The 57,671-nt window shown below is 37.1% G+C and carries 51 protein-coding genes and 4 pseudogenes (1 of these 55 cut by a window edge); 40 read left to right on the top strand and 15 right to left on the bottom strand.

The genetic code is table 11. From position 1 onward, the window contains the following. The first annotated feature begins 146 nt into the window (after window positions 1-146). The 5 genes from mprF to ACQKOG_RS01985 all read left to right on the top strand — a co-directional run bounded on the left by mprF (window position 147) and on the right by ACQKOG_RS01985 (window position 6,463). A complete protein-coding gene (mprF, locus tag ACQKOG_RS02005; RefSeq protein WP_427444679.1) occupies window positions 147-2,669 on the top strand; it encodes a bifunctional lysylphosphatidylglycerol flippase/synthetase MprF in 2,523 nt (840 codons plus the stop codon). A gap of 428 nt (window positions 2,670-3,097) precedes the next feature. Beyond that, window positions 3,098-3,883, top strand: coding sequence for an alpha/beta fold hydrolase (locus ACQKOG_RS02000; RefSeq protein WP_370076985.1), 786 nt, complete (start codon window positions 3,098-3,100; stop codon window positions 3,881-3,883). 37 nt (window positions 3,884-3,920) lie between these two features. Then, window positions 3,921-4,886 carry a S66 family peptidase gene (locus tag ACQKOG_RS01995; protein ID WP_370076987.1) on the top strand — a complete coding sequence of 322 codons (966 nt, stop codon included), beginning with the start codon at window positions 3,921-3,923 and terminating at the stop codon, window positions 4,884-4,886. Window positions 4,887-4,951: 65 nt separating this feature from the next. Next, window positions 4,952-5,449: a GNAT family N-acetyltransferase gene (locus ACQKOG_RS01990; RefSeq protein ID WP_370076989.1), complete on the top strand. Its 498-nt coding sequence runs from the start codon at window positions 4,952-4,954 to the stop codon at window positions 5,447-5,449. A gap of 18 nt (window positions 5,450-5,467) precedes the next feature. After that, window positions 5,468-6,463, top strand: coding sequence for a S66 family peptidase (locus ACQKOG_RS01985; RefSeq protein ID WP_370076991.1), 996 nt, complete (start codon window positions 5,468-5,470; stop codon window positions 6,461-6,463). A 29-nt stretch (window positions 6,464-6,492) separates the two neighbouring features. On the opposite strand, the gene ACQKOG_RS01980 is transcribed toward ACQKOG_RS01985, so the two are convergent. Next, entirely contained in the window at window positions 6,493-7,053 is a 561-nt protein-coding gene (locus ACQKOG_RS01980; RefSeq protein WP_370076993.1) for a GNAT family N-acetyltransferase, read from the bottom strand. A gap of 442 nt (window positions 7,054-7,495) precedes the next feature. Next, complete coding sequence (locus tag ACQKOG_RS01975) at window positions 7,496-10,585, bottom strand: efflux RND transporter permease subunit (protein WP_370076995.1); 3,090 nt, start codon at window positions 10,583-10,585, stop codon at window positions 7,496-7,498. A 98-nt stretch (window positions 10,586-10,683) separates the two neighbouring features. Between ACQKOG_RS01975 and ACQKOG_RS01970 the strand changes: the two genes are divergently transcribed. Next, on the top strand, window positions 10,684-11,517 hold the full coding sequence (locus ACQKOG_RS01970) for a TetR/AcrR family transcriptional regulator (protein WP_370076997.1): 834 nt from the start codon (window positions 10,684-10,686) through the stop codon (window positions 11,515-11,517). A 385-nt stretch (window positions 11,518-11,902) separates the two neighbouring features. Here the strand turns inward: ACQKOG_RS01970 and rnjA are convergent, their stop codons facing one another. Next, window positions 11,903-13,570: a ribonuclease J1 gene (rnjA, locus tag ACQKOG_RS01965; RefSeq protein WP_370076999.1), complete on the bottom strand. Its 1,668-nt coding sequence runs from the start codon at window positions 13,568-13,570 to the stop codon at window positions 11,903-11,905. A gap of 5 nt (window positions 13,571-13,575) precedes the next feature. After that, window positions 13,576-13,785 (bottom strand): DNA-dependent RNA polymerase subunit epsilon, encoded by a 210-nt coding sequence (locus ACQKOG_RS01960; protein ID WP_370077001.1) that lies wholly within the window; start codon window positions 13,783-13,785, stop codon window positions 13,576-13,578. Between the two features lie 448 nt (window positions 13,786-14,233). Between ACQKOG_RS01960 and ACQKOG_RS01955 the strand changes: the two genes are divergently transcribed. Then, a complete protein-coding gene (locus tag ACQKOG_RS01955) occupies window positions 14,234-15,004 on the top strand; it encodes a Cof-type HAD-IIB family hydrolase (protein WP_370077003.1) in 771 nt (256 codons plus the stop codon). A gap of 369 nt (window positions 15,005-15,373) precedes the next feature. After that, window positions 15,374-16,000: pseudogene (locus ACQKOG_RS01950) on the top strand (RNA-guided endonuclease InsQ/TnpB family protein); the annotation flags it as partial. A 94-nt stretch (window positions 16,001-16,094) separates the two neighbouring features. Here the strand turns inward: ACQKOG_RS01950 and ACQKOG_RS01945 are convergent. Next, window positions 16,095-16,238, bottom strand: coding sequence for a DeoR family transcriptional regulator (locus ACQKOG_RS01945; protein WP_402872283.1), 144 nt, complete (start codon window positions 16,236-16,238; stop codon window positions 16,095-16,097). On the opposite strand from ACQKOG_RS01945, the gene ACQKOG_RS01940 reads away from it, so the two are divergent. Together ACQKOG_RS01940 and ACQKOG_RS01935 are read left to right on the top strand one after the other, a co-directional pair. Continuing rightward, complete coding sequence (locus ACQKOG_RS01940) at window positions 16,211-16,612, top strand: hypothetical protein (RefSeq protein ID WP_402872382.1); 402 nt, start codon at window positions 16,211-16,213, stop codon at window positions 16,610-16,612. The genes ACQKOG_RS01945 and ACQKOG_RS01940 overlap by 28 nt on opposite strands. After that, window positions 16,609-16,878 (top strand): hypothetical protein, encoded by a 270-nt coding sequence (locus ACQKOG_RS01935; protein WP_402872280.1) that lies wholly within the window; start codon window positions 16,609-16,611, stop codon window positions 16,876-16,878. The genes ACQKOG_RS01940 and ACQKOG_RS01935 overlap by 4 nt, the downstream gene beginning before the upstream one ends. A gap of 118 nt (window positions 16,879-16,996) precedes the next feature. Here ACQKOG_RS01935 and def read toward each other — a convergent pair whose 3' ends face one another. Beyond that, window positions 16,997-17,554 (bottom strand): peptide deformylase, encoded by a 558-nt coding sequence (gene def / locus ACQKOG_RS01930; RefSeq protein WP_370077007.1) that lies wholly within the window; start codon window positions 17,552-17,554, stop codon window positions 16,997-16,999. A gap of 394 nt (window positions 17,555-17,948) precedes the next feature. Here def and pdhA point away from each other — a divergent pair, with 394 nt between their 5' ends. From pdhA to ACQKOG_RS01890, 8 genes are all read left to right on the top strand, one after another. Then, entirely contained in the window at window positions 17,949-19,064 is a 1,116-nt protein-coding gene (gene pdhA, locus ACQKOG_RS01925; protein ID WP_100542608.1) for a pyruvate dehydrogenase (acetyl-transferring) E1 component subunit alpha, read from the top strand. A gap of 3 nt (window positions 19,065-19,067) precedes the next feature. Further along, window positions 19,068-20,045 (top strand): alpha-ketoacid dehydrogenase subunit beta, encoded by a 978-nt coding sequence (locus ACQKOG_RS01920; RefSeq protein WP_079559704.1) that lies wholly within the window; start codon window positions 19,068-19,070, stop codon window positions 20,043-20,045. Window positions 20,046-20,090: 45 nt separating this feature from the next. After that, the gene (locus ACQKOG_RS01915; RefSeq protein WP_370077010.1) at window positions 20,091-21,434 is read left to right on the top strand and encodes a dihydrolipoamide acetyltransferase family protein; all 1,344 of its coding nucleotides are present in this window, start codon (window positions 20,091-20,093) and stop codon (window positions 21,432-21,434) included. A 5-nt stretch (window positions 21,435-21,439) separates the two neighbouring features. Further along, window positions 21,440-22,855: a dihydrolipoyl dehydrogenase gene (gene lpdA / locus ACQKOG_RS01910; RefSeq protein ID WP_370077012.1), complete on the top strand. Its 1,416-nt coding sequence runs from the start codon at window positions 21,440-21,442 to the stop codon at window positions 22,853-22,855. A 248-nt stretch (window positions 22,856-23,103) separates the two neighbouring features. Next, complete coding sequence (locus ACQKOG_RS01905; RefSeq protein ID WP_427444665.1) at window positions 23,104-23,886, top strand: SDR family NAD(P)-dependent oxidoreductase; 783 nt, start codon at window positions 23,104-23,106, stop codon at window positions 23,884-23,886. Between the two features lie 199 nt (window positions 23,887-24,085). Continuing rightward, a complete protein-coding gene (locus ACQKOG_RS01900; protein ID WP_370077016.1) occupies window positions 24,086-24,529 on the top strand; it encodes a CidA/LrgA family protein in 444 nt (147 codons plus the stop codon). Continuing rightward, window positions 24,522-25,199 carry an LrgB family protein gene (locus ACQKOG_RS01895; RefSeq protein ID WP_370077018.1) on the top strand — a complete coding sequence of 226 codons (678 nt, stop codon included), beginning with the start codon at window positions 24,522-24,524 and terminating at the stop codon, window positions 25,197-25,199. The genes ACQKOG_RS01900 and ACQKOG_RS01895 overlap by 8 nt, the downstream gene beginning before the upstream one ends. A gap of 416 nt (window positions 25,200-25,615) precedes the next feature. Then, the gene (locus ACQKOG_RS01890) at window positions 25,616-25,909 is read left to right on the top strand and encodes a hypothetical protein (RefSeq protein ID WP_370077042.1); all 294 of its coding nucleotides are present in this window, start codon (window positions 25,616-25,618) and stop codon (window positions 25,907-25,909) included. 243 nt (window positions 25,910-26,152) lie between these two features. On the opposite strand, the gene ACQKOG_RS01885 is transcribed toward ACQKOG_RS01890, so the two are convergent. Next, the gene (locus ACQKOG_RS01885; protein WP_370077020.1) at window positions 26,153-27,670 is read right to left on the bottom strand and encodes an SH3 domain-containing protein; all 1,518 of its coding nucleotides are present in this window, start codon (window positions 27,668-27,670) and stop codon (window positions 26,153-26,155) included. A 644-nt stretch (window positions 27,671-28,314) separates the two neighbouring features. On the opposite strand from ACQKOG_RS01885, the gene ACQKOG_RS01880 reads away from it, so the two are divergent. The 3 genes from ACQKOG_RS01880 to ACQKOG_RS01870 all read left to right on the top strand — a co-directional run bounded on the left by ACQKOG_RS01880 (window position 28,315) and on the right by ACQKOG_RS01870 (window position 30,199). Beyond that, entirely contained in the window at window positions 28,315-28,509 is a 195-nt protein-coding gene (locus ACQKOG_RS01880) for a hypothetical protein (protein ID WP_370077022.1), read from the top strand. A 269-nt stretch (window positions 28,510-28,778) separates the two neighbouring features. Then, a complete protein-coding gene (locus ACQKOG_RS01875) occupies window positions 28,779-28,916 on the top strand; it encodes a hypothetical protein (protein WP_427444660.1) in 138 nt (45 codons plus the stop codon). 941 nt (window positions 28,917-29,857) lie between these two features. Beyond that, entirely contained in the window at window positions 29,858-30,199 is a 342-nt protein-coding gene (locus ACQKOG_RS01870; RefSeq protein ID WP_370083754.1) for a hypothetical protein, read from the top strand. A 247-nt stretch (window positions 30,200-30,446) separates the two neighbouring features. On the opposite strand, the gene ACQKOG_RS01865 is transcribed toward ACQKOG_RS01870, so the two are convergent. Beyond that, on the bottom strand, window positions 30,447-31,178 hold the full coding sequence (locus ACQKOG_RS01865) for a hypothetical protein (protein WP_370083755.1): 732 nt from the start codon (window positions 31,176-31,178) through the stop codon (window positions 30,447-30,449). 244 nt (window positions 31,179-31,422) lie between these two features. Then, complete coding sequence (locus tag ACQKOG_RS01860; RefSeq protein WP_402872265.1) at window positions 31,423-32,019, bottom strand: class I SAM-dependent methyltransferase; 597 nt, start codon at window positions 32,017-32,019, stop codon at window positions 31,423-31,425. A gap of 173 nt (window positions 32,020-32,192) precedes the next feature. Between ACQKOG_RS01860 and ACQKOG_RS01855 the strand changes: the two genes are divergently transcribed. Further along, window positions 32,193-32,546: a helix-turn-helix transcriptional regulator gene (locus ACQKOG_RS01855; protein ID WP_370083759.1), complete on the top strand. Its 354-nt coding sequence runs from the start codon at window positions 32,193-32,195 to the stop codon at window positions 32,544-32,546. Between the two features lie 38 nt (window positions 32,547-32,584). Here the strand turns inward: ACQKOG_RS01855 and ACQKOG_RS01850 are convergent, their stop codons facing one another. Further along, window positions 32,585-34,054, bottom strand: coding sequence for an aminotransferase class I/II-fold pyridoxal phosphate-dependent enzyme (locus ACQKOG_RS01850; protein ID WP_370083761.1), 1,470 nt, complete (start codon window positions 34,052-34,054; stop codon window positions 32,585-32,587). 151 nt (window positions 34,055-34,205) lie between these two features. Here ACQKOG_RS01850 and ACQKOG_RS01845 point away from each other — a divergent pair. From ACQKOG_RS01845 to ACQKOG_RS01825, 5 genes and pseudogenes are all read left to right on the top strand, one after another. Continuing rightward, window positions 34,206-34,799, top strand: a pseudogene (locus tag ACQKOG_RS01845) (NAD(P)H-dependent flavin oxidoreductase); the annotation flags it as partial. Between the two features lie 586 nt (window positions 34,800-35,385). Continuing rightward, window positions 35,386-35,589, top strand: a pseudogene (locus ACQKOG_RS01840) (IS607 family transposase); the annotation flags it as partial. 50 nt (window positions 35,590-35,639) lie between these two features. After that, window positions 35,640-36,791 carry an RNA-guided endonuclease InsQ/TnpB family protein gene (locus tag ACQKOG_RS01835; protein ID WP_427444654.1) on the top strand — a complete coding sequence of 384 codons (1,152 nt, stop codon included), beginning with the start codon at window positions 35,640-35,642 and terminating at the stop codon, window positions 36,789-36,791. Window positions 36,792-36,994: 203 nt separating this feature from the next. Next, a pseudogene (locus ACQKOG_RS01830) lies at window positions 36,995-37,366 on the top strand (NAD(P)H-dependent flavin oxidoreductase); the annotation flags it as partial. A 20-nt stretch (window positions 37,367-37,386) separates the two neighbouring features. Beyond that, entirely contained in the window at window positions 37,387-37,674 is a 288-nt protein-coding gene (locus ACQKOG_RS01825) for a UPF0223 family protein (protein WP_370083138.1), read from the top strand. A 293-nt stretch (window positions 37,675-37,967) separates the two neighbouring features. Here the strand turns inward: ACQKOG_RS01825 and ACQKOG_RS01820 are convergent, their stop codons facing one another. Then, window positions 37,968-38,594: a YktB family protein gene (locus ACQKOG_RS01820; RefSeq protein ID WP_370083136.1), complete on the bottom strand. Its 627-nt coding sequence runs from the start codon at window positions 38,592-38,594 to the stop codon at window positions 37,968-37,970. Window positions 38,595-38,717: 123 nt separating this feature from the next. On the opposite strand from ACQKOG_RS01820, the gene ACQKOG_RS01815 reads away from it, so the two are divergent. Both ACQKOG_RS01815 and ACQKOG_RS01810 read left to right on the top strand, forming a co-directional pair. Then, window positions 38,718-38,915: a hypothetical protein gene (locus ACQKOG_RS01815; RefSeq protein ID WP_370083134.1), complete on the top strand. Its 198-nt coding sequence runs from the start codon at window positions 38,718-38,720 to the stop codon at window positions 38,913-38,915. Window positions 38,916-39,105: 190 nt separating this feature from the next. Further along, the gene (locus tag ACQKOG_RS01810; RefSeq protein WP_370083132.1) at window positions 39,106-39,900 is read left to right on the top strand and encodes an inositol monophosphatase family protein; all 795 of its coding nucleotides are present in this window, start codon (window positions 39,106-39,108) and stop codon (window positions 39,898-39,900) included. A 57-nt stretch (window positions 39,901-39,957) separates the two neighbouring features. Here the strand turns inward: ACQKOG_RS01810 and ACQKOG_RS01805 are convergent, their stop codons facing one another. Next, a complete protein-coding gene (locus ACQKOG_RS01805) occupies window positions 39,958-40,143 on the bottom strand; it encodes a DUF5325 family protein (protein WP_370083130.1) in 186 nt (61 codons plus the stop codon). Window positions 40,144-40,281: 138 nt separating this feature from the next. Here ACQKOG_RS01805 and typA point away from each other — a divergent pair, with 138 nt between their 5' ends. The 5 genes from typA to ACQKOG_RS01780 all read left to right on the top strand — a co-directional run bounded on the left by typA (window position 40,282) and on the right by ACQKOG_RS01780 (window position 45,365). Further along, the gene (typA, locus tag ACQKOG_RS01800) at window positions 40,282-42,126 is read left to right on the top strand and encodes a translational GTPase TypA (RefSeq protein WP_370083128.1); all 1,845 of its coding nucleotides are present in this window, start codon (window positions 40,282-40,284) and stop codon (window positions 42,124-42,126) included. A 30-nt stretch (window positions 42,127-42,156) separates the two neighbouring features. Continuing rightward, window positions 42,157-42,555 carry a YlaH-like family protein gene (locus tag ACQKOG_RS01795; RefSeq protein WP_370083126.1) on the top strand — a complete coding sequence of 133 codons (399 nt, stop codon included), beginning with the start codon at window positions 42,157-42,159 and terminating at the stop codon, window positions 42,553-42,555. A 261-nt stretch (window positions 42,556-42,816) separates the two neighbouring features. Next, a complete protein-coding gene (locus ACQKOG_RS01790; RefSeq protein ID WP_370083124.1) occupies window positions 42,817-43,809 on the top strand; it encodes an ABC transporter substrate-binding protein in 993 nt (330 codons plus the stop codon). Between the two features lies 1 nt (window position 43,810). Next, window positions 43,811-44,578: an ABC transporter ATP-binding protein gene (locus tag ACQKOG_RS01785; RefSeq protein ID WP_370083122.1), complete on the top strand. Its 768-nt coding sequence runs from the start codon at window positions 43,811-43,813 to the stop codon at window positions 44,576-44,578. Then, window positions 44,571-45,365, top strand: coding sequence for an ABC transporter permease (locus ACQKOG_RS01780; protein WP_370083120.1), 795 nt, complete (start codon window positions 44,571-44,573; stop codon window positions 45,363-45,365). The genes ACQKOG_RS01785 and ACQKOG_RS01780 overlap by 8 nt, the downstream gene beginning before the upstream one ends. Before the next feature lie 677 nt (window positions 45,366-46,042). Here the strand turns inward: ACQKOG_RS01780 and ACQKOG_RS01775 are convergent. Next, window positions 46,043-46,246 carry a YlaI family protein gene (locus ACQKOG_RS01775; RefSeq protein ID WP_053483434.1) on the bottom strand — a complete coding sequence of 68 codons (204 nt, stop codon included), beginning with the start codon at window positions 46,244-46,246 and terminating at the stop codon, window positions 46,043-46,045. A gap of 11 nt (window positions 46,247-46,257) precedes the next feature. Beyond that, window positions 46,258-46,758, bottom strand: coding sequence for a peptidyl-prolyl cis-trans isomerase (locus ACQKOG_RS01770; RefSeq protein WP_370083118.1), 501 nt, complete (start codon window positions 46,756-46,758; stop codon window positions 46,258-46,260). Between the two features lie 182 nt (window positions 46,759-46,940). Between ACQKOG_RS01770 and ACQKOG_RS01765 the strand changes: the two genes are divergently transcribed. Genes ACQKOG_RS01765 through pyc form a run of 3 tightly spaced genes read left to right on the top strand, consistent with a single transcriptional unit; the run spans window position 46,941 to window position 51,914 of the window. Beyond that, window positions 46,941-47,222, top strand: a complete 282-nt coding sequence (locus tag ACQKOG_RS01765) for a YlaN family protein (protein ID WP_049668302.1) — start codon at window positions 46,941-46,943, stop codon at window positions 47,220-47,222. 60 nt (window positions 47,223-47,282) lie between these two features. Beyond that, a complete protein-coding gene (locus tag ACQKOG_RS01760; protein ID WP_370083116.1) occupies window positions 47,283-48,467 on the top strand; it encodes an FtsW/RodA/SpoVE family cell cycle protein in 1,185 nt (394 codons plus the stop codon). Window positions 48,468-48,479: 12 nt separating this feature from the next. Next, complete coding sequence (pyc, locus tag ACQKOG_RS01755; RefSeq protein ID WP_402868256.1) at window positions 48,480-51,914, top strand: pyruvate carboxylase; 3,435 nt, start codon at window positions 48,480-48,482, stop codon at window positions 51,912-51,914. A 572-nt stretch (window positions 51,915-52,486) separates the two neighbouring features. On the opposite strand, the gene ACQKOG_RS01750 is transcribed toward pyc, so the two are convergent. Continuing rightward, window positions 52,487-53,410, bottom strand: coding sequence for a COX15/CtaA family protein (locus ACQKOG_RS01750; RefSeq protein WP_370083112.1), 924 nt, complete (start codon window positions 53,408-53,410; stop codon window positions 52,487-52,489). A gap of 336 nt (window positions 53,411-53,746) precedes the next feature. Between ACQKOG_RS01750 and cyoE the strand changes: the two genes are divergently transcribed. The 3 genes from cyoE to ctaD form a co-directional block, all read left to right on the top strand. Further along, a complete protein-coding gene (gene cyoE, locus ACQKOG_RS01745; RefSeq protein ID WP_370083110.1) occupies window positions 53,747-54,664 on the top strand; it encodes a heme o synthase in 918 nt (305 codons plus the stop codon). 101 nt (window positions 54,665-54,765) lie between these two features. Continuing rightward, window positions 54,766-55,854, top strand: a complete 1,089-nt coding sequence (gene coxB / locus ACQKOG_RS01740) for a cytochrome c oxidase subunit II (RefSeq protein ID WP_427444640.1) — start codon at window positions 54,766-54,768, stop codon at window positions 55,852-55,854. 41 nt (window positions 55,855-55,895) lie between these two features. Then, a protein-coding gene (gene ctaD / locus ACQKOG_RS01735) for a cytochrome c oxidase subunit I (protein ID WP_415731790.1) crosses the window boundary here: on the top strand, window positions 55,896-57,671 show its 5' portion. Its footprint extends 108 nt past the window's final position; the window shows 1,776 of its 1,884 coding nt (coding positions 1-1,776); it begins with the start codon at window positions 55,896-55,898; its stop codon lies off the right edge, out of view.

The raw sequence follows: 57,671 nt of genomic DNA, 5'->3' as shown, positions 1-57,671 counted from the left end.
TTTATCCCGAGAGGCAAACTTACTTTAGCGATACATATAGCAGAGAATCCGTTACAATAATGGTATGTTATTCTTCGGAGGATTTTTTATGGAAATTAAAGATATACTTGATTTTAGAAAGCTAATGGGGAGTAGGTTTAATACACATGTTCAACGTTCGAAAAGAGTCGCTATTTAAATTTTTGAAAATTCTATTTCCAATAGCGCTTTTAGCAATAGCAATTTATGAAATTCTACAAACGATAAGTGGGATAGATGTTCATTTACTTCGGAAAGAAGTGAATGAACTGCAGATATGGGAGCTCTTATTTATTCTTTTTATCACCTTCTGTGCCATTACACCGATGATTTTTTATGATGTAATTTTAGTGAAAATATTAGGAATCAAAATAAACAATCGTCTTTTGCTGAATCATTCATTTATTGTGAACACCTTCTCCAATCTTATAGGCTTTGGTGGTTTAGTTGGTGTTTTTCTGCGTAACTATTTCTATTCGAAATATAAAGAGGATAAGGAAGACTTGTTAAAAAGCATTGCCTCCGTAACACTCTTTTATTTAACAGGGATTTCGCTGTTAGCTTGGATTATGTATATATTCTTTTGGGACTTCCCATTGCTAAAAGAAGTACGATGGTTAAAGATAGCAGTTATTCTTGTCAGCTTATATGTTCCGATTTTTATTGCTATGCTTTTCATTCGCAATAAAAAAGCAGGTTCTATAAAGCCGAGGATCTCTCTTCAATTGATAGGTACTTCCGTAACTGAATGGGTTGCAGTCTTTTTAGTTATCTGGATATTAACTTTTATATTGAAGATCCCAATAGAATTCTCCAATTTAATCCCCATATTTTTAATTGCTTCCTGCGCGGGTATTGTTAGTATGATCCCTGGCGGAGTGGGCTCTTTTGACCTTGTTTTTTTATGGGGGACTCAAAGTTTAGGAATCGCTGATGAAAAAGTGCTTTTTCTATTAATTTTGTACCGGGTTGGCTACTTTGTGCTTCCGTTTTTAGTTTCTTCTCTTTTGTTTGTAAAAGAATATTGGGAACGTTGGAATCAATCATGGGATGACTTGCCAAATGTCGTTTTTCAGAAACTTAGCCACATGCTATTAACGATAATGGTATTTCTCTCTGGCATTGTATTATTGCTATCGGCTTCAGTTCCAGGGATTTTAAGTCGACTAAAAATAGCTCAGGAATTTTTATCTTCGCCGATTATGCATGTCTCTCATCAAATGACTGTTGCAGCTGGCTTTATTCTCTTAGGTCTATGTAGAGGGATTAAATATAAAGTAAAAAGGGCATATCAGCTTTGCCTCATTGTGCTAAGTAGTTCTGCACTATTTTCAATTTTTAAAGGCTTGGACTATGAAGAAGCTATTTTTCTACTGATTGTCGCAGGGCTGTTAATTGCCTCAAAAAAACAATTTTACCGTGAAAGTTACGTTTTGACATGGGGCATCGTTTTGATTGATCTTGCTGCAGTGACAATTATTACAACGATGTATGTATTGATTGGTTATGTGAACTTACCGTCTTCCAAAATTCATATTCCAGTCGCTCTGCAGGAATACATCATTACTGATTACCGAGACCTATTTTATAGTGCAGTAATTGGTATCCTAATAGCAATTGTTATTTTTTATATAGGTTATTTTATCCGTGCACCTAAGAAAATGGAAAAGCTTTTATCAAGTGAGCAAGAAGAGAGAATCAAAGATCATTTGATGACCTATAAAGGGACGGAGTATTCACATTTAATTTTTTTACATGACAAATTTGTACATTGGAATAAACAAGGTACAGTTTTATTTTCTTATCAAATATATGCCGATAAGATCGTTGTACTGGGAGATCCAGTAGGAGATGAATCTGATTTTTTATCAGCTATTCAAGAGTTTTTAGAATTGGCAGATAAGCATGGTTATACACCAGTCTTTTATGAAATTAACAATAAAATTTTCCCTTCTTTACATGAGCATGGGTATAGTTTTTTTAAGCTTGGCGAAGAAGCTTTTGTAGATTTGGAGAAGTTTACACTTGCTGGTAAGGGAATGAAGGGACGTCGAGCGGTAAAAAATAAATTTGAACGAGAAAATTTTACAGTTGAAATAGTAAGCCCTCCTTACTCACAGGAATTAATGAATGAAATGCAAGAAGTATCAACGAAATGGTTGCAGGGAAGGTCAGAAAAAGGCTTTTCTCTTGGCTTTTTTAATGAACACTATTTAAACACTTCAAACATTGCCGTTTTACGTGGTACAGAAGGAGTTATTGGCTTTGCTAGTCTCATGCCCATGTACGATAATGGCGAAAGACTCTCAGTAGATCTCATGCGTTTTAAGCCGGGAGCACCATCTGGAACGATGGATTTCATATTCCTATCGCTTTTTGAATGGACAAAATCAGAAGGCTACCGTGTTTTTAATATGGGGATGTCGCCATTGTCAAATGTCGGGCAGTCTAGGTATTCCTTTTTAAGTGAAAAAATTGCAGCACAAATATTTTTACATGGGCAGCACTTCTATCATTTTAAAGGATTAAGAAACTTTAAATTAAAATATGCAGATTTTTGGGAGCCAAAGTATATAGCCTATCGAAAGAAATCTTCATTGCCATTTACAATGGCACAAGTCACGCTATTGATTGGCAAAAAGAGAAAATAGATAGCCGAATCATTTTAAAAAGTCTGTGCTGCCAGCATAATTAAACGCATTGGTCGCACAGCCAATAAAAAAAAGATGCATTGCAAAATTACTTTGCGATGCATCTTTTTTGATTGATTTTTTATCATTGGAAGAACAGCGGACATCGCTGATAAAAAAGCTAGAATCGCTGATAAAGTATCGAACATCGCCTAGAAACATTATGAATGTGGTATGCGGTATTCCAAATAGTATTTACTGGGCTTCATTACACGATGAAACAAAATATATGAAAAAAATGTAATTTTGCATTTGATTTTCCATTGGAGCTTTGTAATAATAGAGAAAATTTTAGTTTTGAGGTAAGTGGTGATCAGACCAAATTTTTTGTATATAGAACCTTTACGAGGAGCTCAAACTGTAAGTGAATTAGGGGGAGGTATAGTATCGTGAAAAATTATATACAATACAATGCATTTCAGAATAAAGAGGTAATAATTGCGATACCTGCGCTTGGTGAACGTAAAGAAATGTACGCAGCATTAGCGAGCATCTTACCAGAAGCCCATATTGTAGCAATCGATTTACCAGGGCATAATGGTCAACTAGATAATGATTTTTCATTTCAGTCGTATAACAATACGATAAAAGAAATTATGGAGTATCTAAAAATTACTAAAGCTCATTTTCTTGGAAATTCAATAGGTGCATGGATCATTCAAAATTTTTATACAAACTATCCTGATTCGGTTAAATCATTAACATTGTTAGACGGTGGATATTATTTTATAGGCGAATATCATCCTGATGATAAAGCAGAAATACAATTACCTATCATTGAACGATTAGAAGATTTACAAGAGGCTATAAATGAAGAAATACGGAACATGGGGAACTTGTCTGCAGAAAATAAAGAATATTCGTATAATTATTTCCTTCATAACTTTGTTGAAAAAAACAATGTCTATTACCATCACAGTGATGCAAATGCCTTAAATGATTTGTCAAAAGCAGTAGAAAAAAATAATTACTGTATAGAAAATGAAATTCCTTTGTCGGTGTTATTACTGTTGGCAGACGAACATTCGGATAGTTTGTTACATAAGAAGTTAAATAGATTTCAAGAAAGACAACCGAATGCACAAGTTGAGATTATTCCCAAAAGCTATCATTTTTTGCCTCTCACCAATCCAAATGAGATAGCTGCACGGATTAGAAAGGCAATCTTGCATTAAATTTTTTTAACTTCTACAAAGCAGAGGAGGGAGTAGCTTGCGTATTCCGAATAAATTAAAAGTAGGTGAAGAGATACGGATTATCGGACCTAGTCGTAGCGCAGCAATCATAACAGCAGAAGGCGCTGAACAAACAAAGAAAAATCTTGAAGAGTTAGGTTTTAAAGTATCCTTTGGTCAACATATTTTTGAATGTGATCTTCAAAATTCAACTTCTATTGAGCATCGAGTTGCTGACATTCATGATGCCTTTCGTGATGAGAATGTAAAGGCTGTATTAACAGTTGTTGGTGGTTATAACTGTAATGAGGTATTACCTTATTTGGATTACGACATGATAGCAAATAATCCAAAAATATTTTGTGGCTTCAGTGATATCACAGCTTTAGCAACAGCTATTACAAAAAAATGTGAATTTATTACGTATTCGGGTCCTCATTTTTCTAGCTTCCGTATGGAACAGGCACAAGACTATCAGCTATCATATTTTCAAAAATGTTTGATGAGTAATACACCATATACTATTAAAGCATCAAGCGTTTGGAGTGATGATGCATGGTATTTAGATCAACATAATCGTCATTTTGAAGCGGCTAGTTGGAAAGTATATTCCGCAGGAGAAGCAAGTGGGCAATTATTCGGAGGGAATTTATGTACATTAAATTTGTTGCAAGGGACACCGTATATGCCAGATTTATCAAATAGTATTTTATTTGTAGAGGATGATAAACTAGTTTATCCAGAAATATTTGCTCGGGACTTCAGCTCAATATTACAAGCTACTAGTAATATTAAAGGTATTGCGATAGGGCGTTTTCAAAGAGCTTCTAATATGACAGAGGAGCAACTACATTTTATTTTAGATAAGCATCCAAATTTAAGAAAAATACCAGTTCTATATGATGTTGATTTTGGACATACACAGCCAATCTTTACGTTTCCAATTGGTGGTGAAATTCAAATGAATACGAAAGATTTGATGATACATGTCACTAAATTTTAACTTCTTTCAGCGGGAGTCCAAACATCCGCTGAAGGCTAATTGATAAAGAAGGGAGTACGATCAAGATGTTAGTAAGAGAGGCAATAGGTAAAGATGCTGAACAGGTAATAGCTGTCATCAAAAATGCGGAAGAGTCTAATTTTATGTTATTCAGGCCAGGTGAACGAAAGTTAGAGACTGAACAGTTTACTAAATTTATCGAGAATATGAACAATAACAGCCATTCAGCTTTATTTATAGCTGAAATTGAAAAGATAGTAGTTGGTTATTTAATAGTTCAAGGTAATCATATGCCATCCAGTGTTTCACATCGAGCCTATATAGTCGTAGGTATCCATAGTGAATATAGGGGACAGAAAATTGGTACTGCATTGTTTAGTCACCTCGACGATTGGGCAAAAGAAAAGAGCATGCATCGCTTGGAACTAACAGTAATGGCGAATAACATGGCAGCCATAGCTTTATATAAAAAAATGGGGTTTGAAATTGAGGGGACTAAAAGACATTCCTTATATGTTGATGGGGAATATATGGATGAATATCATATGTCAAAATTATTGTAATAAAAAAGGGGGATGTATATGAATTCTAGAAGAAACACTAGAAGTATTAATATCGGTATTTTTTCACCGTCTTCCCCTGCATCCGTCAATGCACTTTCTCGATATAAGCGTGCAAAAGCTTTTCTTGAACAAAAAAATATTAATCTAATTGAAGGTAGTTTGACGGGTAAAGCTGATATTTATCGCTCAGGTACTCCTAAAGAGCGCGCAGAGGAATTGAATGAATTATTACGTGATCCAAACGTCCACATTATCATGTCGACAATAGGTGGTACAAACTCAAATAGTATGCTGCCATATATTGATTATGAGGCTTTTCGAAGCAATCCCAAAATCGTCGTTGGTTACTCTGATACAACAGCAATTTTACTGGCACTTTACGCAAAAACAGGAATTACAACTTATTACGGACCAGCATTAATTCCTTCCTTTGGTGAATTTGAGCCATTAGTCAATGATACATATCAATTCTTCGAGAACTACTTCTTGAAATCACAAGTATCACCTTATGAAATTCCAATGCCTACATACTGGTCAGATGAACCTGTCAATTGGCTAGAAAAAACGGTGGAAAAAAATTTATATAAAAATGAATGGGTGACGGTTCAAGAAGGTGTTGCTGAAGGTAGATTAATCGGCGGCAATGTAAATGCTATGTATGGATTTATTGGTACTTCTTATTTCCCGAAAATTAATGTTGGAGATATCTTATTAATAGAAGATTGCGCTAAAAATACGGCTATCGTTGAGAAGAATTTTGCAATGCTGAAATTGCATGGTGTATTTGAAAAAATAAGTGGCATTATTTTAGGCAAGCATGAACGTTATGATGATTTAGGGACTGGGCGTAAACCATATGAAATCCTGCTTGAACAGTTAGACGGCATTGATATCCCGATATTGGCAGAATTTGATATATGTCATACGCATCCGATGCATCCAATTGCTATAGGAAAACAAGTGAGATTAGATGCAACGGCCAAAAAAGTCTATTGTATTGAGAAATGGTTGTAAGCCCTGCTTTTTTGCAGGGCTTAGTCCATTTAAGATTTAACATAGTCATCATCTGTAATAGCATACATATTAACATTTTGATGAATGCCCTTAACAAACATACATTTTCGTAAAACTCCCTCAAAATGCATCCCTGATTTCTCCATTACTTTTTGAGATCCAATATTTTCTTCAAAGCATCGCGCTTGAATTCGCACTAATCCTAACTCGTTAAAGCCAAAGTCGATTAGTTTTTTTGCCGCTTCAGTCGTTATCCCTTTATTCCAATAAGCTTCAGAAAGAACATAACCAACCTCCGCAAATTTATGTGTCGTGTTAATCGACACGAAGTCAATGGTGCCAATCAATTTTTGCTCATATTCGATGCCCCAAAAAAAGTGTTGACCTTGTTGGTAACCAGATAAAATCAATGCAATAAAATCCTTCGTTTCATCTAAACTTTTATGTGCGTCCCATGTCACATAACGAGCTACATGTTCACTGGAAGCATAAAGAAACATGGCTTCTACATCATTCAGTGTAATTGGTCTTAATGTTAATCTTTCTGTCTTTAAAACAGGTACTGCTTGTTTAAAAATGTTGTCGCTCATAAAACTCCCCCTTAAAAGCGTTTGAGTGTATTTAATTATAACAAGATTTGTAAATTTTCGTTAGGCTGTTTATTTGAGATTGAAAGGGGATGAACTCGTTTAGTAGTCTGTAATCTAATGCAACAGCTTTACTTATAATATGATGATTTGCGCGAAGCTAGAGAATACCCGCGGAAGGAGGGCAAATACTCGCGGAAGGAAAGCAAATACCCGCCATATTGCTGACGCTACGTCAACGCTACGCTTTCGCGCAAAAACCATCTGCCGCTGCCGCTACGCTTTCGCGCAAAAAACACCTGTTGCCACGACGCCCTCAGGAAACCGATCAACCGTAACGGAAATCAACCTCACTTTATGCTAATGAGTCATAGACAATAGTATTTCTTCAAAACATAGAAAAAAGGGCCTCCTACAATGGAGAGCCCTTTTTTACAAGTATTTATTAATTATCTTTAACGTCTTTTCGGTTTTTCTTTAACATTTTAGATAGCATTTCATACACGATTGGTACAACTACTAATGTTAATAATGTTGAAGATAGTAAACCACCAATTACGGTAATCGCTAGGTCTTTTGAAATTAGACCACTGCCACCATTACCAAGTGCCATTGGAATCATCGCACCAATTGTTGCGATGGCTGTCATTAGGATTGGACGTAAACGAGTTGCACCTGCCTCTAAAATGGCCTCGCGCATAGCAAGTCCGTCACGTTCCATATGAATAATGCGATCTACTAATACGATGGCATTTGTTACAACGATACCTATTAACATTAATAGTCCCATCATAACAGAAACAGAAATGGTTTGATTTGTAACGTACAAGCCGACAAATGCACCAATTACTGCGAATGGTAGTGAGAACAGAATAGCAAATGGTGCTAAACCTTCACCGAATGTTACTACTAGGATGAAGTAAACAATCGCGATCGCAGCTAACATAGCAATTCCAAGCTGTGTGAACGTTTCTTGCATGTCTGCAGCAACGCCTCCAACGCCAGTCGTTACACCTTTAGGTAAATCTAATTTATCGATATTCTTATCAGCAGCTGTAGTTGCTTTTGAAATATCGTCACCGATAATCGTACCAGAAACTTTTGCGAAATATTCACCTTTTGAGCGAGACAATGTGTTTAATGTAGTGCCTTCTTCTACTTTTACTAACTCACCGATTGTCATTGTTGTGCCTAAAGCTGTTTGGATTTTAGTAGCTAATACATCATCAAGAGATTTGGCCGCAGCTTTTTCTTCATGTTGTACAATAACATCAATATCTTCACCATCATACTGAACTTTAGTTAGAACTTCTGATGATGTATTTTGATTTAAAGCCATTACAATTTGAGCAGTAGTTAAACCATATTGTAGAACATTCTTTTGATCTACTTTTAAGGTATTTTCAACAAATGGATCTTCAGTATCAGACTTAATTTCTTCTAAACCATCAACTTCTTTTAATGCGCCTTCCACTTGTTTCACTGCTTTGCGAAGCTTATCTAGATCTTCACTGTATAATGTGTAACTTACTTCATTTGAAGACCCCGACATTGATGAGAAGTTTTGAGATTTCCATTCTCCTGATTGATCGATGTTCGTTACATAGTCTTCTACTTCTTGACGTGCTTCAGGGAAGTCCTTCATATCTGGATCGAAGATGAGGTACATTAAGGCACCACCAGCACCGCCACCCATCATCATTGCTGAAGGATCAACATGTTTAGGGTCATTGATCGAAACTTGTAAAATATTAACGTCTTTACGTTTCATTAATTCTTTTTCTACTTTTGCAACATTTGCTTCTGTATCTTTCATTAGCTCGCCTGTACCAGGAGTATACGTTAAGTACATAACCTTATCTTCTTGAGAGCCCATGAAGCTGAAGCCGATAAGTGGTGTTAAAGCAAGAGAACCAACAAGCAATACAATCGCTATAACTGATGTAATGATTTTATGGTTTAATGCTTTTTTTAGTACACCTTTATACCAAAGAGCTAGCTTTCCAACTTCTTTATGTTGACTTTCTTTTTTCTCACCGTATATTTTTTTGCGGAATAGGAAGTGAGATAAAGCTGGAACTATTGTAATCGCCACTAGTAATGAAGCACCTAGCGCAAATGACATTGTTAACGCAAACGGCATGAATAATTCACCAACCATACCGCCTACAAACATTAGTGGGGCGAATACGGCCACAGTTACTAATGTAGAAGAAAGGATTGGTTTGAACATTTCAATTGTCGCTTCACGAATAAGAGCACGACCTGTTAGTTTTTCTCCTTTTAAATGGATACGTCGATAAATATTTTCAACAACTACAATGGAGTCATCGATAACACGACCTATCGCCACGGTAATGGCACCGAGAGTCATAATGTTTAATGTGATATCCATCCAGTTTAATAGTAGTAATGCCATGAATACTGAAACTGGGATAGAAATAATCGAAATAATTGTTGATTTGAAATCACGTAAAAATAGTAAAATAATTAATACGGCAATGGCACCACCGAATACTGCTTTTTCAATCATTGTGAAGACTGAATCTTCAATTGGTTTACCTTGGTCAAGTGAGATATCCACTTTTAAGCCGGCTAATGATTTTTCTTCGTCTTTCATTAAATCTTTCACTGCATTTACGACTTTTACCGTATTTGCATCTTGAGCTTTAACGATTTGAATCGCAATCGCATCTTTGCCATTTGTACGTGATACAGATTGTACTTTACCTTCGACTTCAATCGTTGCAATATCGCCTAAGCGAACGAATGGTGAAGGATTTGTAGCTGAAGGTGTGACTGGGATCAATAATTCTTTTAACTGATCGATAGATTGTACTTTACCGTCTACTGATACGGCTTGTTCGCCAACGGTAAATTGATATAAACCAAGTGATAGTGACATATCACTTGCTTGAATCATTTGCTTGACAGAATCCTCTGTTAAGCCGAGAGCAGCCATTTTTGCTTTATCATATTTAAATGATATTTCATTAATGTGCTGACCATTGATAGTTGCTGAAGCAACGCCATCAATTTTTTCGATTTTTGGAAGTAGAATGTCTTCTACTGTTGACGTTAATTCAACAATATCTTCCTTAGAGCTACTAACTGATAAAGCGACAACAGGCATCATATTCATGCTAATTGCCATAACTGTCGGTTTTTGAGCACCTTCAGGTATTTTTATACCTTCTAAAGCGGACTCTAATTGGCGCTTTTTCTCATCCATATCAATGCCGTAGTCGTATTCAACTTGAACTTGAGCTACGTTTGAAGAGGAATTTGAGTAAACAGCCTTTACATCTTCTAAGCTTTCTATTGACTTTTCAAATGGCATGGAAAGCTCATTCATAACCTGTTCAGGTGTTGCACCAGGATAAACACCCATTACAATTAAATATGGTATAGAAATGTCAGGTATGGACTCCATTTTCATTTTTGTACCTGAATAAATACCAGAGACAGTGATGATAATTGTTAATAACCACACTGCCAATTTGTTTTTCAATACGAAATTAACTAAACCTTTCACCTTCACACCTACCCTTTATTGACTAACTAGATTTCGTTATTTATACTAATGACTAATCGGTCATTTGTCAATGAAACACATTAGGAGAGATTAAAAGTATGTTAAAAAAGCAACTTATTATGGAGAAAGCGTTGGAGCTATTTTCAGAACAAGGCTTCGAAGCTACATCTGTACAGCAAATTACAGAACGATGTGGAATTTCAAAGGGTGCATTTTATTTATCTTTCAAAACAAAAGACGAGCTTCTAATTTCTATGGTAGAGTATTATCTACAACAGTTTGTCACTGACGTTGACCAAGTAGTCAGAAGTTCACTTAGTAAAGATATCATTTTAGTTGAATTTTACAAAAGTATTTTTCAAGCTTTTAAAAATCATGCTGCATCTGCCCGTGTGTTTTTTAATGAGAAAGTACTTCTTACAAAAAAAGAATTGTTTCAGAAAATAATTGCCTATGATGTTGAGATGTCTAAGTCGATTCTCTATATGCTGGAGCAGTTATATCAGGATGAACTTCAGGAGACAAAATATGATGTTATGTATTGCATTAAAGGATTTATGAAAAGTTATTCGGAACTTTTTATTTTTTCCGATATACCACTCGATTTAGATCAATTGGCCAGATCGCTAGCTGAAAAGACGGAAATTATTGCACGACATACGACGATACCATTTATAACTGAAGAACTCGTTCGATTAACGGAAAAACCTTGTGATGAAGAAGTTACGCAGGAATCTTTGCTAGAATTAATCGAACAACATCTAGATGGCTTAGAAGACACTATAGAACGAGAGTCTCTAGAATTATTAAAAGACCAAGTCGAAAATCCAACCTATAGTAAACCGATTGTAAAAGGTTTAATTGAAAACATACGCTTGCAGCCAGATTATCGTTGGGTTGCTTATGTAATAGCTAAATACTTTAATATGTAGACATAAGGATAGGATTGCACATTCTAACGGGTGAGCGATCCTATTTTATCTTCATTTGGCACAGTGTTTTCTGTAGCGACAGTTAAAGTTATGACACTGCGAAATTGGTTAAGATTATTGAATGTTATATGAAAACTTGAAGTGTTAGCGGTAATTAAGTATTAGTCTCGGTGACTAGAAGTGATTGCGAGTTTCTGATAGTACTACAATAGGGACAAAACTCCATTCGAGTAGCTATTTCTTGTGTTACTCTAATTCATTTTGAAACTTATTGTTGTTGAAATTATTTTAGAGTCTTCATACTATATACGAAAAAAAAGCAAAGAGGTTCCAAAAAAATGAAAATAAAAAAACTACGCAATTTTGCGTAGTTTTTTTAATGAGATTAAACCTCCATAATGATCGGTAAAATCATAGGGCGACGTTTTGTTTTTTCGAATAAATATGGTCCTAATACGTCAGTGATTTCATTTTTTAGCTCAGTCCATTGAGGCGTTTTGCCTTGAATTGATTCATTCAGGTGTCGGTTTAGCATTTTTTGTGCTTCATTAATCATCGTACCTGACTCACGCATGTAAACAAAGCCTCGTGAAATAATGTCTGGACCGGAAACGATTTTTTGGTTTTCCATATCCACACTTACAACAACGATCACTAAACCTTCTTCAGAAAGAATGCGTCGATCACGTAATACGATATTGCCGATATCTCCAATACCATTGCCGTCAATATAAACGTCTCCTGAAGGAATACGACCTGCTACATGTGCTTCGTTGGCACTTAATGCTAGCACGTCACCATTCTCCATAACGAATGTATTTTCAAGCGGAACATCACAATCTTCTGCTAGATGAGTATGCATTTTCAACATACGGAATTCACCGTGAATTGGCATAAAGAATTTAGGCTTCATTAGGCGCAGCATTAGTTTTTGTTCTTCTTGAGAACCGTGACCAGAAGTATGGATATTATTCAGTGCACCATGTATAACTTCTGCACCTGCACGGAAAAGTAAGTTGATAATCTTGTTTACACTTACCGTATTTCCTGGTACTGGTGAAGAAGAGAAGATAACTGTGTCACCAGGCTGGATTTGGATTTGACGATGTGTACCATTGGCAATGCGAGAAAGTGCGGCCATCGGTTCACCTTGAGAGCCTGTACATAATATCATAACTTCATTGGCAGGAAGACGATTAATGCTTTGGGCATCAATAAATGTATCCTTTGGTGCATTAATATAGCCTAGTTCACGACCAATTGTAATGGCATTATCCATTGAACGTCCGAAGACAGCAATTTTTCTTCCGTATTTTACTGCAGCATCTGTTGCTTGTTGTAAACGGTGAATGTTAGATGCGAAAGTTGCAAAAATAATACGACTATCTACCTTACGGAAAATTTCATCGATACTTTTACCAACTGTACGCTCTGACATTGTAAAGTTCGGCTTTTCTGCATTCGTACTATCTGAAAGTAAGCATAGTACGCCATCACGGCCGATTTCAGCCATTTTTGTTAAGTTGGCTGGCTCGCCTACAGGTGTAAAGTCAAATTTAAAATCACCTGTATGCACGATGTTACCAGGTGGTGTTTTTACAACGATTCCGTAAGCATCTGGAATACTGTGTGTTGTTCTAAAGAAGCTAACAGATGTTTTTCTGAACTTAATAACATCCTCTTCTTTAATTTCGATAAGCTTTGTTGTACGTAGTAAACCATGCTCGTCTAACTTATTGCGTAATAAACCAAGTGCAAGCTTGCCGCCGTAGACAGGGACATTTACTTGACGTAATAAGTAGGGAATACCACCAATATGGTCTTCATGTCCATGTGTAACAAATAATCCTTTAATTTTGTCGGCGTTGCGTACTAAATAAGTATAATCCGGAATAACGTAGTCAATGCCGAGTAAGTCGTCTTCTGGGAATTTAATGCCGGCATCAATTAAAATGATTTCATCTTGAAATTGAACGCCGTAAGTGTTTTTGCCGATTTCGCCCAGTCCGCCGAGCGCGAAAACAGCTGCTTGGTCATTTTTAACAAACTTCATGTTTGTTAAATTTCCTCCAAGATGAAGTTCGGGCTTGCTTGTTCGTAGACTAAATAGTTACCTTCAAGCAATTGAACGAACTCGATGTTGTAGTTTCGGTCTTTTAGCTTTTCACGTACTTCGCGTTCTGAAGCAGCTTCTAGGTATAGACTTTTAGTGTTTTCGCGAACTGGAATTTCATTTACTTTTTCTTGATAATAAACTTTGTAAATCATAGTTTGCTCTCCTTTTATTGCGTACAATTTTCTTGCACCTTTGACTAATACCACACACGTACTACAAGAAAAAACAGCAAATTTCTAGTAAACAAAGGAAGAAATTAGGCGTTTGAAGTTCTTGTATCTCAGTGTTACAATCCAGACGTAATTACAACAAGGTGTAATTGAATTATGCAATGAGACAGTGGTTGCGCATAGCCAAATAAATGCATTTCCTTTATATTATCACGCAGTTACTCTAAAATAAAGAAAAGCCCTTCAAATAATGAAGGGCAAATGTTAGGCAATTGATTTTTTTCCGAGTATGCCGCGAAGTTGCTTCAACAATTTGCGTTTGAGTTTCTTCAGCATGGCACATCACTCCTTAGGATCATTATAATAAAAAATATTGCCTCTGTAAAGTCATTAACCTTGCAGAATAATACATAATGAAGGGGACTATAAGATGAAGAAAATATTATTTTTTGATGTAGATGGTACACTTTATAATAGTGAGAAAATATTACCTGCTTCTGCGAAAGAGGCACTTTTTGAAGCTCGTCGTAATGGATATGAGATAGCGATTGCAACTGGACGTGCACCTTTCATGATTCAATCCTTGCTAGAAGAGCTAGATATTAATACGTATGTGACATTTAACGGACAATATGTTGTTTATCGTGGTGAGGTTATTTATACGAATGGTGTTGGAAAAGGTGAGCTAGCCAAAATCATTGCCTTTGGTGAAGCGCGAAATGAACCTGTAGTATTTTTAGACGACAAGCGTATGATTGCATCTGTAGGAAATAACGATATGGTAGTAGAAAGCCTCGATACATTAAAATACGAGTATCCGACTATAGACTCAACTTATTATATGCAGAACGATGTCTATCAAACACTTATTTTTATGGAAGAAAAAGATGAACATTTATATCGTGAAGCATTTCCGAACGTGGAGTTTGTACGCTGGCACCGCTATTCTTGTGATATTTTACCAAAGGGAGGCTCGAAGGCTGCTGGTATTGAAAAGGTCCTTGATAAGATAGGGCTGACATTAAATGATGCCATTGCTTTTGGGGATGGACTTAACGATATTGAAATGCTACAGGCTGTTGGGACTGGCGTGGCGATGGGGAATGGTCATGAGAGAGTGAAGGCTGTTGCTACTCATATTGCGGAGCATGTGGACGAGGATGGTCTTGCTAAAATCATGCACCAATTAAATATTATCTAACTTATTTCAACGGAGTCGAAACATCCGTACCTGTCGCTAAGCTTTCGGTACAAAAGACATCCGCTGAAATAAGTTAAACCTCCGGACGCAATGCCGAGGCATAATTGATTAGAGAAACTAAAGAAGCAACTAGTTGTAAGAATTGACTACAACTAGTTGCTTTTGTATTTAATAAATTATTTAGTGTCTTCGATGTTTGTTCTTACTATTTTCAGTTGTACACCATTATCCGTGAAATGATTGACCGTGTCTTTAGAGAGTGAGTAATCTGTGATAATCATATCTACCGCATTTACTGGACAAACTTGAATAGCGACATCTTTGTTAAGTTTTGAAGAGTCCGCTGCTACATAGACAGTTTGAGAAATATTTATAATTTGTTTCCGCGAATACGAACATCAACCTATAAAAAAGGAAGTACAAGATGTTGTTGGGTTAGATTTTTCCATGAATGGCTTATTTGTCGATAGCGAAGAAGGTAAGACAGCCAATTACCCACGTTTCTATCGTCAAGCCTTGGTAAAATTAGCGAAGGAACAAAGTATTCTATCACGCAAAAAGAAAGATTCTAATCGTTGGCACAAACAGCGTCTTAAAGTAGCGAGGTTACATGAAAAAATCGCCAACCAACGGAAAGACTTTCTGCATAAAGAATCGCATAAAGTAGCAAAACCTATGATTGCGTGGTGATTGAAGATCTCAACATGAAGGGGATGTCACAAGCACTCCGTTTTGGTAAAAGCGTTGCAGATAATGCATGGGGCTTGTTCACAACTTTTCTTAGGTATAAGTTAGAGGAGCAAGGGAAAAAGTTAATCAAAATAGACAGATGGTTTCCTTCTTCCGAAACTTGTTCCAATTGTGGTCAAGTAAAGGAGTCCTTATCTCTTTCTGAGTGTACGTTCTACTGTGATTGTGGGTTTATAGCAGACAGGGACTGGAATGCCGTTTATCAACATCAGACATGAAGGATTGCGTTTATTAGCGTTAGCATAACAAAAAAACTTTTGGAACAAGAGGGATAGCTCGGTCAGTTTTCGTTGGCTACTAAAAGCAACGATAAGTCGAGAAGCCCCCACTTCAAAAACTGTTAGGTTATAAATGGTGGGTAGTTCACCACCGCCATAAAACTTCTCCATTTTCTTATCTTGCACAAGCTGTGTTGAATATCACGACGAATTGTTTCCGTTGAAACGTTGAACTCTTTTGTTAGCGTTACTAATTTTACTATCATATGTTTTCGTACAAATTGTAAAATATGCTGTTGCCTTTCTATTGTATACATTTCATTTCACGGAACAGGATGTCCTAGCTTTATATATGCAGTTTGAATCAAAGCTAATGGAATCGTTAGCTACTTACACAGATCCGATTCAGCATGTGAAAGAAACGGTGTATCGATTAAGGAAAGAGGGTATTCGTATTGGCTCCACGACGGGATATACAGACTCTATGATGGAGGTAGTGACTCATCATGCAGCGGCAAAAGGATATGAACCTGATTTTTTAGTAACGCCTACTCAAGTAGGGGATAAAGGACGTCCGTACCCATATATGATTTTTAAAAATATGGAGGCATTAGATATTGGGCAACGAAACAAGTTGTGAAGATTGGTGATACAACCTCAGATATTAAAGAGGCTTTAAATGAAGGTGTCTGGGCTGTAGGTGTTATTGTTGGAAGTTCTGAGATGGGGTTATCTGAAGAAGAGTTTATGGCTTTATCTGAAGAAGAGCAGCAAATAGCTATTGAAAAAACAGCACGAATAATTAAAGAGATAGGTGCGCATTATACGATTCGAACGATGGAAGAGCTGCCTGCACTGCTGGAAAAAATAAACGAACGTTTAGAACAAGGAATAGAAATAGCATAAAAATAATTGGGATATTTGAAAATTGAAAGTGATGGGTAGAAGATCAAAAAGAGCCTGAAAATAAAGTAAACCCCCGCAGTTTATAATAACTGCAGGGGTTTGCTTTCTTTCTGTGCTCCTAATCGCGCTCGTATGGTGTAGAATCTGGAATTTCCGCAAATGGATTTTTTTCATTGATGCGATCGTAAAACATAATGCCGTTAAGGTGGTCTAATTCGTGTTGGAAGGCTATAGCAGGCATGCCTTTAAGTCGCAATTTTTTCTCTTCACCGTCAATTGTTTTAAATTTAACTGTAACACGAGCATGACGTGGTACATAGCCTGGAACATTGCGATCTACAGAAAGGCAGCCCTCACCCGCTGCAAGGTATGAGTTTTCTACAGAATGGCTAACGATTTTTGGGTTGATAGCTACAAAACTTAATTGTTCGCCATTGTCATCAGTTAAATGAAGGGCAAACATGCGATGTAGGCTATTTACTTGATTGGCAGCTAATCCAATGCCGCCGCGTAAATTATATTTATCTGCCATTTCAGGATCTTGGCTGTTTATTAAATATTGAAGCATGTCTTCTGCAAGCTGTCTTACTTCATCAGTTAAAGGGAATTTGACCTCCTCAGCTTTTGTGCGTAAAGTCGGATGACCTTCGCGAATAATATCATCCATTAAAATCATATATGAATCTTCCTTTCAACTTTGTAGTGCTTACTTATAAGTATACATCACGTCTTAAAACAATCACATGAAAAAAGACCTTATTTGAATATACTTAAAAAATTTTTCTAAAGCTATTAGATTGTCTGGAACTGGGGCATTCTACTATTGGTAATCATGTAAGGAAACTAAATAATTATGTACTTTCGATATGTTGTTATAATACAGTTATTCTTTGTTAGTGGTACAGTATGAAACAGAGTTGTATAATCGCTATGTTAGAAAAAATCTTTGTTTATACGCGTATTATATGATTGACCGACAGTATTTTATTCAGTATACTGAGTGCAAAGAATAAGTTGTACTAGTTGAAATGGTGATTTATTTTAATACAGCTGAAAGGGAGATGTGACAAATGGGCAAGAAAAACAATAATATTTTTGACGCTAAACAAACGCTAACTGAAATAGAAGATAAATTTGAAATGTTTCAAATTTTAAATGAAGAAGGCGAAATTATAAATGACGAGGCAGACCCAAAGTTATCTGATGAGGAGCTAGTTGAGTTAATGACGCGTATGGTTTATACACGTATTTTAGACCAACGTTCCATTTCTCTTAACCGTCAAGGTCGATTAGGCTTCTATGCACCAACGGCTGGGCAAGAAGCTTCACAACTTGCTTCACACTTTGCGTTAGAAAAAGAAGATTGGATTTTACCAGGTTACCGTGATGTACCACAAATCGTATGGCATGGTTTACCTTTAGATAAAGCGTTTTTATTCTCACGCGGTCATTTTATGGGGAATCAAGTTCCTGAAGGGGTAAACGTATTAGCACCTCAAATCATTATCGGTGCACAATATATTCAAGCTGCAGGTGTAGCGCTTGGTATTCAAAAACGTGGTAAAAAGGCTGTCGCTGTAACTTATACAGGTGATGGTGGGTCGTCGCAAGGGGATTTCTATGAAGGCATTAACTTTGCGGGTGCGTTTAAATCACCAGCAATTTTCATTGTACAAAATAACCAATATGCAATTTCAACACCTCGTGAATTACAAACAGCTGCGAAAACAATTGCTCAAAAAGGTGTAGCAGCAGGCTTACCAAGTATTTTAGTAGATGGAATGGATGCGTTAGCTGTTTACGTAGCAACACGTGATGCACGTGAGCGCGCTGTTAATGGCGAAGGTCCTACTTTAATTGAAACAATGTGCTATCGCTATGGTCCTCATACAATGGCAGGGGATGACCCAACGCGTTACCGTACATCGGATACAGATAGTGAATGGGCGCAAAAAGACCCTCTTGTACGCTTCCGTAAATATCTAGAGGCGAAAGGTTTATGGGATGAGCAAAAAGAAGAGGCTGTTATTGAGCGTGCAAAAGAAGAAATTAAAGAGGCAATCAAAAAAGCCGATGCTGCTCCAAAACAAAAAGTAACACAGTTAATGGAAAACATGTATAAAGGCGAAATGCCATCAAACTTAAAAGAACAATATGAAATCTATAAAGAGAAGGAGTCGAAATAACCTATGGCACAAATGACAATGATTCAAGCAATTACAGATGCACTTCGCACAGAATTAAAGAATGATGAAAACGTTCTTGTATTCGGGGAAGATGTAGGTGTCAATGGTGGGGTATTCCGCGCAACTGAAGGCCTACAAAAAGAATTCGGTGTTGACCGCGTTTTCGATACTCCATTAGCAGAGTCAGGTATTGGTGGCTTAGCAGTCGGACTTTCTCTTCAAGGTTTCCGTCCAGTTCCTGAAATTCAGTTCTTCGGCTTTGTTTATGAAGTAATGGATTCAATTAGTGGTCAATTAGCACGTATGAGCTACCGTAGCGGCGGTGTCTATAATGCACCAGTAACAATCCGTTCTCCATTTGGTGGTGGTGTACATACACCAGAAATGCACTCAGATAGCTTAGAGAGTTTAATGACAGCACAACCAGGGTTAACGGTTGTTGTACCATCTACACCATACGATGCGAAAGGCTTACTGATTTCATCTATTCGAAATGACAACCCAGTCATTTTCTTAGAGCATTTAAAATTATATCGTTCATTCCGTGAAGAGGTGCCAGAGGAAGCATACGAAATTCCACTAGGTAAAGCGGATGTAAAACGTGAAGGTAAAGATCTAACAATCATTGCCTATGGTTTAATGGTTCACGAAAGCTTAAAGGCTGCAGAAGAGCTAGAAAAAGAAGGTCACTCTGTAGAAGTTATTGATTTACGTACAATCCAACCTATTGATATTGAAACAATTATTGCGTCAGTTGAAAAAACAGGTCGCGCAATCGTTGTACAAGAGGCTCAAAAACAAGCAGGTATCGCTGCAAATGTTGTGGCTGAAATTACAGAACGCGCGATTTTAAGCTTAGAAGCACCTGTACTTCGTGTGGCTGCACCAGATACTGTGTACCCATTCCCACAAGCTGAAGGTGTTTGGTTACCAAACTATAAAGATGTAATGGAAACTGCAAAAAAAGTTTTAACATTCTAATGTAGCTTCTAAACAAGGAACTGTAAATCGAAAGGATGGGTACACATGGCATTTGAATTTAGATTACCAGACATAGGCGAGGGTATTCACGAAGGCGAAATCGTGAAATGGTTCGTTAAAGCTGGAGATACAGTAAAAGAAGATGATATTCTTTGTGAAGTACAAAATGACAAAGCAGTAGTAGAAATCCCTTCTCCGGTGGAAGGGAAAGTAGAGGAAGTTTTAGTAGGAGAAGGCACAGTAGCAGTTGTTGGTGATGTCTTAATCCGTTTTGATGCACCTGGCTATGAAGACTTAAAGCTAAAAGGTGATGACCATGCTGAGGCGAAAACAGAGGCTCAAGTTCAAGCAACAGCTGAGGATGGTCAGAAAGTAGAAAAGGCTCCTGTTAAAGATGAGCAGGCTCCAGAGAAAGCTGCCGAAAAGACTGAAGCTGTAACTGTAGCTGATGAAAATAAGCGTGTCATTGCAATGCCTTCAGTACGTAAATTTGCACGAGAGCATGATGTTAATATTCGTGAAGTTAAAGGTACAGGCAAAAATGGTCGTATTTTAAAACAAGATATTGAGAATTTCCTAAAAGGTGGAGGCGCTGTAGAGGCTGAAGTAGTACCGGTGGCTAATGAGGAGGCTGTTCAGCAAGAAACAACTGCACAAGCAGCAGCACCAGTAGTTCTTGAAGGTGAATTCCCTGAAACACGTGAGAAAATGTCGGGCATTCGAAAAGCGATTGCAAAAGCGATGGTTCACTCGAAACAAACGGCTCCACATGTTACACTAATGGATGAAGTCGATGTAACAGCTCTAGTAGCACATCGCAAAAAATTCAAAGATATCGCTGCTGAAAAAGGTGTCAAATTAACGTACTTACCATACGTAGTTAAAGCGCTTATTTCAACTTTACGCGAATTCCCAGAATTTAACCGCTCATTAGATGATGCAACACAAGAGATTATTCAGAAGCATTATTATAATATTGGTATTGCAGCAGATACAGAAAAAGGCTTGTTAGTACCAGTTATTAAGCACGCAGATCGTAAATCTGTATTTGCAGTATCAAACGAGATTAATGAATTAGCGACTAAAGCACGTGAAGGCAAGCTTGCACCACATGAAATGAAGGGCGCTTCGATGTCGATTACGAATATCGGCTCTGCAGGAGGACAATGGTTTACTCCGGTAATTAATCATCCTGAAGTAGCAATTCTAGGTATTGGTCGAATTTCAGAAAAACCTGTAATAAAAAATGGTGAAATTGTAGCCGCACCTGTGTTAGCATTATCATTGAGCTTTGATCATCGTATGATTGATGGAGCCACTGCGCAAAATGCTTTAAATCACTTAAAGCGTTTGCTAAGTGAACCAGAATTATTATTAATGGAGGCGTAACAAAAATGGTAGTAGGAGATTTTCCAATCGAAACAGATACTCTTGTCATTGGTTCAGGTCCTGGAGGATATGTAGCAGCAATCCGTGCAGCTCAAACTGGCCAAAAAGTAACAATCGTTGAAAAAAATGTACTTGGTGGTGTGTGCTTAAACGTAGGTTGTATCCCATCAAAAGCATTAATTTCAGTAGGTCACCGTTTTGAGCATGCTAAACATTCAGATGACATGGGTATCATCGCTTCTGACGTGAAATTAGACTTCTCAAAAGCACAAGCATTTAAAGACAGCGTTGTTAAAAAATTAACTGGCGGTGTTGAAGGCTTACTTAAAGGTAATAAAGTTGAAATTGTACAAGGTGAAGCTTATTTCGTTGACGCTCATTCAGTGCGTATCATCAATGGTGAATCTGCTCAAACATACACATTTAACAATGTAATTATCGCAACAGGTTCTCGCCCAGTTGAAATTCCAACATTCAAATTCTCTGATCGCGTACTAAATTCTACTGGCGCACTTTCTTTACAAGAAGTACCAGGTAAATTAGTTGTTATCGGTGGAGGTTATATTGGTACAGAGTTAGGTTCAGCATATGCTAATCTTGGCTCACAAGTAACAATTATCGAGGGCGGAAAAGATATCTTAGCTGGTTTCGAAAAACAAATGACACAAATCGTGAAAAAAGGCCTTAAAAAGAAAGGCGTTGAAATGGAAGTAAACGCATCTGCAAAAGGCGTTGAAGAAACAGAAAACGGCGTAGTAGTAACATATGAAGTTGGCGGAGAAGAGAAAAAAGTTGAAGCTGACTATGTATTAGTAACTGTAGGTCGTCGTCCAAATACAGATGAAATGGGCCTTGCTGAAATCGGTATTGAATTCGGTGAACGTGGTCTTATCAATGTTGACAAACAATGTCGTACAAATATTCCAAACATCTATGCAATTGGTGATATTGTAGCTGGTCCTCAACTTGCTCATAAAGCATCTTACGAAGGTAAAGTTGCTGCTGAAGCAATCGCTGGTGAAAAATCAATCGTTGATTATTTAGCTATTCCTGCTGTATGCTTCACAGATCCAGAAATGGCAACAGTTGGTTATAACGAAGATGAAGCGAAAGCTGAAGGCATTGAATACACTGCAGCGAAATTCCCATTCGCAGCAAATGGTCGTGCACTTGCATTAAACCAAACAGAAGGTTTCGTGAAGCTTGTTGCGCGTAAAGAAGATGGCTTATTAATCGGTGCTCAAATCGTAGGTGCTGGTGCATCAGATATGATCGCTGAAATGGGCTTAGCAATTGAAGGCGGCATGACTGCTGAAGATATCGCATTAACAATCCATGCTCACCCAACATTAGGTGAAATTACAATGGAAGCTGCTGAAGTATTACTTGGCAACCCAATCCATATTGTAGCTAAAAAATAATAAAGTTTATGAAAACGGCTATAAAGCATTTGCTTTGTAGCCGTTTTTTTGTATATTACTTGTAATTTTGATAAAGTAATTATATCGAATGAATATTCAAATAATATAGTTCGGTTGGGATTATATTAAATACCGAATAGATTTACCGAATGTATCAGATAGTCTCTGAAATTGACTGCTAGATATTCGAAAATGATATCGATGTTTGTATAACAAAAGAAGTTGAACAAAAAACTGGGGTGATCACAATGGAACTAGGCTTAAAGGGGAAAGTAGCAGTTATTACAGGTTCAAGTAAGGGAATTGGTTATTATACAGCGATGCAGCTTGTGAAAGAGGGGGCAAAGGTTGTACTTTGTGCTCGTGGTGAAAAACAGCTTCAAGTGGCTGCTGGCTGTATTAAAAACGAAACAGGCGAGGACGTATTAATTGTAGCGACTGATATTACAAAGGAAAAAGATTGTAAGTACTTAATTGAACGAGCAGTAGAACATTTTGGTCGTCTTGATATTCTTATTAATAATGCAGGGACAGCTTCGGCTAATCCATTTGAAGCGGTTAGTAGTGAGCTATGGCAAGCTGATTTAGATTTAAAAGTATTTGGTGCTGTCAATTGTTCAAAATATGCTGCACCTCATTTGCGTAAGGTTGGTGGCGGTGCAATAGTTAATGTGACTGCAGTAATGGCTAAAACACCACCAGCAAACTCACTCCCTACTACTGTAAGTCGTGCGGCAGGGCTTGCGTTAACGAAGGCTATGAGCAAAGACTTAGGGAAAGATAATATTCGTGTGAATTCTGTTTGTATTGGTCTTATTCGTAGTGATCAAATTGAGAAGAAGTGGAAGGAAGAAGCGCCAGAACTATCGTGGGAAAATTATTCCCGTAAAGTAGGTCAAGCGATTCCACTTGGTCGAGTAGGGGATACTCAAGAAGCAGCAAATGTCATTACTTTTTTAGTATCAGATGCAGCTAGTTATGTGACAGGAACTTCTATAAACATTGATGGTGGTTCTGGACACGCATTATAGTTAAAAAAAGACTTTTGGCGTTGTCTTAAAAACGAATGTAGAGCAGTTTTTAGACAACCTCTTTATCTTATGTATAGAAAAAGGATGGCTCAAAGTGTTTTGGAGTTATCCTTTTTTTCTAATGTTTTCCTAAAATTACAATAGACAGAAAATTCCTGCAGATGTAGAATAAACGTTATAGGGGGTGAAATGTGGCGAAATGTTGAACGAAAATTTTGCTTCGATGTTAAAGAGAGTTGTTCGTATTATTGTTCAGATTGGGATACTCAATATTTTTTATTACATGGGTGTCGGTATTGTGGCTTTACTACATGTACCTCTTCCGGGAAGTGTAATTGGATTACTATTACTAGCACTTTCACTCAATTTTAAAATAATTAAAGTAGAATACATTCAAGATGGAGCAGGCTTCTTAATTGGCGTATTAACCTTGTTTTTCATTCCTGCAACAGTAGGAGTGATTGACTACCCTGAACTTTTTTCAACTACTGGCCTATTGATTATGCTAGCCGTTATAGCAAGCACGCTAATCTCTATTTATGTTACAGGATTACTTAGTCAAATGGTTGAGAAAAAAGAGCTGGCTAAAAAAGAAACAGAAACCATTGTAGAAGAAGGAGAGGGGAAATTAACTGTTGATTGAAATTATTGTTGTCGTTGGCACCGTTGTCTTATTCGTGTTATTTACAAAACTTTATCAACGTTACCCACATCCTTTAATGATTCCGCTAGTGACGACAACGATCGTCAGTGCAGTTATGTTATTAGTCTTTAACATTCCATATTCTACTTATATGGAGGGAGGGCAATGGCTTCAAAAAATGCTAGGTCCAGCAGTTGTAGCCCTAGCTTATCCTCTATATAATCAGCGTGAGATCATTATGAAATATAAATATGCTATTTTGTCAGGTATTTTTATCGCTATGATTACGGGCTTAGCAACAATATTTGTTATGCTGAAATGGATTGGCGTCAATAAAAGCTGGCTGCTGACGGCCTTGCCTAAATCATTAACGACACCTGTAGGTATGCAGGTGAGTGAGACAATTGGCGGCATTCCACCATTAACAGCTGTGCTTGTAATGCTGGCAGGGTTTGTAGGCGCTATTATTGGACCGCTAGTCATTAAATACGGCAAAATTGATTCAGCCGTTAGTAGAGGTGTTGCAGTAGGTAGTGCTTCACATGGCGTTGGGCTTGTTAAATTAAGAGAATACGGAGAACAAGAATTATCAGTAGGCTCGCTATCTATGGCCTTAACTGCAATTATAGGCGCATTTTTATGTCCACTATTTGTTTATTTATTTTTGTAAAAAAAAGCTATATACAGTTTATATTTTTATTAAAAGTCAAGAATTAAAGTAATGCACTTAATATTTCTGGATCTATATACAATGTGCAACATTATAATATGCTATTTTTTAAGCTGAACTAATTTTGATCTTGGTTCAGCTTTTATGTGTGTTTTAAGTGTTGGTTTGAAATAAAGATTGATCAAAAGTATGCTACGGCTGTTGTTATAATCTAACTCAAAGTTGAAAGGGTTTAGACCTCAACGCCTCGCCCTGCTGTAACAGTCAATCTCCCTTGTTAGTCATACACATCCATCTCCCACCAACATTTGGAAACATGTTACACTATACCAAACAACTGAATATTCAGATATTCAACTAACGGAGCAGTTTAGTTGATTAAGCTAACGAATTTTAAAGGAGAGTAGAAATTGAGTATGAATCAATTATATTTATCTTTAAATAAAGCAGGTTTGATGTTTAAGGGGAATTCAGAACAGGGAGAGGTTGATTTCATTCATCTTGAAACTGACGAGAATGGAACAACAAATTCAGTGGATGTAAATACATTTGAAACGCTTTTTGGGGATGTAAAAGGGAATCCAAGCTACGAGGCATTGTCGGGTTCTCATACTTTTAAATGGGAAGATACGCAATACACTATGATAGCAGAGGAAAAGGGTTATCAAAAGTATTTTAACAAGTGGAAAGAGCAAGGGTTGTTTAACTAACGAGAGCGGTAGGTTAATAAGAAAAGGGCTTGCGTGTATGATTGAATCTCATATATGCAAGTCCTTTTGTTATGCTTTCTCAATCACTCCAGTAGCTTAACACAAGACTTTGTAGCTCCCATCAAGCAATCTGTGTCAATGAATTTAGTTATGAAAGGTTCGAGGAGTGTCAAGAAAGGATTTATTAAACATAAAAAAGAAAAGATGACTTTTATAGTCACCTTTTCACTTGTAAGTAGCAATTTAGTTATTGAATATTTGTTCGTAACGGTGGAAGAATGCCACTGTGTGCGCTCTTGTTAGAGAATCATTTGGTTTAAACTCTTCATTTGTTTTAGTAGTTGTTAAACCATTATCACGAAGGAATTTAATAGCTTCTGACTGAGATACAGTCTTACCATAATGCATTGAAGCTAAGATACGAGCGAAGTTACCCCGTGTGATATCCTTACCTGCAATGGCTTGTTTGGATGCTGTGTTTGCACCTAGGACTGGTAGAGAGTATTTTGTAGCCAGTTGGTAGTTTACGTCTCCATACCATGAAGTATTAGCTATCGTTGAAGCTAGTTCTGATGGTTTGAAGTAACGAAATAGGATAGATAACATTTGGTTTTCCGTTAAGTTATTGTACGGTTTAAGTAAGTTTTCGTACTTACCTGTTGATGGGTTTTTCACGTTTGGGTCTCCACTGATGAGACCGATGTTGACTGCCCACTTAAAATCCTCAGCCCAGTATTGGTTTGCATTGTAATCAGCAAACTTTGATACATCAACGTTACCCGTTGTTGGCGGTGTTACTGGAGGTGTTGGCGTTGGTGTTGAAGCTGAGTAGTTTAAAAAACTTGATGCTACATACCCCTCTGTCCCGTCACTTCTTTTCACAGGATACCAAACAAAATGGTTTTTCTTCGTTTTTACTTCTTCATATTCAAAAGGACCCGTAATGGTAACAATTTCGCCTTCACGTAAAGTACCCAAAGAAGGACTATCTATAGAAGGTCTTGTCCTAAATTTCACATTTGTTGTTGTTGCACTAACTTTTTGATTTGTTTCAAAAAAATACTTTGATTTTGTTAATGGTAAATCAAAAGGATAGTTCATCGCCGAGAATTTAATATTTTCCCTGCTGTTAGAGTCATATTGAAAATATTCGCGTGAAAAAGGCAGCTCTGTTAAGTCTATTAATTCCAATTTCTCAATAATTCGGAGAATTCTTTCTTGATAGGCATTTGCATTTCTTTCACCAGTTGCTTGGACAATTGGACTATTTACTGGCTTAGTACCGTTATAAGCCATGATAGCGAAGTACCAATGTTCCAGTACATCTCTTTCCCCACTGTTGATGCTAGGTAAATCCTTCCGCTTAAACATTTTATCTAGAGTCTCTACACCAGCTTGAATATTATAGACAATATCACTTTTTAGTCTATCTTGATTGTAGCCGGCTTGATTTGTAATTTGCATAATGCCAATTCCATTATCGGCTGTCACAATAGCTTCACCATTCATATCGAAATGACGCCAATTTCCACTTTCACCTTCCGCTATTGCCTTCACAATTTCAGGAGGAACATCATAAATCAGTGCTGTTTCGGTTAACAAACAGTTCATTGTGGAAAAATCAGGGTTTCCTTTCGATGCCGAATTATAATCACATGTATTTGCAATATTACTAGCTAATACATTTTTATCTATATTTATAGATAGAGAGAGGGCACCAATGGCAATAACACTAATCAATGGTTTCAATATCTTTTTCATATCTGAATATTACACTTCCTTTCATATTTTCTAAAGTTATAAGATTCAGATATATGTTATCATAAACCCAATATTTGGGATAGTGGTAATATTCAATGTTTCTTTCATTTAACAGGATTGAGTGATAAATGATAGCCCTAACATATATTGTTTAATATTGATTCGGTGAAAGGGTTGTAATTAGTGATTGTTGGATTTTTACCTTTTTGTTAAATATGTAAGCTTCCTAAAGTCCATTGAGACAAGCCCAAGCCAAATCTATCAACTCTTACAGGCTCGTTAAATGGCTCTGTAAGCCTGCTACGATTGTTGTTGTAAGCTGACTCAAAGTTGAAAGAATTGAACTTTGCCACACTCCTTATTTCAACCAAGAGCTTGTGTTTGTTTTTTCGCTTCTTATATTCATTAATCCGATTCAAATAGAAAAAGCACACCAATTTAATGGTGTGCTACCGCAATCTCATCATAGCTCGATTTATAAGCTCGCACTTCCGCACACCCATATTTGTAAATATGTTTCACTAGACATAGCAACTGATTATTCAGTTATTCAACTAACGGAGCAGTTTAGTGCAATAAGAAGGAATAATGTAAACTGTAATAAAAGGCGAATTTATGCAGGGTTAAAATAGGAGGGTGAACTAATGGATAAGACAGTTACTTTTTCATTCAGTAGTACAAAATATGAAGGTACAGAGGCGACAGAAACATTTACTTTTAAAGAATTAGGTATTGATAATGATTTGGATGATAAAGCACTAAAAATAGAAATAGATAGGATTTTCCAGGCTTGGGTTTGGGATAAACTTAACATCTCATTTAGTATAGTAATAGAATAAGGGAAACGCACATAGTACAGATGATGTTCGGTAACAATATATGACTAAAGGGTGCTTTTCTTGAAGACCATTGAGTTGCATAGGCAGCTCTTTTTCTTATTGAACTAACGGTGCAGTTTAGTTGAAGAAGAGGTTTTTTTGCGAATGCGTTGAATAAGTTAATATATGTAAAATATTGAACGAAAAGGGGTGCTTTACTTCAAGTCTAGGGGTAGCACTTTTTTCTTAAACTAACGCAGGATAGTTCAATTATTTATAGGGGGCACTTTATGATTAAGTCTTTAAAAGGGCAATTTTTCTTATCTATATTTGTTGCTTTTGGCTTTGTTTATGTTAATTTTTCTAGTATTGAGTTTATTGCTGACAAGAGGGATCCGACCGTTCGGGTAATATTTTTTTCATTATGATTTTATCGGTGTTTAATGCGGGATTATTGACGGAAAAATACATTCAAACAAGAAAGAAGAAATAACTTTTATCCAACTAACGGGGCAGATTAGTTGAATAAGAACTTTGGTTTTCCTTCAGTATTGATTTAAAACTGCGTAAGGAAAATGCTAACAGGGATATTTATGGTTAAGGATTTTGTAAATAGCTAAACAAAAGTGAGAAAGTTGGAGTCTAGGGGATATTCAAATTACGTATATGTATAAAGATAAATTGTATCAAGCGAAATCAATTAAATTCTGCGATATTTTAATACAAAAAAAAGCAGGAATGTTAGTTTAAACAACATTTCTGCTTTACTATCTTTTTTTAACCGACGCTGTCTTCCGATTTCTCAATTGTTTTTTTCTTTATTATATAACCTATACATCCAAATATAAACATAAGAAGTGAAATTACTTCTAGAAGTGGAAAAGCATACATACCAATTAACCCTGCCCAAGAGTTTCCTGTCACATACTGAGGTATTATTATAAGAAAAAAGCTGATTATAGGTGAAAAAATTAGTACAGAGAAAACTCCCCAAATAATTAAATTTAAGCTCCAAGAGCGTTTATAAGTTAGAAAGAAAGCCATTATAAACAAAATTGTAAACACTATGAATAAAGAGATTAAAATTTGAATCACACCCCTTAAATTCCCTAAATTTATAATTTACACCAATTATACTTTATTTAATATTATTTTATCATACCTTAAAAACATTAGAATACACAAAATGAGCATATAGCCAATTCAATTGATTATTGATTCAAATTGGAAGTTATGTTATTCAACTAACGGGGGCTTTACTTCAATAAGGAGTAGAGCCTTTTTCTACTTAAACTAACGGGGCAGGATATTTGAAAATCAAAAATAAAATGATACTTAAAATAAGTCTTAAACAAAGAGAGGGATAATTATGAACGATAATAAGAAACTGAACCAATTTACGTTGGTAGATATTATTGAAAGGAAGATACATTTTACAGATACAAATACCATTTTTGATAAAACTGAGTTTCAATATACCAATGAGGGTGAACTCTTAGCTTATAATGAAATGCTGGTAGATGTTAAACATATGGATGAGAACGGATTTATAAGTAAGTACCTAAAAATAATAAACCAACTTACAGTACAGTTCGAAAACGAAGAATTTAAAGACGAAAAAGAAATTGAAAAAATGTCCGGATACAATAACGCAATAGTATCCATTTTGGAGTGTATAAACCCAATTTATTTATATGATTTAAATGATTAAAACAACCTTAATTGAATAAGATTGTGAAGTATTACACTTAAACTAACGGAGTGCGATTGTTCAATTAGAGCAGTCGCTTCTTGTGCTAACGGTGCAGTTTAATTGCACAAGATTGTGTTATAAAAAGAAACTTTTACCAATATATACCGTCAAACTTACGTACGGAGAATTATTCTGGAATGTGCACTTAATTTTTGAAAGAGGAATTTAGAAATGATGAAACAAGCTATAATTTCAGGAGTTGTATTTAGTTCAATTTTGTTAGTTGGGTGTAATGGGGAGTAGAAAGAAGAACAAGTTCAAGAAAAAATGACTGAGGGAATGGAAAGCGAGCGGAAGTATTAGTTGCTTCGAAAAAAGGGGAAATTGATGAAATACCAAATTTATTATCTGAATTGCCATAGGTGGTGTTTTGTATCGATAAGAATCCAGAACAAGAAATTAAACGAACTAAAATAAATGCAAAATGTGGCTGTAAGGGTTCTTCTGTTCCAGCAACAGAAGGCATTCTTGGTTTATCAACTCGGACACCTTTTAATTCTTCTTTTAATTGATTTAATATAGCTTGACTCTCAAATAATGGATTATTATATGGATATTGATTTAAACGGATTATTGCTTTATAAAATGATTTTAATGCTGACAAAAAACGACTAATTGTATTCGGACTTTTATTGAATGAGTCTTGATCTCGGATCTTGCAGTTCATTTTATGCATTAAATAATCTTCAACAACAACTCGTATCTTTTCTTCTTCATCATTCCATTGCACTCGTTCCCCTTGAAAATTACTTTCTTCCTCTAACCATTTGAAAAAGGGAAGTAAACAGTTTAAATAGGATGTTGCAGAGCTCTTATCAATTCGTCCTAAACAATCATTAAAATAATCTGATAATGGTAAAAAGGGTTGGTTTTCTTTAAATACTAAAAGCTTATACTTGCTTTCTATATGTTTTGGGCAGTATTCATACCAATACAAAAACATTCACCTCCACTAATTAAAAACAACTAATATTACTTTAATTTTTTACATTGTAATTTGGTACATACTTCAATAAATTGCAATGTAATACTTAACAAAATAAAAAATGTACACCACTAAAATTTATTTTAGTAATGTACATTTTCATAATTTGTGCAACATTATAAACAAGTTATGATTGAATCAAATACCATGTATAATTACTTGTTTTTAACCTTACAGAGTACTGTATATAGTCTTTTTAATTTTTTTCTATAATAAATTGAATGGTATGAGCAAGTCCTGTGTGGAGTATACCTTCATTTCGCATTTGTTCACCTGTGAAAAAATGGATGATCTTATAAGGTTGACACCATTTTAGAACATCCAAAGGATCATATAAGAAATCAAGCTGTTTGGGGCCACCTGACGCGTAAGGTAGTTGATAAATTGAATAAAGTTCCATCATAATACGACCACCAGATTTTACAGAGTTCACAATCCTCTTAAACACTTCTTGTTGCTGTTCAACCGGAAAATGTCCAAACACCATAATAGCAGCATCAAACTTTTCTACTGGTAGTTCATCTTGCAGTAAGTCAGTAAGCTTTGTATGAACTGAAACATTATGTTTTTCTGCGAGCTGTTCTGTTTTTTCAAGACCGCTTTCTGCATAATCAAAGGCAGTTACTGTATGCCCCTGTAAAGCTAAAAATACAGCATTTCGACCTTCACCTTCGGCATATGCAGCCACATTTGGATAATCCTTTAAATAGTGTACATAGTCTTCTATAAATGTATTTGGCTGCTCACCATACACATATTCAGCTGTTTTAAATCGTTGATCCCATGTATTCATTCCATCACTCCTCACTAAATAGTGTAAGTAAAATATGCTCTAGAATCGAATTTTTTGCTCAGTTTCTTTGAAAGCAACTATGCGTTGCGAATTAGCAAATGATAACTTCTAGAATAAAGTGTAATAATCCATTATTATTTGATCAAAATCCTATATGTTGGAGGTGAAATTTAATGAATTTAGAAAACCGTTTAAAGGAATTGAGAGAACAGCATAAGTATACACAGGATGATGTCGCAGCTTTTTTAAATATTTCAAGACAATCCGTTTCAAAATGGGAGTTAGGAAAAGGCTATCCTGATATAGATAATTTAAGAAGGTTAAGTGATTTATATAAAATTTCTTTAGACCAGCTTATTACAGGTGAAGAAAAATATCATAAACTAGAAGCCTCAGCCCCAACCCCAGCTTCAGCCACTGATTCAAATAAATCCGATCATAAAACTGTTGGGGATTTCTTGTGGAGGCATTGGTGGCTTGTTTTTCCTATATTTGGTATGTTATCTGCTTGGTTCCATTATTATTAATCAATAAAAAGCTACCTCTCTTTGAGGTAGCTTTACCATTAAATAATAGGTTTGCGTTCTTTAATGACGCGAATTGTTTTTAATGTTGTATCTTCTGGTCCTTGAACAGGTAAACCAGCTTCAATATTCATTTGAATATAACGAATATTTTCTTGAGTAATTATTTCCCCGGGAATAAAAATCGGAATACCTGGGGGATATACCATAACAAATTCTGCGCAAATACAATTATCCGCTTCTGCAAGTGGAACAACTTCAGTATCTGCATAAAATGCATCACGTGGTGACATAGCAAGTGCAGGAATTTCTGGTACATTGACCATTGTTTCAGTAATAGCAGCTTCTGAATCGAATGCTTTTGACATACGACTAAGGGCATTGATAAGGAGATTAATTTCCTTTTTCGTATCACCTAATGTCACTAAACATAAAATATTGTATAGATCTGATAATTCTACTTCAATATTTGCATTGTGACGAAGCCATTCTTCAGCTTGATGACCAGAGATACCTAAATCTTTAATACTTATTAATAGCTTTAAAGGATCCATATCATAAGTTGCTGATGAATTTAATTTTTCTTTACCAGCACATTTTAAATGTGGAATTTGGTTAATGCGTTTACGTGCATCCTTTGCCAAGCGAAGTGCATCGCCAATTAAATCATAACCATGGATCGCTAGCTGACGTCGAGCTGTGTCAAGGGAAGCGAGTAATGGATAAGATGTCGATGTTGTTGTTAGCATCGACAGGATAGCTTGGACACGTTTTGCAGAAACAAGTCCTTCACGAACATTTAAAATAGACGTTTGAGTCATAGAACCGCCAAGCTTATGTACGCTGGTTGCAGCCATATCAGCTCCAGCTTCCATTGCAGAGTATGGAAGATCATCATGGAATTTAATGTGTACACCATGTGCTTCATCGACAACTACCGGAATATTGCGGCTATGGACTATTTCGACAATACGCTTTAAGTCTGCTGAGAAGCCGAAGTACGTTGGATTAATAACAAGAACTGCCTTTGTATCTGGATAAGCATTTAAAGCTTTTTCAACAGCTTCAGGCGATATTCCATGAGAAATACCATATTCACTATCTACTTCAGGATGAATAAAAATCGGGATTGCTCCAGCGAAAACAATCGCCGACATAATGGATTTATGAACATTCCGTGGTACTAGAATCTTATCACCTGGACCGACGACAGTCAGAATCATCGCCATGATGGCGCCACTAGTACCTTGAACGGAAAAGAATGTATGATCAGCACCAAAGGCTTTGGCAGCAAGTGCTTGCGCTTCTTTAATAGCGCCCTTTGGTGAATGTAAATCGTCTAGTGGAGCAATATTAATTAAATCAATTGATAAAACGTTGTCGCCGACGAATTCTCGGAACGCAGGGTCCATACCTTGACCTTTCTTATGGCCTGGAATATGGAACTGAATTGGGTGTCTGTTCCGATGTTTAAGTAATACGTCGAACAATGGAGTCTCTAATTGTGACAACGCAGGTACCACCTCACTTTATAATATGTAAGAAAACAAATGAATTATAGCACCTAATTGCAAGAAAAAATAGACTTTACAGAAAAAAATAAAATAAAAAGGATATTTTGATAATTTCGAGAAATTAGTATCGTAGGAAAGGGGAGATACTATGAATTGGAATTCACGTGTAACAGAGCTTTTAAATATTAAATACCCAATTATTCAAGGGGGATTAGCCTATTTAGCATATGCAGATTTAGCAGCGGCGGTGTCGAATGCTGGGGGGCTAGGGCAAATAACAGCAATGAGTTTACGAGATCCTGACTTATTGCGCGCAGAGATTCATAAAGTACGAACATTAACGGATAAACCGTTTGGCATAAATTTTGCAATTGGTATGTATGGCACTGGTTATGAAGATATGGTGCGTGTTGCAGTGGAAGAAAAAGTACCAGTTGTTACAATGACTGGTGGGAATCCTGCACCAATTTTTGATATTTTAGAAGGAACGGATATTAAAAAATTAGTACTTGTTGCTGCACGTAGACAAGCTCAAAAGGCGGAACAACTAGGTGCAGATGCTGTTATGGTTGTTGGTCAAGAGGGTGGAGGTCATCTTGGACGTGATGATATAGGGACAATGGTACTTGTGCCACAGGTTGTAGATAGTGTGAAAATACCTGTTATTGCCTCGGGTGGAATTGGCGATGGTCGTGGCTGGATGGCAGCTCATGCACTAGGAGCAGAGGGAATTGAAATGGGTAACTAAACTGTTACGAAAAATTAGACAAACCTATACAAACCTGTATAGAAGCATAGATTTATAACAGAATACCCTTCGTATCAAGCGATTGGTGCGAACTCCACGTTAATTGCTTTTAACTCCTAAAGCCTTGTGACCAAAGCGGAGCTGGAAACGGCAGACGTAACGGTGCGAAAGCAGAAAAAACAACAAGGATAGCATAAGCTGAAAAAAATCACTCAGTGTCTGTAAAGGATCATCGTGACAACAGGAAAACGGTGGCGCTAAGTGCTTTGACAATGGATGTTTAGCAGCGAAACTCCTAAATCTCTAATGAGACAAGGAGGACGTTCAACGACTATCTCCTTGAGGGAGAGTAAAACCGCAAGCGAATGGCGGAAGAAAAATGTGGCTCTTATCAGAAGATAAGATGAAGATATAGTCTGCGCTTATGTGAAAGCATAAGAGGTCTACTCGTGAGAGAAAGACTGCATTGAGGGTTGCGTCTTAGTGTGAACAAGAAAAATATATACAACTATAAAAAATGTTAACAACCTCTCTAAATAGGGTAATGTGATTTTATCATAGTGAAAGAGAGGTGGTACGCATGGAATTAATGTCCATTGAGAAATTTGCTAAACGTGTTGGTGTAAATGTTGTAACGCTAAGAAGAATGGAAACAAAGGGCGAGAATGTATCTTCTGGCGGTACGAGATATTACTCTGTTGAACAATTAAAACAGTTCGACAACGCACCAGACACACAAAAGTTGGTAATTGGCTATTGTCGAGTCAGTACACCAAGTCAAAAAATTATACGGTCGAAGAGAACTAAATGGTTGATTGACGAGGTGGAAAAACAATGATATTGGCGACAAAAATAAGACTAAAACCAACTAAAGAACAAGAGGTTTTGTTTTGGAAGTCTGCGGGGACTGCGAGATGGGCTTACAATTATTTCTTGGCTGAAAGCGAACGTATTTATAACGACGAGAAGCGCACAGTCAAAGAGGGCGAAGTTCGTAAGAAAATCAATAATGAACTGAAACCATCAACGCATAAATGGCTAAAGGAAGTCGGAAGCAATGTGATGAAACAGGCGGTGAAAGATGCCGATATTGCTAGAAAGCGTTGGTTCGAAGGCTTGACTGAAAAGCCAAGGTTCAAAAGCAGACGAAGAAGTAAAGTTAGTTTTTATGTAAATTACGAAAGTTTAAAACGAACAAATGAAGGTTTTAGAGGTGAAAAGATTGGCAGTGTAAAAACTTGCAAAACGCTTCCTAAGCTTAAAAAAGGTCATAAATATTCCAATCCACGCATTTCATTTGACGGACGAAATTGGTTCTTATCAATTGGATATGAGCAAGAATTTGAGCAATATGATTTGACAGGCGAAAGTTTAGGGATTGATGTGGGGATCGAAAAATTGGCAATTTGTTCTGATGGCAAGTTCAAAAAGAACATCAACAAAACCGAAGAAGTCAAACAATTAGATCGAAAGTTGAAAAGAGAACAACGAAAATTAGCTCGTAAGCTTGAAGCCAACACGAAAGAGTACACTAAAAACCGAAAGCCAATCTATAAAACACCTTTAAAGAATATGAAAAATATTCAAAAACAAAACACCGCAATCCGTAATTTATATAAGCGACTTAACGGCATCCGAACAAATCATTTACATCAATGTTCTAATGAGATCGTGAAAACCAAGCCATCTCGTATTGTAATGGAACATTTACATGTAAAAGGTATGATGAAAAATAAACATCTGGCGAAGGCGATAGCCGGGCAAAAGCTATATGAATTCAAACGGCAAATTCAATACAAATGTCAAAAATACGGAATTGAATTTGTTGAAGCTGACAGATGGTTTCCATCATCAAAAACTTGTTCTAGTTGTGGACAAATTAAATCCGATTTGAAACTGAAAGACAGATTATTTATCTGCACTTGCGGATTAAAGATGGATAGAGATTTGAACGCAAGCATTAATTTAGCAAATTACTCAATCTAAGGAGTTTAACTGACACTAAGCCTTAGATGTGTACGCAACGATACTGCGGAATTTAAGCCTTTGGAGAGTCATACTAAATGGCAGTAGCTTTGGCGAAACCAGACTCAGAGAATAAGGAAGACACAAAATACGAAAGTCGGAAGATATAAGTTGTGTCACAGTAGAGATGTCTACATTTTTTAAGAAATGTATATGTTTTTCGTATCGGCACTCGTTTTATAGCGACAAAGGAATGTGTTGATGCCTCTGAGGCTTATAAAGAAGCCTTAATCGGAAGCACCGAGGCAGATACGACTGTTATAAAACGCTCTATAGGCGCACCGGCAAGAGCGTTGAGCAGTGAATTTACGGAAAAGATATTAGAAATTGAGCGTACTACACCTACGTATGAGGCATTAAAAGATTATATTAGCGGGAAAGCAAATAAACGTTTTATTTATGATGGCGAAAAAGATGAAGGAATTGGCTGGGCTGGACAAGTTACAGGAATGATCCACGATATTCCAACAGTCGAGGAGCTAATCACTCGAATGCTTGCAGAAGCAGAAAGTATCCGGGTAAAATGGTGTCAGTAAGATAAAGGTGGTTATGTCCAATGGAATACTCTTATCCATTTTCAACTGATTGGTCAACTGAGGAAATTGTTGATGTTGTCCAATTTTTTGAAGGAATTGAACAAGCTTATGAAAAAGGCATTAAGCGTGAAGTAATGATGACGAAATATCGTCGTTTTAAAGAAATTGTTCCTTCACAGTCCGAGGAAAAAACAATTTTCCGTGAGTTTGAAGAAGCAAGTGGCTATGTCAGTTACCCTGTTGTGAAACAAGCAAAAGAAGGAACTGATGGCACGATTATTAAAGTTGCCCCGAAGCAACGTCGATAAAAATGTGGACGTGAGAAATACTCACGTCCACATTTTTTATCTGCTAGCTTTACACTATCCCTGTGTTAAAAATAAGCGTATTTCATATACTACATAAACAATATAAAACATCCCAATTTTTTGAAAAGAAGAGAAAAAATAAATAATTTCCTCAAACCCTCATTCATAAGAATATTCCTCAAATAAATTTTCAATAGCTAGGAATAATAACGAAAATTTTCCACAATATATAAATATCATTAAAATTGTTTTAGTTATTATGTCACAAAGCTTGAAGCACAATCCGTCAAACTTTATTTTCCAACAATGATGTTATAAATAGGGAGTAAATGGCTAAAGGTTTCTTCCGTTAATTGATGAAGTTGGCTAGCTGACAGCTTGACAGCTTGATCTTTTGGAATATGGCGACCTACTAAAAACTCGCCTTTTTTAACATCACGTAAACGGATAAGTAATTCATCTAGCTTGTCTTCCTTTGCATCTTGCATGGAAATGGCTGCTGGAGACATGTGGTCCCCAGAGACAATGAAATCCTCAGGAAGCTGCTGCAGCATTGCTCTGTTGGCAATTAAACGTTCTGCCATCACATTTTTTTGTGGAGCTTCATAAATAATAGCTAAGACGATGAATAAATGTGTGCTCCAAAGTCCAATCTGAAAGTGAGGTAATGATTTATAACCTCTTTTGTACGGAGCGAAAGCAACCCAGCTGTCGTTTGGGGGATTTACTGTTCTACGCGCATGCTTCGCAACATGAGGATAAAATTCTTCTCCGAGATGACTCGAAAAGAAGGAAGAAAAATCCTCTCCAAGCAATTGGAATTTTGGACGTACACATACATTTAAAGCATCCATTCTCTGTTCTAAACCGTCTATTTGAAAAACATTGAAGTCTTTGTTAGTCCACTTTATTTTCGGCATTTTTATTAACTCCTTTCGATTTATAAGGTTTATTTTATAAGGAAAATGGGAAAAAATCTTATAACAAGCATTTTATCGAATGTGACAAGTTTTGTGAAAAAATAAAAAAAGGAAGTGATTTTTATGAAACCAATCGTAAAAATTATACGTAAAGTCGACATTGAAAAGCAATATGAACACATTTTGCAATTAGAATTAGATTATGAATTAGCCTCGCTATTCTCGGCAATGAATGAAAAAAATGAAATTGAAATTGAAAAAAGTAAAAAACGTCTTGGTGAAATTCAGCTGGAACTTGAAAGCTTGCACGCCTATGCGTAATAAAAATAATATACCGATTTGAAAAATCACTTGCTGAATATTCCGACAGCAGGTGATTTTTATTGCTATAAAGGGTAAAATAGACAGTATATCATAATGGAAAGTTATATTTTCAGGGAAGAATTATGTGCTGCTTATTAAGTAGGCTAAAAGCATAGGACCTTTTCTTATAATCGAAGGGTGGGTTTTTATGGATTTACAACAAATTGATCAATTTGCGAAAAGTATTATATATGAAGCGGGTAGCCGTATTCGAGAGGCCTTTTCGTACAATCTAGTTATCGAGACAAAATCAAGTGCAAACGACCTTGTCACAAATATTGACCGTGAAACAGAATTATTTTTTATCGAAAAAATACGAGGTTTCGATCCAACCCACAAAATTTTAGGGGAAGAGGGTATGGGAGAGAAAGTTGAGTCGTTAGATGGTGTTGTATGGATTATTGATCCAATCGATGGCACGATGAATTTTGTGAAACAACATCGTCATTTTATGATTTCTATCGGTATTTTTGTTAATGGGGTAGGCAAGCTTGGTTACATATTTGATGTAATGCGTGAAGATTTATTTTATGCTATTGCAGGTGAAGGGGCATGGTACAATGACTCACCATTACGTAAATTGCAGTCAGTCAAAATAGAAGAATCGGTCATTGGTATAAACGCACACTGGGTAGCACCAAATCGACATATTCACAATGAAAAAGTAATTGAAATGGTTCGGAAAATACGTGGAACGCGGTCATATGGTTCAGCCGCAATGGAAATAGCGTTTGTTGTCAGTGGTAAATTAGATGCTTATGTATCAATGCGACTATCGCCGTGGGATATAGCTGGAGGTACGATTATCGCCAAGGAAGTTGGTGCTATTACCACTAATTTACACGGAGAGGGCTTTGATTTCTTGCATCAGGATACGTTTATTATTGCCAATCCTTCTATACACAAAGAGTTATTAGAAAAATATATTGTGCCTTATGAATAAAAAAGGAGCTGTCTATTTTTTAGACAGGCTCCTTCTTACATTAGCAATCAACTCTTATTAAAGTAAACCTTGTTCACGTAGTTTACGTTTCATTTTAAAGGCTGTCATGAAAATGACACAAGTAGCAACAATGCCTGCTATTATACCTAATACACTGTCAATTGCCACTGAATATCCGATAGAACACATTGCTAAAACAGCTGCTAATGCGTAAATGGCCATTACGAATTTTGCACGATTCATAGCCGAGCCTCCTATATTAAAAATTTGTAAATAAAATATATTTTTTAGAATGAGGAAAATTCTAATAAGGACATTTCTATCCTTCTTGTGCTATAATATCACAGTTAAACATTCGAAAAAAGAATATGGAGTGGAATAATGACAAACTTACGTCAAGATCTTCGCAATATCGCAATAATCGCCCACGTTGACCATGGTAAAACTACTTTAGTCGACCAATTACTAAAACAATCAGGTACATTCCGTTCAAACGAACGTGTTGAAGAACGTGCAATGGACTCTAACGATATTGAACGCGAACGTGGTATTACGATTTTAGCTAAAAATACAGCAGTAAACTATGAAGGAACTCGTATCAACATCCTTGATACGCCTGGACACGCTGACTTCGGTGGTGAGGTAGAACGAATTTTAAAAATGGTAGATGGCGTTGTACTAGTTGTCGATGCGTATGAGGGTTGTATGCCACAAACACGTTTTGTGTTGAAAAAAGCATTAGAACAACGTTTAACACCAATCGTTGTTGTTAATAAAGTAGACAAAGATTCAGCTCGTCCACTAGAAGTAGTAGATGAAGTACTTGAATTATTCATTGAACTAGGTGCAGATGAAGATCAATTAGAGTTCCCTGTTGTCTATGCTTCAGGTGTAAATGGTACAGCTTCTTTAGACGCTGATCCATCTAAGCAAGAAGCGGATATGAAATGTCTATTTAAGAAAATTATCGAAGCTATTCCAGCACCAATTGATAACTCAGAAGAGCCATTACAATTCCAAGTAGCTTTACTTGACTATAATGACTTCGTTGGACGTATCGGTATTGGTCGCGTATTCCGCGGAACAATTTCTGTAGGTCAACAAGTATCTCTTATGAAGTTAGACGGAACAGTGAAAAACTTCCGTGTAACGAAAATCTTTGGTTTCTTCGGCTTAAAACGTGAAGAAGTTGAGACAGCAAAAGCTGGTGACTTAATCGCCGTTTCAGGTATGGAAGACATCAACGTTGGTGAAACAGTTTGCCCTGTTGAGCACCCAGAAGCGCTAACGCCATTACGTATTGATGAGCCAACTTTACAAATGACTTTCTTAGTAAACAATTCTCCATTCGCAGGTCGTGAAGGGAAATGGGTTACTTCTCGTAAAGTAGAAGAGCGTTTACGTGCTCAATTACAAACAGACGTATCTTTACGTGTTGAAGATACTGATTCTCCAGATGCTTGGACAGTTTCAGGTCGTGGAGAGCTTCACTTATCTATCCTTATCGAAAACATGCGTCGTGAAGGCTTCGAATTACAAGTTTCAAAACCACAAGTAATCGTGCGTGAAATCGACGGCGTGAAATGTGAACCTTTCGAACGCGTTCAAATCGATGTGCCTGAAGAAAATGTTGGTTCAATTATTGAATCAATTGGTACACGTAAAGGTGAAATGCTTGATATGGTGAACAACGGCAGTGGTCAAGTTCGTTTAACGTTCTTAGTACCAGCTCGTGGATTAATCGGTTATACAACTGAATTCATGTCGATGACAAAAGGTTTCGGTATTATCAACCATACGTTCGATTGCTATCAGCCATTATTACCAGGAAGAATTGGTGGCCGTCACCAAGGTGTACTAGTTTCAATGGAAACTGGTAAATCAACAACTTATGGTATGATGCAAATTGAAGACCGTGGTACACTGTTCTTGGAGCCAGGTACAGATATTTACGAAGGTATGATCGTTGGAGAAAATACTCGTGACGCTGATATCACTGTAAACATCACAAAAATGAAACAAAAAACAAACATCCGTTCAGCAAACAAAGACCAAACGAATGTTATTAAAAAGCCACGTATTCTATCACTAGAAGAAGCGCTTGAATACTTAGGTGATGACGAGTACTTAGAAATCACACCAGAATCTATTCGCCTTCGTAAACAAATTCTAGATAAAAACGAACGTGAGAAAGCAGCGAAAAAATTACGTAACGCAGAACAATAATTTTCCGCTGACATGAAAGGAAGAGGAGTCTTGGATATAAAGTCCGCTTTATTGGGTGAACTAAATGTTATTCAAGTTGCTGCATCAACAAATGCAGAGGAAACAACAAAGGTTTATGAGAGAATGGCTGGTATAACAAGATTTTTATATGAAAATTTACCGAGCTATGACATTGCAGGCTACGTTGTATTTCTTCTTGTATTTGTACTTTCTGCTATTGTCTATAAATTAGGCTTTGCAAAGAAGTTAAAGCTATCTCAAAATATTGCCATTTATGTATTCCTGTTCCTAGGATGTATTATGTTGACATTTTTCGCGTTGTTCCTACCTATGATTGAGGGTCTCATCGTAGCGGCGTTAATTTTGATTGTATATAAAACACGTATGTGGCGTGAAAAAAGAGAAGAGCAACAAGCTGCAAATCGATGAGGGTAGCTTGGCTCCTATACCGTGAAACTTGTATTGAGTTTTTAAGTAATAAAACAGCCTTAGCATTAATTTGCTAAGGCTGTTTTATTTGGTATAGTAAAAAATTTTATCGTTTTAAGCCATCTACATATAAACGATTGGCTACGGAACCCATTTTCAATCGATTGTGTCTCTCAAACCTAAATTGATTGGCACCGAAATCTTCTAGTGTGAATAAGTTAATGTCGATAGGCTTATTTCATCAATCAAGGAGGAAATGGAATGCGGTGGCTTAAAAAAGGTTTACTATTTAGTGTTATTGCTTTATTATTCCTTTCTTTGACGGCGTGCAATAAAACAGAGCTTGAAAAAGTCAAAGTTGGGGAAGTGACGCGCTCGATTTTCTATGCGCCGCAGTATGTAGCACTTGAAAAAGGGTACTTCAAGGATGAAGGGCTTTCCGTTGAGCTACAAACAATTGCAGGTGGCGATAAGACAATGACAGCGTTACTTTCTAATGGCATTGATATCGCCTTAGTTGGATCGGAAACTTCTATTTATGTAACGCTCCAAGGCGCCAATGACCCGATTCAAAATTTTGCGCAGTTAACTCAAACTGATGGCACATTTTTAGTGGCGCGTAAAAAGATGGATAATTTTTCATGGGATCAATTAAAAGGCTCTACATTTTTAGGACAACGTAAAGGTGGAATGCCACAAATGGCTGGTGAGTTTGTCCTGAGAAAACATGGCATTGACCCTGCGAATGATTTAAAGCTCATTCAAAACATTGATTTTGCTAATGTTTCTACAGCCTTTGCTTCTGGAACAGGGGACTATGTACAGTTATTTGAACCACAAGCTAGTATCTTTGAGAAAGAAGGTAAAGGCTATATTGTCGCTTCATTTGGTACTGAATCTGGGCAATTACCTTATACATCATTTATGGCGAAAAGCAGCTATTTAAAAGACAATGCGAAGACAGTTCAAGGCTTTACAAATGCATTGAAACGAGCACAGGATTTTGTACAAAAAGCGAGTCCGGCCGAAATAGCGAAAATTATTCAACCATACTTTGAAAATGTCGATGTTGGATTAATTGAAACAGTGGTTGAGCGTTATAAATCACAAGGTTCCTATGCTACAGATCCTATTTTGGATAAGGGGGAATGGGATAACTTGCAAAAGATCATGGAGGAAGCAGGTGAACTTCCTCAACGGGTGGATTATGAAAAGCTTGTGAATACAACCTTTGCTAAAAAGGCAGCTGAGTAATATGGAAATTTTAAAAGTAGAAAATATTCACCATAGCTATTTTTCAAAAACGCAGGCTAAGGAAGTTTTACGTGATATAAATTTAGATATTCGTGAAGGTGAGTTTGTTTCTTTTATAGGGCCTAGCGGATGTGGGAAAACGACGTTATTATCAATTATTGCGGGCTTATTTGCGTCTACAGAAGGTAAGGTATACATTGATGGTGAGGAAATTTCATCACACAATCAGTCTCTCATTGGTTACATGCTTCAGCAAGATTATTTATTTCCTTGGAAAACTATCGAGGAAAATGTCACGATTGGTTTGAAAATCATGGAGCGAAGCACTAAAACGCATAAAGTAACTGCAAATGCACTTTTGCGAGAAATTGGTTTACCGCACGTAGGGAATAACTATCCGAGAGAGTTATCAGGTGGCATGCGTCAACGAGTAGCACTGGCAAGAACTTTAGCGGTGGACCCTAAAATTTTATTGCTAGATGAACCGTTTTCGGCACTTGATTATCAGTCTAAATTAAAACTGGAGGATTTGGTTGTTGAAACGTTAAAGGCCTATCAAAAAACTGCAGTTCTTGTAACACATGATATTGGTGAAGCCATTGCGATGAGTGAACGGGTATTTCTATTCTCGGCAAATCCGGGTACATTGCATAGAGTTTTTGAAATACCTTCGGAGTTACAAGAGCTTTCACCTTTTGATGTTCGACAGCATCCAGCATATTCAGATATATTCCAAACTATTTGGAAGGAGCTGGAGAGTCTTGGATAATGCTTTATTTAAACAGTATCTGCAAATGCTAAAAAAAGAAAAGCGCTATGTTCGATTATATCAGCTTATTATCTTACTCGTATTTTTTTGTGGGTGGGAGCTTCTTTCAAGATTTGGATGGATTGACCGTTTAATTTTTAGTTCACCAACGCAGGTATGGCACACATTAGTAGAAAAAGTGAGTGATGGTACGTTAACACTGCACGTTGGTGTAACGTTAATGGAAACAATCATTGGCTTTATTGCTGGTACATTAATAGGTACTTTAATAGCAATCGTATTGTGGTGGTCACCGATGCTATCAAAGGTGCTGGATCCATATTTAGTAATTTTAAACGCCATGCCGAAAGTTGCCTTAGGGCCAATTTTAATAGTCGCTCTTGGTCCGGGGTATTTTTCAATTATAGCGATGGGTGCGTTGATTTCAATCATTATTACAACCATCGTAGTTTATACAGCTTTTAAAGGGGTAGATCCAAACTACAGCAAAGTATTACAAACTTTTGGGGCAACTAGATGGCAAATATTTAGGGCAGTTATTTTACCTGCTTCGTTCCCAACGATTATTTCTACTTTGAAAGTAAATGTAGGACTTTCTTGGGTAGGTGTCATTGTAGGTGAGTTTTTAGTTGCTTCCAAAGGGCTAGGTTATTTAATTATTTATGGCTTCCAGGTGTTTAATTTTAATCTTGTGCTTATGTCACTTCTCATCATTGCTTTCTTTGCTACGATTATGTATCAGGTTGTCGAGTTAATTGAGAAGGCGATTGTAAAAAATAATGATTAGACGACGAAGGAAGGTGTCTCAAAAATAATGAGACACTTCCTTCAGTTGTTGAAAAACTCTTATATTGATGAAATTAAGGTTTCCCATTATATAAAGTATGGCTCTTCGGCAAAGTGCGGGGGTTGATTTCCGTTCCGACAGGGTGCTTTCGCGCAGAGCAAAGCTTCCTAGGGGCGTCCGATGAGCCGCTTCGCTTCGCTGCAGGGTCTCGGGCCAACAGATGTCTTTTGCGCGAAAGCGTAGTGCTAACGAAGCGACAGCAACAGCACGATGTTGGTCACGAGGGCGTTATCACAGGACGTGATGCTTTTAGCCTTCGTTCCTCTTTTGCTAATCCCCTAGGAGTCACCCAGCCTCCACTCCAATCAACCACTTCACATAGCGCGTATCTTCTGGCATGTTGCTCTAATTTATAGTGATAAACCAAAATTTCAGCAGCAAATTTTTTCTGTGCGAAAGCGAAGCGTCAGCAACAAATGTTTTCTTCAATGAAATGAAGTGTCAGCGGCCCAGGGTTACGATCGTATCACTGTTATAAGTCTTTCCATTCGATTAGAGAGCCTGAAATCACCTTTATCTAAAGCACCGCAACATTCACAAAAATGTCCTTGACCATTTTATTTTTCAACACTATAAAGGAGGTGTCTCAAATAATGAGACACCTCCTTCAATTGCTGTTAAAATTCTTTATCCATTTGTGGTGAAGTACGATAAAAACGGAAATTTCCTGTTTCAATGCGTGCAACGGTATTTTCTTCAATACGATCATGGCATGTGCCACACATATACGTATGAATTGGTCGATTGCGTAATTTTTTTGCTAACGGTAAATTATCATCTAAATTGTTAATTGTATCGCAAATAACGCATTTTACGCGCATTGCATTCCCTCCTACTCAGCACGAATTGCTACTATATTTTTGATAGGGTTGTCTACATTTGAACCGTCTCTAAATAGCACATGAACAGGGCCATCTTCCATTAATGGCTTGCCATCTTGGCTATATTTTAAAATTAATGTGTAAGCTTCTTCAATTGTAAATGAATATTCTTTGCCATCTTCACATTCAATGACGATTGTTGTTGCTTCAGGTTTAATCTCAGCATTTTTCAAGAAGTGACTTAATTCAATCCCGAAAGTACCTGTTTCCATCCCTTTGCGGTCAAATTTTCGTTCTGATTTCAATGTTGGTGGGAAAGTAGCTCCTTCCATAATCTCACGCGACCAGTGAGCACCTACCTCACGCATATATTTAATATCCGAATCTTCCTCAACTTCTTTTGTATCGAAGTACGTTTTTAAATCTAATTTACGATCATCGAAAATCCAAACAGTGGGATCTAATGTTAGTTGGAATGTAACTGCGCCCTTGATAGGAATTATTGTTTCCATTATAGAAATCCTCCTCAAATCTTGTATATCCATGAAATAGTATAACGCTAATGACTAGAGATAATAAAGAAATATAATTCGATTTCTCTATTTTCCAATGTAGACACTTGCATTTTTAACGACTAAAAGATAAACTTTATTAAGATAGAATCGAAGAAATATCAGATAATGGGGGCGTCCTCATGGATACTAAATCACAAACTTCTTTTCAGGAGAAGGCTTTGGAGCTTTTAGTTGCTGATGCAGACAAAATTGCTCGCCTCATTCGAGTACAAATGGATCATTTAACAATGCCACAATGCCCTTTATATGAAGAAGTATTAGATACACAAATGTTCGGCCTTTCACGTGAAATTGACTTTGCTGTGAAGCTTGGACTCGTTGATCGCGAAAAAGGCAAAGAAATTCTCGATTCACTCGAGAAAGAGCTTTCTGTACTACATGACGCGTATACAGACAAATAAAAAGAAAAAACTCAAACGCAATTTGCGATTTGAGTTTTTTTTCTAGAATGAGGTTTTCCGATGAAACAATATTTAAAACGTTATGCACAAAATTTTGATTACCCATTATTTTTTACTGTCCTATTTTTATGCTTATTTGGATTAGTAATGATTTATAGTTCAAGTATGATGGTAGCGATTGCAATAAAAGAAAAGGCGCCAGATTATTATTACCACAAGCAAGTAATCAATTTATCTGTAGCTTTTCTTGGATTTTTAGTAGCGGCATTTTTCCCGTATAAGCATTATGCGAATAAAAAAGTTATGTTGATACTTACCGCTGTATTAGTTGTACTATTTACTTGGGTAAAAATTGCTGGTAATGGTGATGAAGTAGGAATAGGGTCTAAAAGTTGGATTCATGTCCCTGGTTTTGGGAACTTTCAGCCTTCTGAATATGCGAAGCTATTTATAATTTTATATTTTGCTGCTGCTTTTTATCGGAAGGGACAAAAATATACACTTGAAAAGCTACAACCAACAGAAATATTTTATCCAATATTTATCTGGATTATGGTTGTTGCTGGTGTAGCGTTTGAAACCGACTTGGGAGCAAGTATTATTTTATGTGGAATTGCTGTTTCTGTTGTAGCAGCGAGTGGCATTCCATTTAAAACGTTTTGGAAGTTTTTTGGGGTATTGGGTGCGTTTGGAGGAGTCATCTTTGGTATACTAATGCTGTTTAAAGGAAATATGTTAACGCCAAACCGTATGGGACGTCTTCATTCTTTCATAAACCCGTTTGAGTATGAGAGTGGTAGTGGTCACCAAGTTGTCAATAGTTATTATGCCATTGGCGGAGGCGGTCTAGAGGGAAGAGGTCTCGGTCAATCGATTCAAAAATTGGGGTATTTACCTGAACCACAAACCGATTTTATTATGGCGATTATTATGGAGGAACTAGGAATTTGGGGCGTTCTTATCGTTTTAGGTGGTATAGGATTTATTGTATATAAAGGATTTTCGATTGCGTTGCGCACGAAAGATCCACTAGCACGTATGATTACGGCTGGTATTGCGAGCTGGATTGGCTGGCAAACGTTTATCAATCTTGGGGGTCTAACTGGGTTAATCCCGTTAACCGGTGTAACGCTACCTTTTATTAGCTATGGCGGGACATCTATAATTATTCTATCTTTAGCAATGGGAATATTAATCAATGTTTCTATGTTTGAAAAGGTAGAAAGGAGAAAGACACAATCATAAAGGGGGATATCAATGGAGTCAATCAAAAAAATTCTCGTAGCCAATCGAGGAGAAATTGCAATTCGTATTTTCCGTGCATGTACGGAGTTGAATATCCAAACAGTAGCCATTTATTCGCGGGAGGACAGTGGGGCTTTCCATCGCTTTAAAGCAGATGAGGCCTATTTAGTAGGAGCTGGCAAGAAACCAATTGATGCTTATTTGGACATCGAGGGCATTATTTCGATTGCCAAAGATGCTAATGTTGATGCGATTCATCCGGGTTATGGTTTTTTATCGGAAAACGTAGAATTTGCACGTCGATGTGAAGAAGAGGGGATTGTCTTCATTGGGCCGACTTCTCAGCATTTAAATATGTTTGGAGATAAGGTGAAGGCGCGTGAACAAGCAATTGCTGCAGGCATTCCTGTTATTCCTGGAACAGATGGTCCAGTAGATAATTTAGCAGAGGTAAAGGCTTTTGCTAGCGCATATGACTATCCAATTATGATTAAGGCAGCATTAGGCGGCGGTGGTCGTGGAATGCGTCTTGTTCATACAGAAGAGGAGCTAGCTTCCTCCTATGAACGTGCAAAATCAGAGGCGAAGGCAGCATTTGGCTCTGATGAGGTATATGTAGAAAAGGCTATTATTAAGCCAAAGCATATTGAAGTCCAAATTATTGGCGACCAACAAGGTAATATCATTCATTTATATGAACGTGATTGCTCGATTCAACGTCGTCATCAAAAGGTTGTTGAAATTGCACCATCTAATTCAATTTCGGAAGATTTAAGAAACCGAATTTGTGATGCAGCGGTTCAATTAATGAAAAATGTCTCATACATAAATGCAGGGACAGTAGAGTTTTTAGTCGCAGGCGAGGATTTTTATTTCATCGAAGTCAACCCTCGTATTCAAGTAGAGCATACGATTACTGAAATGATTACGGGTGTTGATATTGTGCATGCCCAAATTAAAGTAGCAGCAGGCTACGGACTGCATAGTGAGGAAATCCACATTCCACAACAGGCAGATGTTCCAATGATTGGCTATGCTATTCAAGCACGTGTTACAACGGAAGACCCTGCTAATGACTTTATGCCAGATACAGGGAAGCTTATGGTGTATCGTTCAAGCGGTGGCTTCGGCGTTCGATTAGATGCCGGAAATGGCTTCCAAGGGGCTGTAGTAACACCGTTCTATGATTCATTGCTGGTGAAAATTTCAACGACAGGGATGACGTTTAAAGAAGCTGCAGCAAAAATGGATCGAAATTTAAAAGAGTTCCGTATTCGTGGGGTGAAAACGAATATCCCATTCTTAAATAATGTCGTGACGCACGAGAAATTTTTAACAGGTGCATTTGATACAAGCTTTATCGATACAACACCTGAGCTATTCATTTTCCCTGAGCGCAAGGACCGTGGGACAAAGCTCTTAAGCTATATTGGTAATGTGACGCTAAATGGCTTCCCTGGAGTAGAGCAGAAAGCGAAACCAATTTTTATACAGCCGAGCATTCCGAGAGTCGATAAACTAATCGTTCCTCCAGCGGGGACGAAGCAAATTTTAGATGCCCAAGGAGCAGACGGGCTTGTGAAATGGATTCTAGAGCAAGAGGACGTGCTATTAACGGATACAACTTTCCGAGATGCGCACCAATCACTTCTTGCGACACGTGTACGTTCACAGGATATGTTCGAAATTGCAGATGCAACAGCGCGTATGATGCATGATTTCTTCTCACTCGAAATGTGGGGAGGCGCGACGTTTGATGTGGCTTACCGTTTCTTAAAAGAAGACCCATGGGAGCGCCTTGCCAAGTTGCGCGAACAAGTACCGAATGTGCTATTCCAAATGTTATTACGTGGTGCGAATGCAGTTGGTTACACAAACTATCCAGACAATTTAATTCGTGAATTTATCGCTGAATCAGCGGCATCAGGCATTGATGTTTTCCGTATTTTCGATAGCTTGAACTGGATTAAAGGAATGGAAGTAGCCATTGATGCTGCACGTCAATCAGGTAAAATTGCTGAAGCTGCGATCTGTTACACAGGAGATATTTTTGATGAAACAAGAGCGAAATATTCAGTTCAATACTACAAGGAAATGGCAAAAGAGCTGGAAGCAGCAGGTGCCCATATTTTAGCGATAAAAGATATGGCTGGATTATTGAAACCAGAAGCAGCATATCGTTTAATTTCCGAGTTGAAAGAGACGACAAGCCTACCAATCCATCTGCATACGCATGATACAAGTGGCAATGGTATTTATTTATATGCCAAAGCGATCGAGGCGGGAGTGGACATCATTGATACGGCGCTCGGTTCGATGGCAGGTTTAACGTCCCAGCCAAGTGCAAATTCCTTGTACTATGCAATGAAGGGCAGTAAGCGTGGGGTTCGTGCCGATATTGATGCGCTTGAAAAGTTATCGTACTACTGGGAAGATGTGCGTAAATATTATAAGGATTTTGAAAGCGGCATGATTAGCCCGCATTCAGAAATTTATGTCCACGAAATGCCAGGAGGCCAATACAGTAACTTGCAGCAGCAGGCCAAAGCAGTGGGCCTTGGGGACAGATGGGAAGAAGTGAAGCACATGTATTCCCGTGTAAACCTTCTATTTGGCGATATTGTCAAAGTAACCCCATCATCGAAAGTTGTCGGTGATATGGCGTTATTTATGGTACAAAATGATTTAGATGAAAATTCTGTACTGACAAGAGGGCAAACTATCGACTTCCCAGATTCTGTGATTGAGTTCTTCCAGGGGTATTTAGGACAACCGCATGGCGGCTTCCCAGAGGCACTGCAAAAGGTTGTGTTAAAGGATCGTGAAGCAATTACTGTACGTCCTGGCGAGCTATTAGGGCCTGTGAATTTTGAGCAACTAGAGGCGGTACTCGAGGAAAAATTAAATCGTGCCGTGACGAAACAGGATGTGCTAGCGTTTGCTTTGTATCCAAAAGTGTTTGAAGAGTATGCCAAAACAGTGAACTCCTTCGGTAATATTTCGGTATTAGATACGCCAACATTCCTATATGGGTTAAAACTAGGCGAAGAAATCGAAGTCGAGATCGAAAAAGGAAAAACACTGATTATAAAACTTGTTTCCATTGGTGAACCACAGCACGATGGTACGCGTGTTATTTACTTTGAGCTAAACGGTCAATCCCGTGAACTAGTCATTCAAGATATGACTGTCGAAGTAGATGGTAGCTTGGCATTGAAAGCTGATCCAAGCAATCCAAATCAAATTGGTGCAACGATGCCAGGTACGGTCTTAAAGGTAGTCGTATCAAAAGGAAGCCATGTAAAACGTGGGGATCACTTATTGATTACTGAAGCAATGAAAATGGAAACGACCGTCCAAGCACCGAAAGATGGCATCGTGAAAGAAGTTTACGCAAGTGCGGGCGACGCCATTTCAACAGGTGATTTGTTAATTGAAATTGAATAATTGATAAAAAAGAAGGTTATTAGATGGCTTTTATAGCATACTAATAACCTTTTTCTTTGCTATATTGATTCATCAGCATAATGTAGGATTGCTTTCCCGGGGGCGTCGGGGCAACAAGTCTGTGCGAAAGCGAAGCGACAGCAACAAATGTTTTCTGTGCGAAAGCGAAGCGACAGCAACAAATGTTTTCTGTGCGAAAGCGAAGCGACAGCAACAGGATGTTGGTTTTATCGGAACACTTTCAGGAATTATCGACCAACTTTTGAATTTTATCTACTAACTTTTACGTTTTATCTACTAACTTTCACGTTTTATCACCCAACTTTTAAATTTTATCGACATCCACCTTCCAGAGAGCAAAAAAGATTCACACACAAAACTTTATTTTGTCGCAACTAACATTTTCATATGACACGTTTTAATAAATGCCATTCCCAACTTTTGATGATGTACCTATAAATATTACTATTGTTTAATAATAAACTTGTCGATTTTTTGACATATTATTGAGGCAGAAGCGTTTGAAAAGAAAAAGATTCGCCATCGAAAATATGGCGAATCTTTTTCTACTATTATTTGTTTTTTTCATTATAATTGCTACGTGCAACTAGCATTACCATATAGCAAAGTAGACCAAATAGAATTGAAATAAATAATGAATGAAGTAATGCGACTGTTAAATTCAATTTAGTTAGAACTACTAGCATACCAGCAATTACTTGTAAAATTACTATCGTAAAGGCAATAATCCAGCCGTAGTAAATAACACGTTGATGTTTATATTCTTTTACAACGTGCCACGTTATGTATGCAATCCAAATGAAAAAGATAAGAACAGCTAGACGATGTCCCATTTGCACCCATTCATACATATTATTAAAAGCTGCGAATGGTGTGTCGTTATAGCAAAATGGCCAGTCAGGACATATTAAGCTAGAATCTGTATGGCGAACAAGCGCCCCTGTATAAACGACTAAATAAGAATAAATTGTGACAGCAATCGTATGCCAACGCAATTTTTTTCCAATAAAAACGTTATCGGCATCAAATTTCCGATCGACTTCAAATACAATCATAGAAAGAAGGAGTACAGCAGCAAAGGAAATAAGAGAAATCCCAAAGTGGAGCGCTAATATGAAATCACCTTGTCCCCACAACACTTGAGCTGCTCCGATAAGAGCTTGTGCGATTAAGAAAAACATCGCTAAGAAACCTAATAATTTTACTTCGCGAATATGACCGAGTTTACGCCATGTCCAAACTGTTAACGCAAGAATTGAAATAGATACGACCCCAGTTACAAGACGATGTGAAAATTCAATTAAGACTGCTGATGTAATTTCTTTTGGAATAAGAGAACCATTGCAATCAGGCCAGTTTCGACCACAGCCTAAGCCACTATCTGTTTTGGTAACTAGTGCCCCACCTAGTAAAACAAGGAGCATTCCAACTGTAGCGGCAACAGCAAACCATTTCATATACCTGTTGTGTTGCATAAAATGAGTCACCTACTTTATCTATGGACATTACATGAAAGTAATGTTTCTGCTACTAGATAATATCGAAAATACAATTAAAATACAACTTGTAATGAGTAGGGAGTATTAGATGTCGATTCCATTTCACAAATTGTTCATAATTTCGTACTCTAACCTTCACAATTCATTTTAGAAAATGATTTACTATAGATATGTTGTTTTTAATATATTTCTAGACAAAGCTAATTTTTACAACTTCATCTAAATTTCACTTAATGTCTAGAAATCAATCGCAAATTTCGCTATAGTAATTGGTAGCGGAATATGCTTACAAAAATGAAAGGAGAAGGTATCATGTCAAACGGTCGTGCACTGACGGCTACTAGAAATAATGGACCAGCATCTACATCTGTTGTAAAAGATTTCTTAGCACTAATAAAAATTGGAATCGTTAACTCGAATCTTGTCACAACGTTTACAGGGATGTGGCTGGCATTTCAATTTTCTAGTAGACACTTCTTGCAAGAGCTTGATGTCATATTGTTCACCATGCTGGGTGCGGCATTAATTATAGGTGGCTCAGGCGCAATGAATAACTTTATTGATCAGGATATTGATCCAATCATGAAAAGAACAAAGGGTAGACCGACAGTAACGGGTAGATTTAAGCCGAATTTTGTATTGACTATTGCCCTCTCATTTTTAATTGTAGGTGAAATTTTGTTATTTGCGGCATCGTTTGCTGCCGGCATGTGGGGACTAGTAGGGATATTTGCTTATGTCGTTCTGTACTCAATGTGGTCAAAGAGGAAGCATGTTAGTAACACGGTTGTAGGAAGTATTTCAGGGGCGATCCCACCAGTTATTGGGTTTGCAGCAGTTGAACCTGCATTAGGTCCTGGAGCACTTGCCCTATTTCTTATTATGTTTGCATGGCAACCACCGCATTTTTATGCACTTGCTATGAAACGTACTGAGGAATATCGTGCAGCTAATATACCAATGCTACCTGTAGTAAAAGGATTTAAACGTACAAAGTACTCAATGTTTTTCTGGATTCTTTTATTATTACCATTACCATTCCTTTTACCAGAGCTTGGGGTTGGCTTCTTAATTCTTGCCACTGCATTGAACTTGGGCTGGTTGATTCTAGCTTGTAAAGGCTTTACCACAAAAGATGATATGAAATGGGCAAATAAAATGTTTATCTATTCTTTGAATCATATGACCATACTATTTGTATCCATCATAATTTTTGCGTTGTTTAGCTAAATTTAGGAATTCTTTCTTTTCCTAAAGAATTCATATAGACAGAACTTATTTCCTAGGTACACATGAAAAATACAACAAAGAAAGAGGGGTTTAATTAAGCTATGATGAAAGGGCTTAAAAAATGGCGTCTTTTTTCACTACTAGCAGTGATGATGGTTTTCCTTTCTGGCTGTGGTGAAGATTATATTTCTGCACTGAAACCATCTGGTCAAGTAGGTAAAGAACAATTCAATCTATTAATGCTAGCTACTGGAATTATGACGTTAGTTGTAGTAGTAGTATCCGTTATCTATTTACTTGCATTCTTAAAATTCCGCCGTTCAAAAGTTGGCGAAAACGTTATTCCTAAGCAAGTAGAAGGAAGTCACACTCTTGAAATAATTTGGACAGTTATTCCAATTATTTTATTATTAATCTTAGCTGTACCAGTTGTTACGGCTACTTACAAATTTGCAGATGTTGCTGCGATGGACGAAGTAGATGAAAACGGTGACAAAACAGCACTTACAGTAAATGTAACTGCTAAATTATATTGGTGGGAGTTTGAATACCCTAACCAAGGTATTGTAACTGCACAAGAATTAGTTGTACCAACAGGTCAAAAAGTTTACTTTAACTTAAAAGCTGCCGATGTTAAGCACTCATTCTGGATTCCTGCTATAGGCGGTAAAATGGATACGAACGTTGATAACTTAAACAAGTTCTATCTAGAATTCGATAAAGAATCCAAAGACCTTAAAGATGGTGTATTCTATGGTAAATGTGCTGAGTTATGTGGTCCTTCACATGCTCTAATGGACTTCAAAGTTAAAGCATTAAGTCCGGATGCATTCGATGCATGGGTAGCTTCAATGAAAACAACAGATAAAAAAATAGCTGACAAAACTTCAGCTGATCTTGGGGAAGCTACATTCGCTAATAGCTGTATGGGTTGTCATGCTGTATCTGGTACAGGCGGTTCAGGTTCAGCGGGTCCTAACTTAGCTACATTTGGTGACCGTAACCGTGTCGCTGGTTTCTTAGATCATGATGAAGAAAACTTAAAAGCTTGGATTAAGAATCCTGAGCAATTCAAGCCAGGTAACTTAATGATGAATCCAGAAGGTACTGCGCCAGTTTATGGCGATTTAACTGACGAAGAAATTCAAGCTCTAGCAACTTATATCATGGGCTTATCTGTTGAGAAATAATTTTAACTTTTATGTAACAAACTTTGAGGGAGGTAAAAGTTGTGAGCTCATACACACAGAAAAAGGGCTTTGGAGCAACTGTCTGGGAATACATTACAACTGTTGACCATAAAAAGTTAGCAGTAATGTATTTATTAGCCGGTACATTGTTCTTCGCTATCGCTGGTTTTGAAGCGTTATTAATGCGTATTCAATTAATGAAACCAAATAACGATTTCGTCTCAGCTGGTTTTTTCAATCAATTATTAACAATGCACGGAACAACAATGTTATTCCTAGCTGCGACTCCATTACTATTTGCATTTATGAACATGCTTGTACCATTACAAATTGGTGCGCGTGACGTAGCATTCCCGTTCCTTAACTCTTTAGGGTTCTGGTTATTCTTCCTAGGTGCACTATTCCTTCACCTATCATTCTTTATGGGTGGCGCGCCTGATGCGGGCTGGACGTCTTATGCATCATTATCTTTATATTCTCCTGGACATGGTATTGACTTCTATGTTCTCGGTTTACAAATATCAGGGGCGGGTACATTAATATCAGGTCTTAACTTTATCGTTACGATTATTACGATGCGTGCTCCAGGTATGACATTCATGCGTATGCCATTATTCACTTGGACAGCGCTAGTATCAAGTGCATTAATTCTATTCGCATTCCCTCCATTAACAATTGGTTTATTAATGATGTTATTTGACCGTATGTTCGGTGGTAACTTCTTTGACCATTTAATGGGTGGTAATACAATTATTTGGGAACACTTATTCTGGATCTTCGGACACCCAGAGGTTTATATCTTAGTATTACCAGCGTTTGGTTTATTCTCTGAAATTATCCCAGCGTTCTCTCGTAAACGTTTATTTGGATACTCTTCAATGGTATTCGCAACAATTTTAATCGGTTTCTTAGGGTTCATGGTTTGGGCTCACCACATGTTTACAGTTGGTCTTGGGCCAACAGCCAACGCAATCTTTGCTGTTGCAACAATGGCAATTGCCGTTCCAACAGGTATGAAAGTATTCAACTGGATCTTAACTATTTGGGGCGGATCTATTAAAGTTACAACACCAATGCTTTATGCACTTGGTTTCATCCCATCATTCGTTGCGGGTGGTGTTACAGGGGTAATGCAAGCATCTGCACCTCTTGACTACCAATTACACGATTCTTACTTTATCGTTGCTCACTTCCACTACGTAATCGTTGGTGGTATCGTAACAGCGTTATTTGGTTCAGCGCACTTCTACTGGCCAATTTTCTTCAACCGTATGTTAAACGAGACACTTGGTAAAATTACTTTCTGGGTATTCTTTATTGGATTCCATTTAACGTTCTTCGTTCAACACTTCTTAGGTTTAATGGGTATGCCACGTCGCGTATTCACATACAGGGAAGGTCAAGGTTGGGATTCGTTCAACTATATCTCTACAATCGGTGCATTAATGATGGGTGTAGGGGTTATCTTAATGGTAATCAACTGCTTAATGTCAATCAAAGGCAAACCAGCAGGTCGCGATCCATGGGGCGATGGACGTACATTAGAATGGTCAATTCCACAACCAATCCCATTCTATAACTTCCGTCAAACACCACTTGTTCGTGGTTTAGATCCATGGTGGATCGAAAAGCAAGAAGGTAATAAAGAAGTTACATTTGCTGAGCCAATCGGTGATATTCATATGCCAAACAACTCAGCTATCCCATTTGTTATTTCTATGGGCTTGTTTATCGCAGCATTCGGTGCTCTTTATAATCAAGATGCAGATAAACCATGGTCAATTTATATTTTAATTGGTGGTCTTGCAATTACATTT

This window comes from Lysinibacillus sp. NPDC093216, assembly GCF_050280325.1.
Taxonomy (GTDB): Bacteria; Bacillota; Bacilli; order Bacillales_A; family Planococcaceae; genus Lysinibacillus.
The sequence above is the reverse complement of the archived record's forward strand: the minus strand, read 5'-3'. Positions and strand labels throughout refer to the sequence as shown.

Bases quoted from the DNA above. Each gene is read 5' to 3' on its own strand.
- ACQKOG_RS01890 (WP_370077042.1), top strand. From the start codon at position 25,616: ATGAATCAATTATATTTATCTTTAAATAAAGCAGGTTTGATGTTTAAG.
- ACQKOG_RS01985 (WP_370076991.1), top strand. From the start codon at position 5,468: ATGAATTCTAGAAGAAACACTAGAAGTATTAATATCGGTATTTTTTCA.
- ACQKOG_RS01790 (WP_370083124.1), top strand. From the start codon at position 42,817: ATGCGGTGGCTTAAAAAAGGTTTACTATTTAGTGTTATTGCTTTATTA.
- coxB (WP_427444640.1), top strand. From the start codon at position 54,766: ATGATGAAAGGGCTTAAAAAATGGCGTCTTTTTTCACTACTAGCAGTG.
- ACQKOG_RS01960 (WP_370077001.1), bottom strand. From the start codon at position 13,785: ATGATTTACAAAGTTTATTATCAAGAAAAAGTAAATGAAATTCCAGTT.
- ACQKOG_RS01815 (WP_370083134.1), top strand. From the start codon at position 38,718: ATGAAACCAATCGTAAAAATTATACGTAAAGTCGACATTGAAAAGCAA.
- ACQKOG_RS01775 (WP_053483434.1), bottom strand. From the start codon at position 46,246: ATGCGCGTAAAATGCGTTATTTGCGATACAATTAACAATTTAGATGAT.
- ACQKOG_RS01875 (WP_427444660.1), top strand. From the start codon at position 28,779: ATGATTAAGTCTTTAAAAGGGCAATTTTTCTTATCTATATTTGTTGCT.
- ACQKOG_RS01980 (WP_370076993.1), bottom strand. From the start codon at position 7,053: ATGAGCGACAACATTTTTAAACAAGCAGTACCTGTTTTAAAGACAGAA.
- ACQKOG_RS01870 (WP_370083754.1), top strand. From the start codon at position 29,858: ATGAACGATAATAAGAAACTGAACCAATTTACGTTGGTAGATATTATT.
- ACQKOG_RS01990 (WP_370076989.1), top strand. From the start codon at position 4,952: ATGTTAGTAAGAGAGGCAATAGGTAAAGATGCTGAACAGGTAATAGCT.
- ACQKOG_RS01880 (WP_370077022.1), top strand. From the start codon at position 28,315: ATGGATAAGACAGTTACTTTTTCATTCAGTAGTACAAAATATGAAGGT.
- ACQKOG_RS01900 (WP_370077016.1), top strand. From the start codon at position 24,086: ATGTTGAACGAAAATTTTGCTTCGATGTTAAAGAGAGTTGTTCGTATT.
- ACQKOG_RS01920 (WP_079559704.1), top strand. From the start codon at position 19,068: ATGGCACAAATGACAATGATTCAAGCAATTACAGATGCACTTCGCACA.
- ACQKOG_RS01855 (WP_370083759.1), top strand. From the start codon at position 32,193: ATGAATTTAGAAAACCGTTTAAAGGAATTGAGAGAACAGCATAAGTAT.
- ACQKOG_RS01770 (WP_370083118.1), bottom strand. From the start codon at position 46,758: ATGGAAACAATAATTCCTATCAAGGGCGCAGTTACATTCCAACTAACA.
- ACQKOG_RS01785 (WP_370083122.1), top strand. From the start codon at position 43,811: ATGGAAATTTTAAAAGTAGAAAATATTCACCATAGCTATTTTTCAAAA.
- ACQKOG_RS01820 (WP_370083136.1), bottom strand. From the start codon at position 38,594: ATGCCGAAAATAAAGTGGACTAACAAAGACTTCAATGTTTTTCAAATA.
- ACQKOG_RS01970 (WP_370076997.1), top strand. From the start codon at position 10,684: ATGTTAAAAAAGCAACTTATTATGGAGAAAGCGTTGGAGCTATTTTCA.
- ACQKOG_RS01810 (WP_370083132.1), top strand. From the start codon at position 39,106: ATGGATTTACAACAAATTGATCAATTTGCGAAAAGTATTATATATGAA.
- typA (WP_370083128.1), top strand. From the start codon at position 40,282: ATGACAAACTTACGTCAAGATCTTCGCAATATCGCAATAATCGCCCAC.
- ACQKOG_RS01955 (WP_370077003.1), top strand. From the start codon at position 14,234: ATGAAGAAAATATTATTTTTTGATGTAGATGGTACACTTTATAATAGT.
- ACQKOG_RS01760 (WP_370083116.1), top strand. From the start codon at position 47,283: ATGAAACAATATTTAAAACGTTATGCACAAAATTTTGATTACCCATTA.
- lpdA (WP_370077012.1), top strand. From the start codon at position 21,440: ATGGTAGTAGGAGATTTTCCAATCGAAACAGATACTCTTGTCATTGGT.
- ACQKOG_RS01765 (WP_049668302.1), top strand. From the start codon at position 46,941: ATGGATACTAAATCACAAACTTCTTTTCAGGAGAAGGCTTTGGAGCTT.
- ACQKOG_RS01915 (WP_370077010.1), top strand. From the start codon at position 20,091: ATGGCATTTGAATTTAGATTACCAGACATAGGCGAGGGTATTCACGAA.
- cyoE (WP_370083110.1), top strand. From the start codon at position 53,747: ATGTCAAACGGTCGTGCACTGACGGCTACTAGAAATAATGGACCAGCA.
- ACQKOG_RS01805 (WP_370083130.1), bottom strand. From the start codon at position 40,143: ATGAATCGTGCAAAATTCGTAATGGCCATTTACGCATTAGCAGCTGTT.
- ACQKOG_RS01945 (WP_402872283.1), bottom strand. From the start codon at position 16,238: ATGATAGTAAAATTAGTAACGCTAACAAAAGAGTTCAACGTTTCAACG.
- mprF (WP_427444679.1), top strand. From the start codon at position 147: ATGTTCAACGTTCGAAAAGAGTCGCTATTTAAATTTTTGAAAATTCTA.
- pdhA (WP_100542608.1), top strand. From the start codon at position 17,949: ATGGGCAAGAAAAACAATAATATTTTTGACGCTAAACAAACGCTAACT.
- def (WP_370077007.1), bottom strand. From the start codon at position 17,554: ATGATTTTAATGGATGATATTATTCGCGAAGGTCATCCGACTTTACGC.
- pyc (WP_402868256.1), top strand. From the start codon at position 48,480: ATGGAGTCAATCAAAAAAATTCTCGTAGCCAATCGAGGAGAAATTGCA.
- ACQKOG_RS01905 (WP_427444665.1), top strand. From the start codon at position 23,104: ATGGAACTAGGCTTAAAGGGGAAAGTAGCAGTTATTACAGGTTCAAGT.
- ACQKOG_RS01835 (WP_427444654.1), top strand. From the start codon at position 35,640: ATGATATTGGCGACAAAAATAAGACTAAAACCAACTAAAGAACAAGAG.
- ACQKOG_RS01750 (WP_370083112.1), bottom strand. From the start codon at position 53,410: ATGCAACACAACAGGTATATGAAATGGTTTGCTGTTGCCGCTACAGTT.
- ACQKOG_RS01825 (WP_370083138.1), top strand. From the start codon at position 37,387: ATGGAATACTCTTATCCATTTTCAACTGATTGGTCAACTGAGGAAATT.
- rnjA (WP_370076999.1), bottom strand. From the start codon at position 13,570: ATGAAGTTTGTTAAAAATGACCAAGCAGCTGTTTTCGCGCTCGGCGGA.
- ACQKOG_RS01860 (WP_402872265.1), bottom strand. From the start codon at position 32,019: ATGAATACATGGGATCAACGATTTAAAACAGCTGAATATGTGTATGGT.
- ACQKOG_RS01885 (WP_370077020.1), bottom strand. From the start codon at position 27,670: ATGAAAAAGATATTGAAACCATTGATTAGTGTTATTGCCATTGGTGCC.